This is a genomic window from Corynebacterium sp. ACRQP (genome assembly GCF_022345915.1).
GTDB classification, from domain to species: domain Bacteria; phylum Actinomycetota; class Actinomycetes; order Mycobacteriales; family Mycobacteriaceae; genus Corynebacterium; species Corynebacterium lehmanniae.
Genome location: NZ_JAKRMZ010000014.1, coordinates 1 through 56,184, shown reverse-complemented (window position 1 = coordinate 56,184; position 56,184 = coordinate 1). Strand labels below are relative to the sequence as shown.

General features: G+C 64.9%; 51 protein-coding genes and 7 tRNA genes (1 of these 58 only partly in view). 26 read left to right on the top strand and 32 right to left on the bottom strand.

Annotated elements, in window-relative coordinates:
* The 3 genes in view from MHY23_RS07025 to dapF are tightly spaced (each overlapping or abutting the next) and all read left to right on the top strand, a layout consistent with a single transcriptional unit that may run on beyond the window.
* Nucleotides 1-520: the 3' portion of a hypothetical protein gene (locus tag MHY23_RS07025; RefSeq protein ID WP_239306964.1), read on the top strand. The gene continues 47 nt to the left of window position 1, outside the view; the window shows 520 of its 567 coding nt (coding positions 48-567); the start codon falls outside the window, past its left edge; the stop codon is at nucleotides 518-520.
* Nucleotides 517-1,416: a tRNA (adenosine(37)-N6)-dimethylallyltransferase MiaA gene (gene miaA, locus MHY23_RS07020; RefSeq protein ID WP_239306963.1), complete on the top strand. Its 900-nt coding sequence runs from the start codon at nucleotides 517-519 to the stop codon at nucleotides 1,414-1,416. The genes MHY23_RS07025 and miaA overlap by 4 nt, the downstream gene beginning before the upstream one ends.
* A complete protein-coding gene (gene dapF, locus MHY23_RS07015) occupies nucleotides 1,413-2,222 on the top strand; it encodes a diaminopimelate epimerase (protein WP_239306962.1) in 810 nt (269 codons plus the stop codon). The genes miaA and dapF overlap by 4 nt, the downstream gene beginning before the upstream one ends.
* A 9-nt stretch (nucleotides 2,223-2,231) precedes the next feature.
* On the opposite strand, the gene MHY23_RS07010 is transcribed toward dapF, so the two are convergent.
* A complete protein-coding gene (locus MHY23_RS07010) occupies nucleotides 2,232-2,747 on the bottom strand; it encodes a hypothetical protein (protein ID WP_239306961.1) in 516 nt (171 codons plus the stop codon).
* A 19-nt stretch (nucleotides 2,748-2,766) separates the two neighbouring features.
* Nucleotides 2,767-3,519, bottom strand: coding sequence for a hypothetical protein (locus MHY23_RS07005; protein WP_239306960.1), 753 nt, complete (start codon nucleotides 3,517-3,519; stop codon nucleotides 2,767-2,769).
* Nucleotides 3,520-3,589: 70 nt separating this feature from the next.
* Here MHY23_RS07005 and hflX point away from each other — a divergent pair, with 70 nt between their 5' ends.
* Nucleotides 3,590-5,125 (top strand): GTPase HflX, encoded by a 1,536-nt coding sequence (gene hflX, locus MHY23_RS07000; RefSeq protein WP_239306959.1) that lies wholly within the window; start codon nucleotides 3,590-3,592, stop codon nucleotides 5,123-5,125.
* On the opposite strand, the gene nagB is transcribed toward hflX, so the two are convergent.
* Nucleotides 5,126-5,851: a glucosamine-6-phosphate deaminase gene (nagB, locus tag MHY23_RS06995; protein WP_239306958.1), complete on the bottom strand. Its 726-nt coding sequence runs from the start codon at nucleotides 5,849-5,851 to the stop codon at nucleotides 5,126-5,128.
* Nucleotides 5,852-5,951: 100 nt separating this feature from the next.
* On the opposite strand from nagB, the gene MHY23_RS06990 reads away from it, so the two are divergent.
* Entirely contained in the window at nucleotides 5,952-7,262 is a 1,311-nt protein-coding gene (locus tag MHY23_RS06990; RefSeq protein ID WP_239306957.1) for a solute carrier family 23 protein, read from the top strand.
* Nucleotides 7,263-7,337: 75 nt separating this feature from the next.
* Here MHY23_RS06990 and MHY23_RS06985 read toward each other — a convergent pair whose 3' ends face one another.
* The 3 genes from MHY23_RS06985 to lexA form a co-directional block, all read right to left on the bottom strand.
* The gene (locus MHY23_RS06985) at nucleotides 7,338-7,607 is read right to left on the bottom strand and encodes an HPr family phosphocarrier protein (protein WP_070474252.1); all 270 of its coding nucleotides are present in this window, start codon (nucleotides 7,605-7,607) and stop codon (nucleotides 7,338-7,340) included.
* 133 nt (nucleotides 7,608-7,740) lie between these two features.
* Nucleotides 7,741-8,529 carry a DeoR/GlpR family DNA-binding transcription regulator gene (locus MHY23_RS06980; RefSeq protein WP_239306956.1) on the bottom strand — a complete coding sequence of 263 codons (789 nt, stop codon included), beginning with the start codon at nucleotides 8,527-8,529 and terminating at the stop codon, nucleotides 7,741-7,743.
* 71 nt (nucleotides 8,530-8,600) lie between these two features.
* Complete coding sequence (gene lexA / locus MHY23_RS06975) at nucleotides 8,601-9,281, bottom strand: transcriptional repressor LexA (protein WP_181888577.1); 681 nt, start codon at nucleotides 9,279-9,281, stop codon at nucleotides 8,601-8,603.
* A 210-nt stretch (nucleotides 9,282-9,491) separates the two neighbouring features.
* On the opposite strand from lexA, the gene MHY23_RS06970 reads away from it, so the two are divergent.
* Both MHY23_RS06970 and nrdR read left to right on the top strand, forming a co-directional pair.
* Nucleotides 9,492-9,872 (top strand): hypothetical protein, encoded by a 381-nt coding sequence (locus tag MHY23_RS06970; protein WP_239306955.1) that lies wholly within the window; start codon nucleotides 9,492-9,494, stop codon nucleotides 9,870-9,872.
* 56 nt (nucleotides 9,873-9,928) lie between these two features.
* Entirely contained in the window at nucleotides 9,929-10,387 is a 459-nt protein-coding gene (nrdR, locus tag MHY23_RS06965) for a transcriptional regulator NrdR (RefSeq protein WP_034998765.1), read from the top strand.
* A gap of 15 nt (nucleotides 10,388-10,402) precedes the next feature.
* Here nrdR and hrpA read toward each other — a convergent pair whose 3' ends face one another.
* Together hrpA and MHY23_RS06955 are read right to left on the bottom strand one after the other, a co-directional pair.
* Nucleotides 10,403-14,368 carry an ATP-dependent RNA helicase HrpA gene (hrpA, locus tag MHY23_RS06960; RefSeq protein ID WP_239306954.1) on the bottom strand — a complete coding sequence of 1,322 codons (3,966 nt, stop codon included), beginning with the start codon at nucleotides 14,366-14,368 and terminating at the stop codon, nucleotides 10,403-10,405.
* Between the two features lie 15 nt (nucleotides 14,369-14,383).
* A complete protein-coding gene (locus tag MHY23_RS06955) occupies nucleotides 14,384-15,340 on the bottom strand; it encodes a hydrogen peroxide-inducible genes activator (protein WP_239306953.1) in 957 nt (318 codons plus the stop codon).
* Between the two features lie 117 nt (nucleotides 15,341-15,457).
* On the opposite strand from MHY23_RS06955, the gene MHY23_RS06950 reads away from it, so the two are divergent.
* The 4 genes from MHY23_RS06950 (at nucleotide 15,458) to MHY23_RS06935 (ending at nucleotide 19,264) form a co-directional block, all read left to right on the top strand.
* Nucleotides 15,458-16,054 (top strand): peroxiredoxin, encoded by a 597-nt coding sequence (locus MHY23_RS06950; RefSeq protein ID WP_239306952.1) that lies wholly within the window; start codon nucleotides 15,458-15,460, stop codon nucleotides 16,052-16,054.
* A 40-nt stretch (nucleotides 16,055-16,094) separates the two neighbouring features.
* Nucleotides 16,095-16,619 (top strand): carboxymuconolactone decarboxylase family protein, encoded by a 525-nt coding sequence (locus MHY23_RS06945; protein WP_239306951.1) that lies wholly within the window; start codon nucleotides 16,095-16,097, stop codon nucleotides 16,617-16,619.
* A 245-nt stretch (nucleotides 16,620-16,864) separates the two neighbouring features.
* Nucleotides 16,865-17,518 carry an ATP-binding cassette domain-containing protein gene (locus MHY23_RS06940; protein ID WP_239306950.1) on the top strand — a complete coding sequence of 218 codons (654 nt, stop codon included), beginning with the start codon at nucleotides 16,865-16,867 and terminating at the stop codon, nucleotides 17,516-17,518.
* Nucleotides 17,519-17,521: 3 nt separating this feature from the next.
* Nucleotides 17,522-19,264 (top strand): hypothetical protein, encoded by a 1,743-nt coding sequence (locus MHY23_RS06935; protein WP_239306949.1) that lies wholly within the window; start codon nucleotides 17,522-17,524, stop codon nucleotides 19,262-19,264.
* A 210-nt stretch (nucleotides 19,265-19,474) separates the two neighbouring features.
* Here MHY23_RS06935 and MHY23_RS06930 read toward each other — a convergent pair whose 3' ends face one another.
* From MHY23_RS06930 to MHY23_RS06915, 4 genes are all read right to left on the bottom strand, one after another.
* Nucleotides 19,475-22,906: a proline dehydrogenase family protein gene (locus tag MHY23_RS06930; RefSeq protein WP_239306948.1), complete on the bottom strand. Its 3,432-nt coding sequence runs from the start codon at nucleotides 22,904-22,906 to the stop codon at nucleotides 19,475-19,477.
* Between the two features lie 147 nt (nucleotides 22,907-23,053).
* A complete protein-coding gene (locus MHY23_RS06925) occupies nucleotides 23,054-24,301 on the bottom strand; it encodes an FAD-binding oxidoreductase (RefSeq protein WP_239306947.1) in 1,248 nt (415 codons plus the stop codon).
* 98 nt (nucleotides 24,302-24,399) lie between these two features.
* On the bottom strand, nucleotides 24,400-26,940 hold the full coding sequence (locus tag MHY23_RS06920; RefSeq protein WP_239306979.1) for an RNA helicase: 2,541 nt from the start codon (nucleotides 26,938-26,940) through the stop codon (nucleotides 24,400-24,402).
* A 33-nt stretch (nucleotides 26,941-26,973) separates the two neighbouring features.
* Nucleotides 26,974-28,029, bottom strand: coding sequence for a PAC2 family protein (locus MHY23_RS06915; RefSeq protein ID WP_236883405.1), 1,056 nt, complete (start codon nucleotides 28,027-28,029; stop codon nucleotides 26,974-26,976).
* Nucleotides 28,030-28,212: 183 nt separating this feature from the next.
* On the opposite strand from MHY23_RS06915, the gene MHY23_RS06910 reads away from it, so the two are divergent.
* Nucleotides 28,213-29,400, top strand: coding sequence for a DUF4192 domain-containing protein (locus MHY23_RS06910; RefSeq protein WP_239306946.1), 1,188 nt, complete (start codon nucleotides 28,213-28,215; stop codon nucleotides 29,398-29,400).
* Nucleotides 29,401-29,407: 7 nt separating this feature from the next.
* Here MHY23_RS06910 and galE read toward each other — a convergent pair whose 3' ends face one another.
* The 6 genes from galE to MHY23_RS06880 all read right to left on the bottom strand — a co-directional run bounded on the left by galE (nucleotide 29,408) and on the right by MHY23_RS06880 (nucleotide 34,806).
* Nucleotides 29,408-30,397 carry a UDP-glucose 4-epimerase GalE gene (gene galE, locus MHY23_RS06905; protein WP_239306945.1) on the bottom strand — a complete coding sequence of 330 codons (990 nt, stop codon included), beginning with the start codon at nucleotides 30,395-30,397 and terminating at the stop codon, nucleotides 29,408-29,410.
* A 20-nt stretch (nucleotides 30,398-30,417) separates the two neighbouring features.
* Nucleotides 30,418-31,095, bottom strand: coding sequence for a metal-dependent transcriptional regulator (locus MHY23_RS06900; protein ID WP_239306944.1), 678 nt, complete (start codon nucleotides 31,093-31,095; stop codon nucleotides 30,418-30,420).
* 133 nt (nucleotides 31,096-31,228) lie between these two features.
* A complete protein-coding gene (locus MHY23_RS06895; protein WP_181888563.1) occupies nucleotides 31,229-32,230 on the bottom strand; it encodes a sigma-70 family RNA polymerase sigma factor in 1,002 nt (333 codons plus the stop codon).
* A gap of 113 nt (nucleotides 32,231-32,343) precedes the next feature.
* Nucleotides 32,344-32,778, bottom strand: a complete 435-nt coding sequence (gene dtd / locus MHY23_RS06890) for a D-aminoacyl-tRNA deacylase (RefSeq protein ID WP_239306943.1) — start codon at nucleotides 32,776-32,778, stop codon at nucleotides 32,344-32,346.
* Between the two features lie 16 nt (nucleotides 32,779-32,794).
* Nucleotides 32,795-34,354, bottom strand: coding sequence for a class I SAM-dependent methyltransferase (locus MHY23_RS06885; RefSeq protein WP_181888561.1), 1,560 nt, complete (start codon nucleotides 34,352-34,354; stop codon nucleotides 32,795-32,797).
* Nucleotides 34,355-34,380: 26 nt separating this feature from the next.
* The gene (locus MHY23_RS06880; protein ID WP_239306942.1) at nucleotides 34,381-34,806 is read right to left on the bottom strand and encodes a DUF3099 domain-containing protein; all 426 of its coding nucleotides are present in this window, start codon (nucleotides 34,804-34,806) and stop codon (nucleotides 34,381-34,383) included.
* Between the two features lie 51 nt (nucleotides 34,807-34,857).
* On the opposite strand from MHY23_RS06880, the gene MHY23_RS06875 reads away from it, so the two are divergent.
* From MHY23_RS06875 to MHY23_RS06865, 3 genes are read left to right on the top strand one after another with little or no spacing between them, the layout of a single operon-like run.
* Nucleotides 34,858-35,112: a DUF3039 domain-containing protein gene (locus MHY23_RS06875; protein ID WP_063936916.1), complete on the top strand. Its 255-nt coding sequence runs from the start codon at nucleotides 34,858-34,860 to the stop codon at nucleotides 35,110-35,112.
* On the top strand, nucleotides 35,109-36,875 hold the full coding sequence (locus tag MHY23_RS06870; protein ID WP_181888559.1) for a DEAD/DEAH box helicase: 1,767 nt from the start codon (nucleotides 35,109-35,111) through the stop codon (nucleotides 36,873-36,875). Before MHY23_RS06875 ends, MHY23_RS06870 begins: the two co-directional genes overlap by 4 nt.
* A gap of 48 nt (nucleotides 36,876-36,923) precedes the next feature.
* A complete protein-coding gene (locus tag MHY23_RS06865) occupies nucleotides 36,924-37,553 on the top strand; it encodes a DUF4190 domain-containing protein (protein WP_239306941.1) in 630 nt (209 codons plus the stop codon).
* 77 nt (nucleotides 37,554-37,630) lie between these two features.
* On the opposite strand, the gene MHY23_RS06860 is transcribed toward MHY23_RS06865, so the two are convergent.
* Together MHY23_RS06860 and ppgK are read right to left on the bottom strand one after the other, a co-directional pair.
* Entirely contained in the window at nucleotides 37,631-39,145 is a 1,515-nt protein-coding gene (locus MHY23_RS06860) for an RNA polymerase sigma factor (protein WP_370645829.1), read from the bottom strand.
* 165 nt (nucleotides 39,146-39,310) lie between these two features.
* Nucleotides 39,311-40,069, bottom strand: a complete 759-nt coding sequence (gene ppgK, locus MHY23_RS06855; protein ID WP_239306939.1) for a polyphosphate--glucose phosphotransferase — start codon at nucleotides 40,067-40,069, stop codon at nucleotides 39,311-39,313.
* Nucleotides 40,070-40,246: 177 nt separating this feature from the next.
* On the opposite strand from ppgK, the gene MHY23_RS06850 reads away from it, so the two are divergent.
* A complete protein-coding gene (locus tag MHY23_RS06850) occupies nucleotides 40,247-40,540 on the top strand; it encodes a DUF4193 domain-containing protein (RefSeq protein WP_181888555.1) in 294 nt (97 codons plus the stop codon).
* Nucleotides 40,541-40,621: 81 nt separating this feature from the next.
* On the opposite strand, the gene MHY23_RS06845 is transcribed toward MHY23_RS06850, so the two are convergent.
* A complete protein-coding gene (locus tag MHY23_RS06845; protein WP_239306938.1) occupies nucleotides 40,622-41,164 on the bottom strand; it encodes a DUF3093 domain-containing protein in 543 nt (180 codons plus the stop codon).
* Nucleotides 41,165-41,284: 120 nt separating this feature from the next.
* Between MHY23_RS06845 and dut the strand changes: the two genes are divergently transcribed.
* The 4 genes from dut (at nucleotide 41,285) to dxs (ending at nucleotide 46,160) form a co-directional block, all read left to right on the top strand.
* Complete coding sequence (dut, locus tag MHY23_RS06840) at nucleotides 41,285-41,767, top strand: dUTP diphosphatase (protein ID WP_269952668.1); 483 nt, start codon at nucleotides 41,285-41,287, stop codon at nucleotides 41,765-41,767.
* Nucleotides 41,768-41,842: 75 nt separating this feature from the next.
* Nucleotides 41,843-42,865: a DUF3710 domain-containing protein gene (locus MHY23_RS06835; protein WP_239306937.1), complete on the top strand. Its 1,023-nt coding sequence runs from the start codon at nucleotides 41,843-41,845 to the stop codon at nucleotides 42,863-42,865.
* Nucleotides 42,866-44,128, top strand: coding sequence for a class I SAM-dependent RNA methyltransferase (locus MHY23_RS06830; protein ID WP_370645828.1), 1,263 nt, complete (start codon nucleotides 42,866-42,868; stop codon nucleotides 44,126-44,128). It abuts the gene before it with no gap.
* 106 nt (nucleotides 44,129-44,234) lie between these two features.
* The gene (dxs, locus tag MHY23_RS06825) at nucleotides 44,235-46,160 is read left to right on the top strand and encodes a 1-deoxy-D-xylulose-5-phosphate synthase (RefSeq protein ID WP_181888551.1); all 1,926 of its coding nucleotides are present in this window, start codon (nucleotides 44,235-44,237) and stop codon (nucleotides 46,158-46,160) included.
* 7 nt (nucleotides 46,161-46,167) lie between these two features.
* On the opposite strand, the gene MHY23_RS06820 is transcribed toward dxs, so the two are convergent.
* Both MHY23_RS06820 and MHY23_RS06815 read right to left on the bottom strand, forming a co-directional pair.
* On the bottom strand, nucleotides 46,168-47,373 hold the full coding sequence (locus MHY23_RS06820) for an HRDC domain-containing protein (protein ID WP_239306936.1): 1,206 nt from the start codon (nucleotides 47,371-47,373) through the stop codon (nucleotides 46,168-46,170).
* 12 nt (nucleotides 47,374-47,385) lie between these two features.
* Nucleotides 47,386-48,000: a DUF3000 domain-containing protein gene (locus MHY23_RS06815; RefSeq protein ID WP_236883496.1), complete on the bottom strand. Its 615-nt coding sequence runs from the start codon at nucleotides 47,998-48,000 to the stop codon at nucleotides 47,386-47,388.
* 150 nt (nucleotides 48,001-48,150) lie between these two features.
* Here MHY23_RS06815 and hemQ point away from each other — a divergent pair, with 150 nt between their 5' ends.
* Nucleotides 48,151-48,852 carry a hydrogen peroxide-dependent heme synthase gene (hemQ, locus tag MHY23_RS06810; protein WP_239306935.1) on the top strand — a complete coding sequence of 234 codons (702 nt, stop codon included), beginning with the start codon at nucleotides 48,151-48,153 and terminating at the stop codon, nucleotides 48,850-48,852.
* Between the two features lie 54 nt (nucleotides 48,853-48,906).
* Here the strand turns inward: hemQ and msrB are convergent, their stop codons facing one another.
* The 3 genes from msrB to MHY23_RS06795 are packed head-to-tail and all read right to left on the bottom strand — an operon-like array spanning nucleotide 48,907 to nucleotide 51,324.
* Nucleotides 48,907-49,308, bottom strand: a complete 402-nt coding sequence (gene msrB / locus MHY23_RS06805; RefSeq protein WP_239306934.1) for a peptide-methionine (R)-S-oxide reductase MsrB — start codon at nucleotides 49,306-49,308, stop codon at nucleotides 48,907-48,909.
* On the bottom strand, nucleotides 49,305-50,552 hold the full coding sequence (locus tag MHY23_RS06800; protein ID WP_239306933.1) for a glycosyltransferase family 87 protein: 1,248 nt from the start codon (nucleotides 50,550-50,552) through the stop codon (nucleotides 49,305-49,307). The genes msrB and MHY23_RS06800 overlap by 4 nt, the downstream gene beginning before the upstream one ends.
* Nucleotides 50,553-50,580: 28 nt before the next feature.
* Nucleotides 50,581-51,324, bottom strand: a complete 744-nt coding sequence (locus MHY23_RS06795) for a pyrimidine reductase family protein (protein ID WP_255713935.1) — start codon at nucleotides 51,322-51,324, stop codon at nucleotides 50,581-50,583.
* Between the two features lie 33 nt (nucleotides 51,325-51,357).
* On the opposite strand from MHY23_RS06795, the gene MHY23_RS06790 reads away from it, so the two are divergent.
* Together MHY23_RS06790 and MHY23_RS06785 are read left to right on the top strand one after the other, a co-directional pair.
* Nucleotides 51,358-52,818 (top strand): hypothetical protein, encoded by a 1,461-nt coding sequence (locus MHY23_RS06790; protein ID WP_239306931.1) that lies wholly within the window; start codon nucleotides 51,358-51,360, stop codon nucleotides 52,816-52,818.
* A 2-nt stretch (nucleotides 52,819-52,820) separates the two neighbouring features.
* Nucleotides 52,821-53,795: an asparagine synthase C-terminal domain-containing protein gene (locus MHY23_RS06785; RefSeq protein ID WP_239306930.1), complete on the top strand. Its 975-nt coding sequence runs from the start codon at nucleotides 52,821-52,823 to the stop codon at nucleotides 53,793-53,795.
* Nucleotides 53,796-53,838: 43 nt separating this feature from the next.
* Here the strand turns inward: MHY23_RS06785 and MHY23_RS06780 are convergent.
* The 6 genes from MHY23_RS06780 to MHY23_RS06755 all read right to left on the bottom strand — a co-directional run bounded on the left by MHY23_RS06780 (nucleotide 53,839) and on the right by MHY23_RS06755 (nucleotide 54,432).
* Nucleotides 53,839-53,914: transfer RNA gene (locus MHY23_RS06780), tRNA-Gly, on the bottom strand.
* A 35-nt stretch (nucleotides 53,915-53,949) separates the two neighbouring features.
* Nucleotides 53,950-54,021, bottom strand: a tRNA-Val gene (locus MHY23_RS06775).
* 15 nt (nucleotides 54,022-54,036) lie between these two features.
* A tRNA-Cys gene (locus tag MHY23_RS06770) sits at nucleotides 54,037-54,110 on the bottom strand.
* A 44-nt stretch (nucleotides 54,111-54,154) separates the two neighbouring features.
* Nucleotides 54,155-54,230: transfer RNA gene (locus MHY23_RS06765), tRNA-Gly, on the bottom strand.
* Nucleotides 54,231-54,265: 35 nt separating this feature from the next.
* A tRNA-Val gene (locus MHY23_RS06760) sits at nucleotides 54,266-54,337 on the bottom strand.
* Nucleotides 54,338-54,356: 19 nt separating this feature from the next.
* Nucleotides 54,357-54,432 (bottom strand) — tRNA-Gly (locus tag MHY23_RS06755).
* Nucleotides 54,433-54,667: 235 nt separating this feature from the next.
* Here MHY23_RS06755 and MHY23_RS06750 point away from each other — a divergent pair.
* The 3 genes from MHY23_RS06750 to MHY23_RS06740 all read left to right on the top strand — a co-directional run bounded on the left by MHY23_RS06750 (nucleotide 54,668) and on the right by MHY23_RS06740 (nucleotide 56,136).
* Nucleotides 54,668-54,739, top strand: a tRNA-Val gene (locus MHY23_RS06750).
* Nucleotides 54,740-54,996: 257 nt separating this feature from the next.
* Complete coding sequence (locus MHY23_RS06745; protein WP_239306929.1) at nucleotides 54,997-55,569, top strand: copper resistance CopC family protein; 573 nt, start codon at nucleotides 54,997-54,999, stop codon at nucleotides 55,567-55,569.
* 9 nt (nucleotides 55,570-55,578) lie between these two features.
* Nucleotides 55,579-56,136: a copper chaperone PCu(A)C gene (locus MHY23_RS06740; RefSeq protein ID WP_239306928.1), complete on the top strand. Its 558-nt coding sequence runs from the start codon at nucleotides 55,579-55,581 to the stop codon at nucleotides 56,134-56,136.
* Nucleotides 56,137-56,184: the final 48 nt, after the last annotated feature.

The window sequence follows — 56,184 nt, the reverse complement described above, 5'->3', positions numbered from 1 at the left end:
TTCGCCTAGCGACGCCGCTTCGCAACGGCTCCTACAGGCCGTCCGCGCGCTCGCAGGCGGGCTCGACGGCAGGGCGATCGACATCGTCTGCTCGCTCGATGAGCGTTGGCGCACCGCCCACACCGGATCCTTCGCCGCCTGGGGCGGGCCGGAGATCACCGTGCGCGCGGGCAACCACTTAGGCGAGCTGGTCGCACGGTTCGCACTGGGGGACCCGGAGGTACGCGAGGTCCGCGGGGAGATCGGCGCCCCCGACCCGGACGCGGTGACCGTGGTGGTGCTCGACGGTCCGGCCGGGCTGACCCCGCGAGCCCCGCTCGCGCTGGTCGACGGCGCGCCGGAGTACCACCAGCATCTGTGCGGGTGGTTGGACGGTGGGCAACCGGAGGTCGTCGATAAGCAATTGCTCGAACCCGCACTCTGGCACGAACTGGCGACGCTGCGGCCGCGAGAGGCGCGGCTCATCGGCCACGACGACACCTTGGGCGTGGGGCGCTACGTAGCGGAGTGGAGCGTATGAAACCGATTGCAGTAGTGGGACCGACCGCCAGCGGCAAGTCCGCCCTCGGCATCGCGCTGGCGCATAAGTTCGGCGGCGAAGTGGTCAACGTGGACTCGATGCAGCTGTACAAGGGCATGGACATCGGCACCGCGAAGCTGCCGGTGGCCGAGCGCGAGGGCATCCCGCACCACCTGCTGGACATCTGGGAGGTCACGCGCACTGCCTCGGTGGCCGAGTACCAGGAGCTTGCGGTCGCGACGGTGGAGGAGATCATGTCGCGCGGCAAGATGCCGGTGCTGGTGGGCGGGTCGATGCTGTACGTGCAATCGCTTATCGACGCCTGGACGTTCCCGCCCACCGACCCTGCGGTGCGCGCGAAGTACGAGGAACGCCTGGCCGAGATTGGCGTGGACGCGCTGCACGCGGAGCTGGCGGAGGTGGACCCGGCCGCTGCCCGCATCATCGAGGACAAGGACCCGCGCCGCACCGTGCGCGCCCTCGAGGTGATCGAGCTGACCGGCAAACCGTTCCAAGCCTCGCAGCCGCCGAAGAACGCAGCACCCCGCTGGGGCACGCGCATCCTGGGGCTGCGCACCAACGCCGAGTGGTTGAACCCGCGCATCGAGCTGCGCACGCGCATGATGTTTGAGCAGGGGCTTATCGACGAAACACGTGGCCTGGTGGACGCCGGCCTCGTGCGAGAATCCACCGCCGGCCGCGCGATCGGCTACGCGCAGGTGCTGGCGATGTTGGATGGCGAGCTCACCGAGGACGAGGCGGTGGAGCAGACGATCACCGGCACGCGCCGGTACGTGCGCCGCCAGCGCTCCTGGTTTAACCGCGACCCGCGAACCGTGTGGCTGGACGCGGCCGGCGCGGACGTTGTGGGCGCCGCGTTAGACTCGCTGGCGTGAAATTTATCAAAGCGCACGCCACCGAAAACGACTTCGTCGTCCTCATCGACGTTGAGGACACCCTCGACGTGACCCCGGAGCAGGTCGCCTTCCTCTGCGACCGGCGCGCCGGCGTCGGCGGCGACGGGTTGCTGCGCGTGGTGCGCCGCAGGGGAGCAGACGGCATGTGGTTCATGGACTACCGTAACGCCGACGGCACCATCGCGGAGATGTGCGGCAACGGCATCCGCGCGTTCGCCCACGTGCTGGTGGCCGAAGGACTCGAGGACGCGACCGAGTTCGACGTGGACACCCGCGCCGGCGTCAAGCACATCCGGGTGATCTCCGCCGACTGCGCCGACGCGATTGTGTCTGTGGGCATGGGCCGCGTGGAGGTCACTGGTGTCTCCACCGCATCGATGGGGGAGGCGCAGTTCGCCGGTATCGGCGTGGACGTGGGCAACCCGCACCTCGCATGCGTGATCCCGGGGATGACCTCCTCGGACCTGGCTGACATGGAGTTCGTGGCACCCGAGTTCGACCCGGAGTTCTTCCCCAAGGGGGTGAACGTGGAGGTGCTCACGGAGCTGGATCAGGGAGGCGTGCACATGCGCGTGTGGGAGCGCGGCGTGGGCGAGACCCGCTCCTGCGGCACCGGCACCGTCGCCGCCGCGCAGGCGGCGCTTGCGGACGCGGGCATCGAGAACGGCTCCGTGATCGTGAACGTTCCGGGAGGGGCTATCGAGGTCGTGCTCGAAGATGGCGAGGCCACCATGACCGGCCCGTCCACGATCGTGTTCCGCGGGGAGCTGGCGGACGAGCTGTAAGCCGAAGACCTACGCCGGGCCGATTTCTTTCGCGGCCCGGCGTGCGTCGTCCCAGGCCTCCTGCAGTTCGAAGGCACGCTCGTCGGCGACGGTGAGGATGCGCTCCAGCTGCGCCTTGTCGGTGGAGGTGGACTCCAGGTAGCCGTCGATGCGCTCCAAGAAGCGCCGGGCGGAAGAGGCCCGCAGCAGAAATTCATTGACCTGCGGTACCGAGTTATCCGGGTTAGCCAGGGCGGGGTAGTGCAACGTGCGGTCCGCGATGTCGGAAGCGGACGCACCGTGCTGCAGCAGCTCGTAGGCGTCGAGCACCTCGGCGATGTCGTCGCGCGCGTACTGCAGCGACGACCGGATCGCCAGCACCTCCGGGTCAATCTGCACCCGTCGCACGAGCAATATCGCCCCGATGATCAGCAGAGCCGACAACATTAGACCCGGCAGTTTGAGCGTGAACACCAGCAGCACAACGGCAGCGAGCACGAGTGCGCCGATTAACGCTCTTGAGAGATCCCTGTTCGGTGAGCTCATCGGGAAGCCCCTGTAACGGCTAGTGGCCGCCGCACCCGCAGGATCCGCCGCAGCCCCCGCAGCCGCTGCCGGAAGGCGTCGGAATGGAGCCGGCCATCACGGCGGTGCCGGCGATCACGGAATCGCGCGCGGGCAGCTCGCCGTCGGGCAGGCACACGTCGAACGGGAACGCCGCGTCGACGGAGACGTGGATGAAGCGCTGGCCGGTCAGCGCGGAGGTGCGGTACTCCGCCTCCAGCACGCGCGCCGAAAACTCAGCGCTGGCATCCGGGGTGGTGGCACTGCCGCTTGCCACGGCCTCGGCGCCGGGGGAGGAAACGGCGCCCACCACAGTGCCCGGGTGCAGCGCCAGGTAGGCCTCGGTGGATTCGTAGCGGTCAACCGCCAGGCCCAGGGCTGTGACGGACAATTCCTGCCACTCGAGCGCGGGATCGTCCACAAGCAGCGGCTCCTGCGCGAGGTTCACTGTCAGCGACGCCATGGCGTTGCCGCGGGGGTCGACCGCCTCGGCAAGCGCGACGACGTCGTTAAGCGGCGTAATGTGCGCGTAGGTGCGGGTGACCGACTCGAAGCCCGCGAAGGTGGCGAACGGCTCCACAGCCAGGATGTTCAGCTGCGCGCCAGACGGGTCGGTGTACTGGATCAGCTGGCCTCCCCGGACTTCGCCGACGACGGCGAGGCGGTCAGTGGCGATCGCGGCTTCGACCGCGTCCTGCCACCTGTTAAAGCTCAAGCCGAGTGCGGAAAGATCGGTGCTGACTGCTGTACTCATGGCCGTTGATTCTAGTCAATCGCCCCGACCGGGAAGAATCCTGGGCCTTGCCGCGTTTAATCGGGTAGATATGACAGTGACAGATTCAACACACAGGAAAGATCGCTTTTTGCTTGAAGACGAACTGACGCCCGAGCAGCGCACCCACGATGAACTGCTGCGACAGGCGTTTCGCCACAACGAGCCACAGCCCGGTGCGGAACCCACGGTCGGTGCGCTGGACCTCGCCGACCGCAACGCGTTCCGCAGCGTTACCGGAGCCACCGAACTCCGCTCTGAAGAACAGACCGACGGGTACGAGGTTGAGTACCGCAAGCTCCGCCTGGAGGAAGTGCTCCTCGTCGGCGCGTGGACTGAGGGAACCACTGCGGAGATGGAGGCGAGCATGTGGGAGCTGGCGGCGCTGGCGAAAACTGCTGGCGCCGACGTGCTGGACATGCTGTACCAGAAGCGCGACAAGCCGGACCCGGGCACCTACATCGGCTCAGGCAAGGTGGCGGAGCTGCGCGAGATCGTGCAGGCCACCGGCGCGGACACGGTGATTTTCGACGGCGAGCTCTCGCCGTCGCAGATGATCGCGCTTGAGGAAGCGCTAAAGATCAAGGTGATCGACCGCACCATGCTTATCTTGGACATCTTCGCCCAGCACGCCAAGAGCAAAGAGGGCAAAGCCCAGGTGAGCCTCGCGCAGATGGAGTACCTGTACAGCCGCACCCGCGGTTGGGGCGGCAACCTGTCGCGCCAGGCCGGCGGCCGCGCCGGCTCCAACGGCGGCGTGGGCCTGCGTGGCCCCGGTGAGACGCGCATTGAGGCGGACCGCCGCCGCCTGCGCACCGAGATGGCGAAGCTGCGCCACCAGCTGCGCGACATGACCACGGCGCGTGAGGTCAAGCGCGCGCAGCGCCAGCGCTCCACCATCCCGAAGATCGCGATTGCCGGCTACACCAACGCGGGCAAGTCCTCGCTGATCAACGCGATGACGGGCGCCGGCGTGCTGGTGGAGGACGCGCTGTTTGCCACCCTGGACCCGTCCACACGCAAGGCGAAGCTCGCGGACGGGCGCAACGTGGTGCTCACCGACACTGTCGGGTTTGTGCGCCACCTGCCCACGCAGTTGGTTGAGGCGTTCAAGTCCACGCTTGAAGAGGTCGCCGGCGCCGATCTTCTGCTGCACGTCGTGGACGGTTCGGATGCGTTCCCGCTGAAGCAGATCGAGGCCGTCAACGAGGTTCTCGCCGAGGTCACCCGCGATTCCGGCGAGGAAATGCCCCCGGAGATCGTGGTGGTCAACAAGATCGACGAGGCCGACCCGCTGGTGCTGGTCGAGCTGCGCCACGCGTTTGAAAAGACCGGCCGCACGGCAGTGTTCGTCTCCGCGCTGACCGGCGAGGGGATCGAGGAGCTTGAGGCGCGCATCGAGCAGCACCTCAACTCCATTGACGCGCACGTGACCATGGTGGTGCCCTACACCCGCGGCGATGTGGTCAGCCGCGTCCACGACGAGGGCACGGTGCGCTCGGAGGAATACGAGGAGGCGGGCACGCGTATCGACGTCCGCCTGCCCCGCGTCCTGGCCGAGCAGTACGCGGAGTTCGTTGTCAGCTAGCTATCGGTTGAGCTTCGCCGCGGCATCCTCGTCGAGGATGACCGTGGTGCGCGGGTGGTTCTGCAGCACCGACGCCGGGCAGCCCGGGGACACCGGTCCCTCCACCAGCGCCTTGACCGCGTCGGCCTTGTTCGGGCCGGTGGCGATGAGCACGATGGTGTGCGCCTCCATGATGGTGCCCACGCCCTGGGTCAGGGCCTTGCGCGGCACCTGGTCCTCGTTGTCGAAGAAGCGGGCGTTGTCCGCCACCGTGGTGGGGTGCAGGTCGATTTCGCGCGTGCGCGAATCAAGGGCGCTGGGCGGCTCGTTGAACGCGATATGGCCGTTGGCGCCCACACCGAGGATTTGCACGTCCACGCCGCCGGCGGCTGCGATGCGCTGCTCGTAGCTGCGGGTTTCAGCTTCGGTGTCCGCCGACAGGCCGTCGAGAGACTGCACCTTTGCATCGTCGATGTCGACATGGCTGGTGAATTCGCGGCGGATGGTGGCGTAGTAGGACTGCTCGTCGGAGCGTTCCAGGCCGACGTACTCGTCCAGGAGGAACGCGTCGCACTGTGCGAAACTCAAGCCTTCCTCGCGGTGGCGGCGGATCAACTCCATGTACGTGGGGGTCGGGGTTGAACCCGTGGCCAAGCCGAGGGTCGCGCCGTCACGAACAAACGGTTCGATGATGTCGGCTGCGGACACGCCTACTTCTTCGGCGGTGGGGCGCACAATGATTTCCATGATGCTCAAAATAGCAAGCCCTCACTGAGAGCTAATTACTTTGCCCGCCAGGCACCCCCGGCACAGGAAAAATCAGGTGGCGGGGTGATAATGGCATTTCGTGACTAACACTTTCGGCTGGACCATTCACGGAGACGGGCGCACAGTGCGCCCCGGGGCTGTTGTCGCCCCGGACGAGCGGCTGAGCTGGCCGCGCACCATCGGCATCGGCATGCAGCACGTGGTTGCAATGTTCGGAGCCACACTGCTGGTGCCCACCCTGACCGGATTCCCGGTGAACACCACGCTGCTGTTCTCCGGGCTGGGCACCATCATCTTCTTGCTGATCACCCGCAATAAAGTGCCCAGCTACCTGGGTTCGTCCTTCGCCTTTATCGCTCCGCTGACGGCGTCGCAGCAGTACGGCGTCGGCGCGCAGCTGGGCGGGGTGCTGCTGACCGGTGTGGCACTCATCCTCGTCGGCATCATCGTTGAATGGGCGGGCAAACGCGTCATCGACGCGGTGATGCCGCCCGTGGTCACCGGCGCCATCGTCGCGCTCATCGGCTTCAACCTGGCGCCGACCGCGGTGTCGAACGTGGAAACCCAGCCCTGGGTCGCGGCGGTAACGCTGCTGACGGTTGTGGTGGTTACCGTGGCCACCCGCGGCCTGCTCTCGCGCCTTTCCATCCTCATCGGCGTGCTCGTCGGCTGGCTGTTCGCGGCCTTGACGGGCGGCTTGGGCGAGGACGCACTGCAAACGATCGCCGACGCCCCGTGGATCGGCCTGCCGCAGTTCCACCGTCCGGAGTTCCACGTCTCTGCCATGCTGGTGACCCTGCCGGTGTTGGTCGTGCTGATCGCGGAGAACGTCGGCCACGTCAAGGCCGTATCCGAGATGACTGGACGCAACCTCGACGACATGCAGGGCCGCGCGCTGATCGGCGACGGCATCGCCACCACGCTCGCCGGCGGTTTCGGCGGGTCCGGCACCACCACCTACGCCGAGAACATTGGCGTGATGGCGGCGACGAAGGTGTACTCCACCGCAGCGTATTGGGTCGCCGCCGCGTTTGCGATTGTGCTGGCGTTCATCCCGAAGTTCGGTGCCGTGATCTTCACCATCCCCGCCGGCGTGCTCGGCGGCGCGTGCCTGGTGCTCTACGGGCTCATCGGCATGCTGGGCGTGCGTATTTGGCAGGACAACAAGGTCGACTTCACCGATCCCGCGAACCTCACCGCGGCCGCGGTGGCACTGATTGTCGGCATCGGCAACCTCACGCTCGACATCGGCGCTGTGACGTTGGAAGGCATCGCGCTGGGCTCAGTGGGCATCATCGTGATCTATCCGTTGATGCGCTGGGCGTACAACACGTTGGGGGAGGGGCAGTACCGCAAGGAGTTCGACGTGTCGAAGCCGTCGACGTTCTAGCGGCTGGCCCATGCTGCACGTGAAAACGCCCGGGCACAGTGCCCGGGCGTTAGCTCGTCGTAAAGCGAAGAGTGCTTACTCCTCGTCGAGGTTCTGCTCGATCAGCGCCGCAATTTTCTCCACGGCATCGGCGTTGTCGGAAGTGACAGTGACCTCGTCGCCGTGCTCCGCGCCCATCGCCATGATCATCAGCGAGGATGCGGCATCGGTCTCGTCGTCATCGTCGCCGCCGACAAGCGTCAGCAGGATCTCGTCGTCGTACTCGCCGGCAGCATCTGCGATCACCGTGGCCGGGCGAGCGTGCAGCCCGACGGTGGAACCGACCTTCACAGTCTTGGAAGCCATTCGGGTGTCCTTTCCGTTGTTTTTCATTCAAGTCTGCAACGAGTGTAGGTCGCATTCATGCGAAGATGCCACCATTTTCGCGCAGAAAGTCAAAGAACGCCCCAGTGAAATACGTCGGGCGGCGCACCGAGGGTTACTGGGGCTGCGCGAGCACGACCTCGATACCGTGCGAGCGCAGTTCGTCCACGAACGCGGAGGGCGCTTCGGCGTCGGTGATCACCACGTCGATGTCCGTCAGCGGCGCGAAGCTGACCACATAGTCGTTGCCCAGCTTCGTGGAGTCGCACAACACGACAACCCTGCGGGCGTTGGTGACCATCGCGGCCTTTACCGCCGCCTCCTTGGCGTCCACAGTGGACAGGCCGTGGCCGATGGACAACGCGTTGGTGCCCACGAACGCCACGTCGGCGCGCAACAGAGCGAGGGTGCGAAGCGCGGTACTGCCGACGACTGCCTGACTGATCGGCCGGACTGAGCCGCCGAGAAGCTGCACATCGTGCAATCCGGAATCGCTCAGCTCCAATGCAGTGGGGATGGAGTTGGTCACCACCGAGTACTCCCGGTCCCCGCGGGTCTCCGCCAGACGCCTGCCCAAGCTGCTGATCGTCGTGCCCGAGTCCAAAAAGATGGTGCAACTTTGCGCATCCGGCACGAACTGCAGCGCGGTTTCCGCAATCGCGGCTTTAGCGGCAAGGGAGGCGCGCTGACGGGTATCCAGCGGAATTTCCGTCGAGCGGTAGGACTGGCTCGCCACCGCGCCGCCGTGGACGCGGTGCACAGCGCCTTCGTCGTGCAATGCCGAAAGGTCACGGCGGATGGTCTCCGCGGTGACGTCGAAGCGCTGCGCCAACTCAGTGACGTTGACGCGGCCTTCAACTGCGGTCAAAGACGCGATTTGGCGTCTACGCTCCTCGGCGTACATCGATCTCCTGCGCTTGTCGTTATGTGATTTCCGGTCTGTGGGGCTGCGGCTGCTCGATGCAAACGCACCGACTACAGCGTACGGAACACCGAGATGACACGCCCCATGATCTCCGCTTCGTCGCCCTTAATCGGCTCGAAGGCATCGTTGTGGGGCAACAGCCACACACCGGTGGAGTCGCGGTGGAACTCCTTGACCGTCGCCTCACCGTCGAGCAACGCCGCGACGAACTCGCCCTCCTCGGCGTTCGGCTGGGAGCGGACAACCACCCAGTCGCCGTCGAGGATGCCGGCGTCGCGCATGGATTCGCCGACGACCTTGAGCATGAACACATCGCCGTCACCGAGCAGCTCCTCGGGCAGGGGGTAGTAGGTGTCCACGTTCTCCTCGGCGAGGATCGGGGCACCCGCGGCAATCTGTCCGACTACCGGCACGTAGCGGGCATTGCCAGAATCTTCCGGCTTCGCCTCCTGCGGCTTGCGCTTCTTTCGGCCGGCTTCCGGCATTTGGCGCAAGTCCACGGCGCGGGGCTTGTTCGGGTCGCGGCGGAGGAATCCCTTCTTCTCCAGCTCTTTGAGCTGGTATGCGACAGACGAGGTGGACTGCAGCCCGGCCGCGTCACCGATCTCGCGGATGCTCGGCGGGTAACCGCGCAGGACCACAGCGTCCTGAATGACCTGGAGGATCCGGCGCTGGCGGTCTGACAGCGCGTTGTAATCCGGGTTGCCTGGATCGGACTTCTTTCGTGCCATGACGTTCTCCTTGGACTCGGTGGCGTTGTGCGCCTACGAACCTACCAGATAGGGCACTCATGTTCGATGGGTGCAAGCTTTGGGTGGACACGTATTGAACGTGATGCTATAAATCGAACACGTAAGCGTATTCGAACAAATGAACGTTAGAACGTTCGAGCGTGTCGGTGCCGAACGTAGAGTGTGCCGCAGAAAGAAGGGAGACACACCATGTCAGTTGCAATCAATCCAGTACACAACACGTTAGTTGGACGCGCCGGAGCCGCATCTGTGGTCCCTCCGGCAGAAGTCTGGGATGTTGAATCCGCACCGAAGCGTCGAACAGGCGGCGCCGGTGTTCGAGCGATTTCCGGATCCCATCGAACGGGTGCTCGCTCATCCGTCAAGGGGAGTCTGGACGGTCCTTCCAATGTGAACGCGTTCGAAACACGGCACGAGACGCGCGATACGCTCCTGCTCGGCGTGTGCATGACTGCGGCGCTGCTTATCGGTTCCGCATTCGGCGGTGTTTTCTCGGCGCAAGCAGAGGATCCTTCGTCCATGTCCAGTGGCCAGGCGGCTCATTCGGCTGTGGCGGCAACTGCGCGCTAGGCAGGGCGTAGACTCACGGCTACGCCAAGCCTTGAAAACTATGGGGGTGGAAGACCGTGTTTTGTCCTTTTTGCCACAACGAGCAATCTCGTGTGACTGACTCGCGGCTGGTCGAGGCCGGCTCAGCAATTCGCCGCCGCAGAGAGTGCACCGAGTGCGGGGGGCGTTTCACCACAGTGGAAAAGGCCGTCCTCACTGTTGTGAAACGCAACGGCGTGAGCGAACCGTTCGACCGCGACAAGCTTATCGTCGGCGTGCGCCGAGCATGCCAAGGCCGCGATGTCACCGACGACGCATTGAAGCGTCTGGCCCAGGAAGTGGAAGAGACTGTGCGCGCGCAGGGCAGCTCGCAGGTGCCCGCCCACGAGATCGGTCTGGCGGTCCTCGAACCGCTGCGTGCCCTCGATGAGGTGGCGTATCTGCGCTTCGCGTCCGTGTACAAGTCGTTCGAGAGCGCGGACGACTTCGAATCCGAAATCCGGCTCATGCGTCGCCGCGACCGCGAAGACTTCTAACCCGCGGCCATGGCGCTAACGCAGCGCGTCAATCTTCTTCTCAATGCGACGCTGGCTCACCGGCCTCGGCGTGCCCAGCCGCTGCGCAAACAGGCTCACCCGCAGCTCCTCAATCAGCCACAAAATGTCCTTGTAGGCCTTGGTCTTTGTCCGGCCCGCAGGCAAGGACTTCATACGCTGCGCCAAGTAAGCCTTCACCGAATCAATCACGGACTGCCGGTCGGCGTCGCGGTCCGGATCTAGGCGCATGTCCTCCAACCGGATCCGCATCGCGTCGATGTAGCGGGGCAAATGCTGCAAGTGGCCGATGCCGTGAACGGTTACCGCGTGCTTCGGCAGGAAGAACTGCAGCTGCGACGTCATGTCGTCGATAGCTGGGCCTTCCCACTGCCGCAGCTCCGCTGCAATGTTCGCGTACTCCGCGAGCGCCGGCGCCAACGTGACCACCACACGGCGCACACCTCCTGCGACCTGGGGCCGGATTTCGCCCACCAGCGCGTCGAACTCCTCGGGGGAGCGCACCGGCCCGCCGGAGGAGAACATCAGGTCGCGGATCACAGCGACGCGGGCGTCCTCCACAAGCCCGTCGGCGCCGCCGTGCGGGTAGCGGTCCACCGCCACCTTCTGCCGCAGCGGCAGCCCCTTGGTCATCTGCCCCGCGTTGACCGTGATCTCCCGCAGCAGCAGCGTCAGCGTCGCCGTGACCATCGAGGCGTCTGCGGCGGCCTTCGTCGGATGCACGGTGACCTTCACGCCGTCCTTGGTGGCCTCGAGTGCCGGGTAGGCGTCGACCTCGTTGCCGTCGATAGTCGTGGTTACCGTCTCCGGCACCGCGCCGAGGGAGTCGGTGGTCCACTTCGCCACCGCATCCGATTCAGATGTGCGGCCGGCCTTGGACACGGAGGACTTGATCTTGCCGGCCTGGCGGCGCTTCAACGCACCGAGGTCCGTGTCGTGGTCGACCACTTTGCCGCGGCGGTCGATCGCCGCGAACGTGACCTTCAGGTGGTCCGGGAGCGCGGCCGGGTTGAAGTCGGCACCGTTGATGCCGCGCCCGCCGACGCTTCTGAGCGCCTCCGCGAGTGCCTCGGCAAACGGTATTTCCCGCAGCTCCCGCTCGCTGACGCCGTCAGCGTCCTGCTGCGCGCGGATCGCGTCGAGGGCGCGCTCGGCGAAGTCGGGCGCCGGCACCACGGTCTTGCGCAGCGCCTTCGGCAGCGTGCGGATGTACTCCGCGGCAAGCTCCGAGCGCAGCCCCGGCACCAGCCAGTCAAAGCCGTCCGGCCGCAAATTGGCCAAAAGCGGCACGGGCACGTCCACGGTCACGCCGTCGAAAGGGTCGCCCGGCTCGAACTTGTAGCGCAACGCGTAGTCGATGGTGCCTTGGCGCCACACCTCGGGGAAGGCGGCGGCGGAGGAGTCCACGCCTTCGTCGTCGAGAAGCGCGGCTGGGTCAAAGTCCAAGTAGTGCTTGTCCTCGGCCCGCTTTTTCTTCCACCACGAGTCGAAGTGGCGGGCGGTGGTGACACTTTGCGGCAAGCGCGAGTCGTAGAACTCGAACAGGGTGTCCTCGTCCACCACCAATCCGCGGCGGCGCACCTTTTCCTCCACCTCAGCGGCTTCGGCGAGTAGGGCTTCGTTGTGGTCGATGAAGTGGTGGTGGCGGTTCCAGTCGCCCTCGAGCAGGGCGTGGCGAATAAACATGTTGCGCGCGCCCTCGGCATCCACGCGGTGGTAAGGCACAAGCCGGTCGCGCACGATGGTCACGCCGTAGAGCATCGACTTCTGGTGCACCATCGCGGCCGAGCGCTTCCGCGACCACACAGGCTCGGAGTAGCTGTGCTTCATCAGCTCGCCCGCGGCAGCCTCCACCCAGGCGGGCTCGATCTTTGCCACGTCGCGCGCCCACAGGCGCGAGGTTTCCACCAGCTCGGCGGCCATGAGGAACTCCGGGGGCTTTTTGCTTAGCGACGACCCGGGGAAGACCAAGAACCGCGTCCCGCGCGCACCCTGGAACTCCTTCGAGTTGCCGTCGCGGGCGCCGATGTTGGACAAAAGGCCCGTGAGCAGCGACTTGTGGATCGCGTCGGCGTCGCGCTCGCCGGCGACGTTCTCGGCTCGGGACCAGCCCAGCTGGCGCTCCACGTCGCGCAGTTGGCGCACCAGGTCGAACCATTCGCGGATGCGCATGTAGTGCAAAAACTCGCGCTTCATGCGCTTGCGGAAGGCGTTGCCGGATAGCTCGTCGCGCGAGTCGCCAATGTAGTCCCACAGCTTCAGCGAGGACAGGAAGTCCGACGTCGCGTCCTTGAACCGGGCGTGGGCCTGGTCGGCCTGGGCCTGGTACTCCAGGGGGCGCTCACGCACGTCCTGGATGGTCATGCTGGCCACGATCACGGTGACGTCGTCGAGCACACCGAGCCGGTTGGCCTCCACCAGCATGCGCGCCATCTTCGGGTCCACCGGAATGCGCGCGATGTCGCGCCCGACGTCGGTGAGCACGGGTGCGCCGTCGCGTTCTTTGTCCGAGATCGCGCCGAGCTCGTGCAGGAGCAGCAGGCCGTCGCGCACGGCCTTCTTATCCGGCGGCTGGATGAAGGGGAAGTCGTTGATGTCGCCGAGGCGCAGGGAGATCATCTGCAGCACCACGGAGGCCAGGTTGGTGCGCAGGATCTCCGGGTCGGTGAACTCGGGGCGCGCCTCGAAGTTGTCCTCGGAGTACAGGCGGATGGCCACACCGTCGGCGATACGGCCGGAGCGGCCGGAGCGTTGGTTGGCGGAGGCCTGGGAGATCTCCTCGATGGGCAGTCGCTGCACCTTGGTGCGCGTGGAATAGCGCGAGATGCGCGCCAGGCCGGTGTCCACCACGTAGTGGATCCCCGGCACGGTCAGCGAGGTCTCCGCGATGTTGGTGGACAGCACGATGCGCCGACCGGAGTGCGGGGCAAAGACTCGGTGCTGCTCCGCATTCGATAGGCGGCCGAACAAAGGCACGACCTCGACGCCGCGCCAGTGCTGCTTTTCAATGGCCTCCATGCAGTCGCGGATGTCGCGCTCGGAGGCGAAGAAGCACAAGATGTCGCCTTTGCCTTCGCCCATGAGCTCCTTGCAGGCTTCGACCACACCGTCGATCATGTCGGTGTCGATCTCCTTGACGGAGCCGTCTTTTGCCTGCACCTGCTCCACCAGGGGGCGGTAGCGGATCTCCACCGGGTAGGTGCGGCCAGAGACCTCGATGATGGGGGCGGGGTTGCCCTCGGCGTCGGCAAAGTGCTCGGCGAAGGCTTCCGGGTCGATGGTTGCGGAGGTGACGATCACCTTCAGATCCGGACGCTTCGGCAGCAGCCGCTTGAGGTACCCGAGCAAAAAGTCGATGTTCAGCGAGCGTTCGTGCGCCTCGTCGATGATGATCGTGTCGTAGGCGTTGAGGAACCGGTCGCGCTGCATCTCCGCGAGCAGGATGCCGTCCGTCATCAGCTTCACCGCCGTGGATTCGGAGACCCGGTCGTCGAAGCGGATGGCGTAGCCGACGGACTCGCCGATGTCCTGGCCCAGCTCGTCGGCGATGCGCTCCGCCACAGTGCGCGCGGCGAGCCTGCGCGGCTGCGTGTGCCCGATCAGGCCTCGGCGCCCGCGGCCCAGCTCCAGCAGCATCTTCGGAATCTGGGTGGTTTTGCCGGAGCCGGTCTCGCCCGCGATCACCACGACCTGGTTGTCGCGCACCAGCTCCATGATGTCCTCGCGCCGCGCAGAAACCGGCAGGTTCTCCGGGTAGGTGATCTCGGGGACGAGGGCATCGCGCTTAGCGACGGCAGCTGCCGCCTTGTCCACGTCCGCCCCAATCGCCGTCAACGCTTCAGTGGAATTGGCCTTCTTCAGACGCCGGCGGAACCTGCGCACGTCAGCGATCGGGACGCCGTCGAGCGCCTCATACAGCTGCGGCTTCGTGGGAGGTGAGGTAGGGGATGCGTGCTCATTCATAACCAGAGCGTGAGTCTAGCGCGGCAGCAGCTTACGGCTCGATTCCGTCGCTTCCTTGAAGGCGCGGGAGACTAACTCGCCGAGCTGCTCGAACTCCGGACGGCGACGAGACGATGCCCGCATTGCGAGCCCGACGGTGCGTTTCGCGTCCACGCCCGGGCCGAAGGCGGAAACGGCGATGCCGGGGCGCGCGCACTCGGTGGACAAGGCGGAGACGGGCACCAGCGTGGAGCCGAGTCCGGCCACCACCAGCTGCACCACCGTGGTCAGCGACGCCGCGCGGGTGACTGACTGCGCGCCGGGGGAGCGGTTGACCTCCGCGATCTTGCACAACTCCACGATTTGATCGCGCAGGCAGTGCCCGTCGTCCAGCAACAGCAGATCGAGGTCGTGCAGCGCGTTCAGATCGAGGTCTCCTCTGCCGGCCACGGGATGGTCGGGGGAGGTGATCACCGCGAAGGTTTCGTCGTAGAGCGGGATTTCCGACACCCCGGTGGCGCCGGTTGGGGTGGCGAGCACTGCGACGTCGATCTGCCCGTCGCGAAGCCGCTGCAGCAGCTCCTCGGTCTGGTTCTCCACAATGCGCGGCTCCAAGTCCGGATACTCCTCCTCGATGAGCTTCAGCAGCGTCGGCAGGATGTACGGGGCGATGGTGGGGATCATGCCGATGTTCAGCGGCCCGGCCAGCACTCCGAGGGCGCCGCGGGATTGCGCTACGAACGCGTCGGCAGCTTCCAGCGTCGCCTTCGCATAGGGGAGGAGCTCCTCGCCGGTGGGGGTGACGATGACGCGCCGGGTGGAGCGCTCGATGAGTTGGATGCCCAAGCCGGCCTCCAAGGCGGCGAGTGCCTGTGAGAGGGACGGCTGTGAGATGCCGAGCTTGTTCGCCGCGGAGACGAAGTGCTTTTGCTCGGCGACGGTGACAAACGTCCGGATCTGAGCGAGCGTCGGTTTATACTCTCGATTAGTCATGCCTATGAACCTACACGAAGTTCATAGGTTTTTACGTTGAAAGCGGGCGCGTTCTGTGTCATACTGGTTGCTGTCCGTTGAAAATCACCTTTGACCAGTTTCTTTGGAGGAATTTCTATGCCGATCATGACCGTTGGAGAGCGTTTCCCGGAGTTCGACCTTGTCGCGCTGAAGGGTGGCAACCTGAAGGAAGCTAACGCGGCTACTCCGGACGACTACTTCGAGAACGTGTCGCTGGACAAGTACGAGGGCAAGTGGAAGATCGTCTTCTTCTACCCGAAGGACTTCACCTTCGTCTGCCCGACCGAGATCGCCGCATTCGGCAAGCTCAACGAGGAGTTCGAGGACCGCGACACCCAGGTGCTCGGCGGCTCCACCGACAACGAGTACTCCCACTTCAACTGGCGTGCGACCCACGAGGACCTGCTGGACATCCCGTTCCCGATGTTCGCTGACGTCCGCCACGACCTGATCCGCGCGCTCGGCGTCGAGAACGCTGACGGCGTGTGCGACCGCGCAACCTTCATCATCGACCCGGACGGCATCATCCAGTTCGTCTCCGTCACCCCGGACGCTGTCGGTCGCAACGTCGACGAGGTTCTGCGTGTGCTCGACGCGCTGCAGTCCGAAGAGGTCTGCGCCTGCGATTGGCAGAAGAACGACCCGACGAAGAACATCGACAAGATGGCCGTGGTCCAGGAGTCCCTGAAGTAAACCCTTTTTCAGTTAAACCCGTCCGGCAAAGGAGAACATGATGTCGATTGAGAACCTGCGCGGCGCACTGCCCGAGTACGCGAAGGACCAGAAGCTCAACCTCGGTTCGCTGACCCGCTCCACCGAGCTCAGCGAGCAGCAGCTCTGGGGCACCCTTCTCGCATCCGCGGCAGCGACCCGCAACGCGAAGGTCATCGCCGAGATCGCTGAGGAAGCCAAGGAGCACCTCTCCGAGGAGGCTGCGGATGCCGCGTACGGCGCCGCCACCGTCATGGCGATGAACAACGTCGCCTACCGCGCCAAGGGCTGGCTCGGCGACGATTACGCCAACGTGAAGTTCGGCCTGCGCATGAACATCATCTCGAAGCCGGGCGTGGAAAAGGCCGATTTCGAGCTGTGGTCGCTCGCTGTTTCCACCATCAACGGCTGCGAGCACTGCGCCGTGGCGCACGCCAACACCGTCCGCGAGGAGGGTGTGACCAAGGAGCAGGTCTGGGAGGCCGTCAAGGTCGCTGGCGTTGTCCAGGCTGTGGCCCAGGCAATCACCATCGAGGACGCTCGCTAAGCATTAACGCTTGACGACGGCACGACCTCCGGCAAGCCCCGCATATGGCGGGGAATGCCGGAGGTTTCGCCGTTTAGCGGGGCGGTTTAGAGGCCCTTCCGGTTTTAGAGTGCGTTGATGTTGTCCTGTAGTTGTCCGGAGTGGATCGCAGCACCAGTACTTGGGTAATTGTCACTCACGATAAACGTGTTCGTGCAATTGCCGATAGTGTCTTGGTGCTCGGATAGCGTATGCCCTCTAACAAGATGGGAATTGTGATGGTCGAAATAGTTTGGAATAAAGTCTCTTTTCGATACTCGAAATATGGGCCATATATTCTGCGGGATGCCGCGCTGTCGTTGTCACGGCCTGGCATCTACGAAGTCAGGGGCCCATCGGGAAGCGGTAAATCCACGGTTCTGGATCTGTTAGCTGGTCTGCGCTCACCCAGTGAAGGCAGGGTAACCATCGACGGTAAACGGTTCGGAAAGGGCGCGGCCAAGAAGCTAACCTCGTGGCGGGCCAAGCACGTCGGGTACGCACCACAGGCACCGACCCTCCTGCCTAGCCTCAGCTGCCGGGAGAACCTCGAGCTGGCAGTTCACGTCGCCGGACGGGGCCTCGACGCCCAGGGCAGGGAAGAGCTGCTTGGCACGTTGGGCATGCAGCCTTTCACAGAAGCCCTGCCGGCGGAGCTATCCGGGGGTCAACGCCAGCGCGTTGCGGTGGCCCAGGCACTAGCTTCCCAACCGGACTTGGTGCTCATGGATGAGCCCGTCAGCGCGCTTGATGGAGCGAATGTCACCGTGGTCGAGGACTTGTTGCGCCAGTCGGCGAAGCGGGGAGCGATAGTGGTCTATTGCTCCCACCGTGAGCTTTTCGACGGACAAGCAAAAACACTGCTGCAGATGGGGGCATAGCTCATGAAGACCATGACTCCCACCGCCGCCTACCGGAGAGAGCTGTCGGTGACGGCGCGCCCCTTCATCGGGGGAATCGTACTGGCTGCGGTAGTAATAGGCACGCTCGTCGGCACCATCCTTTACGTCGCATTCTCGACTGGCGGAAGCAGCGACTTCAAGGCCGGCGTGACGAATATGAGCCTAATTGCGATCATCCCGGCATTCGCCGGGGTCCGGTTGGCGCATCAGAATTTTATCGCTGACCACCAAAATACCGTGCAAGCGCTGCGGATTCTCGGCATAGGCAGGGCGTTTTTCACCAGGCACCTGCTCCTGCAAGGGGCGTGCCTGGCGCTTCTGGCAAGCGCTTCGGCGGTCGTGTTGGGACGGTTGTTAGCGACGCCGCTTTTCAAGGTGATTCTGCTAGGGCTCAACAAGCATCTGCCAGATCACTGGGGCTCGCCCATTGACGTTGCCTGGTCGTCACTGCTGGTCTTAGTCCCCCTGTACCTCCTCGGCGTGGGGATTCTCAACGTCGACAAGGTGCTAGCCAAAACCGGGGATCAGGGAGCGGCGACAGTAGGTAAGTCCAAATCCTTGGTGGGGCTGGTTGGCTTAGTACTCGCAGTGGTCAATGTTGCCGCGGGTATCTGGTGCATGGTGACGACTCCGCCAGGGCCTGTCGTGTTGATTTTCGTCTTCACCTTGCCGTTCCTCGCTGTCGCACTTGCCGCCACCTTCGCCCGGGTGCTAGCTCGCTGGGCAGCCGCGGCGATCAAAAAGGTGAGCGGATGGTCGGCACCCGCGCTAGGCATCCGCTCCTCCGAAACCGTCGGGACGACCTCGAGGGTGGGGCTTGCTACCGCGCTCGTAGCCATTCCGCTGGCAGGCTTCACAGGTGCACAGACCTCGTTATGGGCGGCAAATTACGTAGGCTCCCAGAATTTCCAACCGGTCCCAGTCGTCGTCGGCCAAGATTTTCGCCTACTGGAAGCGCAGGAAGCAGACGGTGTATGTGAGGAGATCGGCGACAACTGCCGTGGGGTGGTCTACTGGCAGCCTTCGGACTTCGAATCCGCGGGGGAGACCTCCGTACCGATGGAGAAGGCGAATGACTATTCTCTGGCCGGATCGAATGACCACGTGATAGGGCAGCTACTCTCGCCCGCGGCGCCGGTGAAGGCTCACAGCCCCTTCTACCCAGACTTCATGGTCCCGTTCTCCGGTATTTCTAGCGAGTCTCCGGTCAAACCGGAATGGGGGCTTCCCGTGGTCGCAGAATCGGCTAGCGCACCGGATCATCTCCGGGTGGAGTCCGCGCAGGATTGGGTACGGCATGTGGATATGGATAGCCAGATCATGTACGGGCCTCACGGCGACGGAACCGCCGGCTTCGTCCCCACCGCGGCCTACACTTTGCTGGCGATCTGCCTGGTCCTCGCGGTCTCTGTGATGGGCAAGCGGGCCAATTTGCATGCGTTCTTCTCACCACTGCGTCTTCTGGGCCGTACTCAAGACGCGATCCAGCGAGCAGAGTTCTGGGCAATCCTCTTTCCGTACTGTGTTGCCATGCTGACAGCGCTCCTAGTGGGCATCTGGTACACGGTCGCCGTCCATGTCGCAGTCTCGGGGTGCCCGGGGGCGCTGCTGCCTTACCTTCCCCCAGGGCTATGGGTGCTCTTTGTCCTTGTCTTCTTAGGCACGAGTGCGACTGCCTTCTTGCCAACTCCAGACAAGGACGAGCGTGGCGCAGATGCGCCCTAGACACTGGCGTGCCGGCGCCTAAAGAGGCTCTTCCGGTTTCCACTCCGGGCAACTACTGGACAACATCAACGCACTCTAAAACCGGAAGGGCCGGTTTAGAGCGGGCTGAGCACGTTGGTGGTCAGCGAGAACAGATCCTTCGGATCCTCAGGATCAGCGACCAGGTCGATGAACTCCTCGAACTCAGAGCCCGCCACAGAATCGCGGGTCTCAGTTCCGGATGCCAGCCGGATCGTGGATCACGCCGAAGCGGTGCAGCGTCGCAGAGACGGCCTGCTCCAGCAGGTAGGGAAGGAGCTCGCGGCGGCCGTCGATGAGCACGGGCCCGTCGATGACCGAAGTGGCGACGTCGCCGTAGAGCTCCTCGGGCGCGCTTCCGACCACGCGGATGCGGTCAGGCGTGCCGGCGACGGCGTGTGCGTCGACGGCCACATCGGCTGCCTCGAGCTCACGCGCAATCGCATCCGGGGCGACCACGCGCACCTCGGTTCCGGTGATCGCGGCGGCGAGCAGCTGGCGGTACACCTCGCGCAGCTGGTAGCCCTCGCCCACGTAAACCACCACCGGCTCCAAGGTGCTGCGGTAGCGGAAGATGTTGGCCTCGGAGCGCAGGCCGGAGTGGTCGTGGCCGCGGCCGAACTCGTTGTCCCACGCGCGCTGGTCGTACTCGGCGGCGCGCGAGAGCCAGCCGAAGTCCTCGTCGCTAACGTTTGCACGGAAAGCGTCGAGAAGCTCCTGCACCTTCGCCGAGATACTTACGCCTAACGACGGCGCCAGCTCCGCCCGCTCCCGCCACGTGCCCATCTGCGCGACGTAGTTCGGCCCGCCCGCCTTCGCGCCGGGGCCCACGGAGGACTTCTTCCAGCCGCCGAACGGCTGGCGTTGCACGATCGCGCCGGTGATGCCGCGGTTGACGTAGACGTTGCCGGCCTCGACGCGGTCGAGCCACGTAGTGATTTCCTCGCCGTCGAGGGTGTGGATGCCGGCGGTGAGGCCGAAGCCGGTGGAGTTTTGCCACTCGATCGCCTCCTCCAAGTCCTTGGCGTGCATGATGCCCAGCACCGGACCGAAGCACTCGTTCTGGTGGTACCAGGATCCCGGCTTCACGCCGTCGCGGATGCCGGGGGACCAGAACTTGCCCTCCTCGTCGAGTTTGCGGGGTTTCAGCAGCCATTTCTCGCCCGGCTCCAGGGTGGTCAGGCCGCGCTCCAGCTTCTCGCCTGGGGCTTCTATCAGCCCGTTCATGGTGGTGGACAGGTCGGTGCCCGGGCCCACCACGAGGGTGGAGGCTGCGTCGAGCAGCTGGTTGATCAACCGGTCGGACTCGCCGGCGGAGCCGACGAGGATGGCCAGCGAGGCCGCGGAACACTTCTGGCCTGAGTGGCCGAACGCCGACAGGTACAGGTCGTTGACCGCGAGGTCCGGGTCGGCGGACGGGGTGATGATGATGGCGTTTTTGCCGGAGGTTTCCGCCATGACGTTGAGCTTCGGGTTCCAGGACTTGAACAGTTGCGCGGTTTCGGAGGCGCCGGTGAGGATGATGGCGTCCACGGCATCGTCGGTAAGCAATGCCTTGCCGGCCTCACCCTCGTCCGCGCGCACGTACTGCACAGTGTCGGCGTTGATGCCCTTGTCCGCGAACACCGCCTGGATGCAATCCGCGATGAGCTTGGCGCACTGCGTCACCTGCGGAGCCGGCTTGAGGATCACGGCGGAGCCTGCGGCCAGCGCCGCCATCACCCCACCGGTGGGGATGGCTACCGGGAAATTCCACGGCGGCACAACGACGGTGAGTGTGTTCGGCTCGAAGTCCGCGGCGATCTCGTCCAGGTGGCGGGCGCTGTCGGCGTAGTAGGTGCAGAAATCGATCGCCTCGGAGATCTCCGGGTCGGACTGGTCCACCGTCTTGCCGGCCTCGTGTGCGGCGACCGCGACGAAGTCGCCGCGGCGGCGCGCGATCTCGTCGCCGATGGCGTCGAGGATGTCGGCGCGCTCGTGCGCGGAAAGCGCGCCCCAGGCCTTCTGGGTTTCCTGGGCGCGGGAGATGTGGTCGGCGATGACGGTTGGGTCAGTGATCTCCTCGCCGGTGTCTACAGCCGGCGGGTTTGTCAGGTGCTCGATTGCCCACGCGCGGTTGGCTTCAAGCGCCGGGTCCGTGTCCGGCTCGTTGAAGAAGCGGCCGGTGGTGGCCGACTCCGCGGAGACCTGGCGCCCGGTCTCGTTGGTGCGGTCCTGGTCCCGATTTGGACCGTTGCGCACGCCCCAGCGGTTGTCCACCGCCCAGCGGAAGACCTCCTCCTGCTCCTTAATCGGGTCCCGCTTATCGGTCTTGGGCGCGAACAGGGCGTGCAAGAAGTTCTGCGGTGCGGCGTTTTCTTCGAGACGGCGCACGAGGTAGCTCACCGCCACGTCAAAGTCGTCTTTGCGCACGACCGGGGTGTAGAGGATCTGGCGGCCGTAAGCCTCGCGCACGATCTGCTGCTGCGCCGGCGACATGCCCTGCAGCATCTCCGAGTCGAGCATGCCAGCGACACCGCGGCGCTGCGCCAGCTCGTAAGCGAGGGCAGAGGTGAATAAGTTGTGGGAGGCGATGCCGATGGCGACGCTGTCGGCGTACTCGGGGCGCACGATAAAGTCGAGCAGGCGGTAGTAGTTCGCGTCCACTTCGTCCTTGGTCAGGTACGGTGCCTGCGCCCAGCCCTTGACCTCCGCGTGGTGGCGCTCCATGGACAGGTTCGCGCCCTTGACCAGACGGATCTTGATCCTGGAGCCGCCGTCGGCCACGCGCTGCTTCGCAAAGTCTGCGAGGTACTCCAGCGCGCCGAGCGTGTCGGGCAGGTACGCCTGCAGCACGATGCCGCCCTGGTAGTCCTTGAACTCGTCCTCGCTGAGCAGCTGGGTAAACACGTCGAGCGTGAGGTGGAGGTCGTGGTACTCCTCCATGTCCATGTTGATGAACACCTGGGGGCTGCGGTCGCGCGCGGCGCGGTACAGCGGGCGGATGCGGTCTTTGACCAGCCGCACGCACTCGTCGTAGTCCCAATGATTGAGCTGGGAGACCATGGATGAGGCCTTGACGGACACGTAGGTCACGCGAGGGTTCTTGATCAGGTTCAGGGTGCGCTCTGCGCGGTCCGTCGCTTCCTTTTCGCCGAGCACGGCTTCGCCGAGCAGGTTGAGGTTGAGTTCCTCGCCGCGCCTCTCGGCGTTGTCGAGCAGGTTGTTCAACGCGTCGGACTCCGCGTCGAGCACGAGGTGGCCAACCAGCTGGCGCAGACGCATGCGCGCCGCCGGGACAACCACAAACGGCAAGAACGGGCCGACGAAGGCACCGGCACCGACGAGCAGGGCGTTGATGCGGCCGAGGAAGGACGCGTCGACGCCCCTGGTGATTGCGCGCAACGCGTTCGCGGCCACGCGGTTGTCTTCGGGGCGCATCACGCGGTCGACGAAGTCCATGGTAAAGCGGACACCGTTGTCGTCGCGAAGCATCTCGGCGAGCTGTTGTGTCTGGGCGTCGTCCGCATCGGCGTCGGCGGTCGCTTCCATCCAGTGGTGCGCGCGCGTCACGGCCGCGTCGACCACATGATCGAGGTCAGCGGTGTTCTCGGGCGGAAGCTGGTTGGTGAGCAAGTTCGGCATATGTGTTCCTTACCACTAAAACAGTCCTATGTGACAACCCTCAAACTAATGCATATGTACGACGCAGGCCACTGATTTGTCAAAGATTCTCTGCGGGCATGAAAAAGCCCCGGAAAACACCGGTTTCCGGGGCTAGGGGAGGCGGGGTTAAAGGCCGCCGAAGGGGCCGCGCAACGGGTCAAACGGCGCGATGGTCTCGTCCACCTCGCCGGTCTCGATCTGCTTGGCCAGCATCTTGCCGGACAGCGGGCCGAGGATGATGCCCCACATGCCGTGGCCGCCGTTGGTGTACACGTTCGGTACCTTGGTCGCGCCCACCAGCGGCAGGCCGTCCGGGGTCACCGGGCGGGAGCCGACCCACTCGTCTTGGCGGTCCTCCCAATCGATGCCACGGAAGAACGGCTTGGTGGTGTGGATCATGGACGCGATTCGGCCAGGCTGGAACGGCTCGTCCGGGCCACGGAACTCCATCGTGCCGGCGATGCGGAAGCGGCCCTGGTACGGGGTGCAGGCGATCTTCGGGTCCGGAAGGTACACCGGGCAAGTTGCTGGCTCTGCGGTCTCCACGGAGAAAGAGTAACCGCGGCCCGCCTGAATCAGCGTGGTCACGCCGAGGTCCTTGGCCAGTTTCGGCAGCCACGCGCCGGTGGCCAACACGACGTTGTCAGCGTGCAGCCACTCGCCGGTGGCCAGCTTCACGGCCGGCTTGCGGGTGGAGCTGACCTCCACGACCTCCACGCCGGTGGTGACCTTGCCACCGCGTTCCACGATGGAGTCCGCGATTGCCTGGCAGTAGGGGCCCGGCTCGATGAAGCGCTGGCCGCCCATGCGGTAGGTTGCGCCCACCTTGTCGGTGAGCATCGGGGCGTCCGTTCGGGCGTCGTCAAGCGTGATCTGCTCGAACGGGATCTCCTGGCCGTGGCGCTGGGCGCCCTCGACCTCCTTGAGGAAGCCGCCGGCCTTCTTCTCGTTTTCAAAGCCAATGATGAATGGGCCCTCGTGAGTGGTGGCCTTCACGCCGCCGGCCTCGAGCTCGTCGAAGGCCGCGAGCGCACCGAGGTCGGCCTTGGTCAGGCCCGCCATCGTCTTGTCCCAGGCGCGGCCGGTGGCGTGCGCCATGAAGTTGGCGCAGAAACGCCACAGCTTCGGGTCGATGCGCACCGGCACATCGAGCGCGGCGTGCTTATCAAACAGTGCGGTCGGACCGTATGCCCACAGGCTCGAGTTCGACAGGGGAATGGTCTTGCCCGGTGCCAGCCAGCCGGCGTTGCCCCAAGACGAACCGGCGGCGACGTCGATGCGCTCGAGCACCTCCACCTCATGGCCGTACTCCTGAAGATGCCACGCGGTGGAAAGTCCGGTCATGCCAGCTCCCACGACGATCGTGCGGGTCATTTATGGTCCTCCTCACAAAGAAGTTCGATTGTGCTGAGGGCAATGTACCGCAGCGCACACCTCGCCGCCCCGCATTTCGCCTATCGACGTCCCTTCGGTTACCCCCCTTTGATCACCAACTCCGCAAGTCGCACTTCGCCGGCCTCGTCGGAGGCGTCCAGATCGACAGTGCCGTGCAGCTGGAAGGCATTGTCGCCCTCCGGGTCCTTGATGATCTGGGAGACCGTCCACGACCGGCCTGTGGTGTCCGCAAGGCGGAAGAACTCCGGCCCGCGCGCGTCAGGGCCCAAGTCCACGTCGTCGTACTCGTCGAAGTAGTCGTCCATCGCCGACGGCCAGTCCACACGCGCGTCCGGCTCTAGGTAGTCCAGCATCTCCGCCAGCTGATCTTCCTTCTCGTAGGCGAACAGCTCCACCAGGCGGAAGAAGTAGTTGCGGACCATGATGGTGAAGGCGCGGCGGTTCGCCGTGAGCGCCGTGGGATCCTCCACACCGAAGGCGAGCTCGCGGTCGATGGTGTCTTGGCTTACCGGCTGGTCGTCTCCAGTCATGTGCGCCCACTCGTCGATGAGCGAGGAATCCACCTGCCTGATCAACTCGCCGAGCCAGACGACGATGTCCTCCAGCTCCTCGTTCATGTACGCGTCCGGGATGGAGTAGGACAGGGTGCGCCACGCGTCGGTGAGGTAGCGCAGCACCACGCCCTCGGAGCGGGCCAGCCCGTAGGTGGCAATGAGGTCCGAGAACGTCATCGCGTGTTCGATCATGTCGCGCACCACGGACTTCGGCGACAGTTCGAATTCTTTGGCCCAGGGGTTGCCCTGGGTAAACGTGTCGAAGGCCTCGTCCAGCTCGTCGGCGAGCGGTTTGGGGTAGGTCACGTCCTCGATGATCGCCATGCGCTCGGTGTAGTCCACGCCCTCGGCTTTCAGCGCCGCGATCTCCTCGCCGCGGGCGGCGGTTTGCTGGGCCTGCAGCAGCTGGCGCGGGTCGTCCAAAATCGCCTCGAACGCGGAAATCACGTCCAGCGTGTAGGTCTCCGACTCCGGGTCCAGCAACGTGAGAAACGCCAGCGCGAAAGGGGACAGCGGCTGGTTCAGCGCGAAATCGCGGTCCAGCTCCTGGGTCAGGGTGTATGGCCGGTACGCGGGAGAATCCGGCGTGCGCTCGACGACCCCGGCGTTGATCAGCCCGCGGAACAGGTTGACCGCCTGGATGATGTCGCGGTTCTGTTTCGCCCGCGGGTCGTGGTTCGTGCGCAGCAGATGCCGCATGTGCTCGTAACCGTCGCCCGGGCGGGCGACGACATTGAGCAGCATCGAGTTAGACACCTTGAACTGGCTGGTCAGCTCCTCCGGCTCGGCCACCTTAAGGCGCTCGAAGGTGTTCTCGGACCAGCTGACCTCGCCGTCGCGTGCCGCCTTCTTGCGGATCTTCTTCAGCTTCTTCGGGTCGTCGCCCGCCTTGCGGCGCAGCTTCACGTTCTCGATCTCGTGCTCCGGCGCCTCGACCACGACCGTGCCCTCGGTGTCGTAGCCCGCACGTCCGGCACGCCCGGCGATCTGGTGGAACTCGCGGGACTTCAAGATGCGCTGGCGGGTGCCGTCGAACTTGGCCAAGCCGGTGATCAGCACCGTGCGGATCGGCACGTTGATGCCCACGCCCAGGGTGTCGGTGCCGCAGATGACTTTCAGCAGTCCGGTCTGGGAGAGCCGCTCCACCAGGCGGCGGTACTTCGGCAGCATGCCTGCGTGGTGCACACCGATGCCGCGGCGCACCAGTTTGGACAGGGTTTTGCCGAAGGTCGTCGTAAAGCGGAAGTCCCCGATCTCGTCAGCGATGCGCTGCTTCTCCTCAGGCGTGATGATGTTCATGCTCGTCAGCGCCTGCGCCCGCTCCGTGGCCTCGCGCTGGGAAAAGTGCACCACGTAAATTGGCGCCTTGTTGTCTTCGAGCAGCTCCTCGATGGTCTCGTGCACCGGGGAGAACACGTAGTGGAAGTCCAAAGGCACCGGGCGCTCCGCGCCGCCGACGTACGTGGTCTTGCGACCCGTGCGCTCAGTGAGGTCCTTCTCCAGCCAGGCGGTGTCGCCCAACGTGGCGGACATGAGAAGGAACTGCGCCTTCGGCAGCTCCAGCAGCGGTACTTGCCACGCCCAGCCGCGCTCCGGCTCCGAGTAGTAGTGGAACTCGTCCATCACCACCTGGTCGATCCGGGCGTCCTTGCCTTCGCGCAGCGCGATGTTGGCCACGATCTCGGCGGTGGCGGCGATGATCGGAGCGTTCGAGTTCACGGACGCGTCACCCGTCATCATGCCGACGTTCTCCGCGCCGAAAATCTCGCACAGCGCGAAAAACTTCTCGCTCACCAGCGCCTTAATCGGCGCGGTGTAAAACGTGCGCTGGCCGCGCGCCATCGCGATGAAGTGCGCGGCGTTGGCCACCATCGACTTACCCGATCCGGTCGGGGTGGCCAAGATGACGTTGTCGCCCGCAAGCAGCGCGAGCGAGGCCTCCTCCTGCGCCGGATACAGCGAGATGCCGCGGGATGTCGTCCACGAATTGAACGAGTCCCACACGGCATCCTCGAACAGCGATTCGGGGGCCTGCGCAATGTCTTCAAGCAAATCGGTCAGCATCACAGCATTCACCGTAGCCGACCGGCCGACACACTAACGGGGGTCGTCGCCGTAGCCGTCCCCGTCGGAATCCCCTTGGTCGTCGTCAAGCGAACGCTCGGGAGCCGAAGGATCGATGAAGAAATGGTCGCGCAGGCGCTGATCCGTCTCCTCGCTGTGGGGGAGGCTGCGCTGCTCGTTGCGGTCCCGGTCCTCGATGGCGGTGAGGTAGTTCTCAAACGCCTCGCTGATCTCCTCGCCGCTAGGCATCTGTGCCTCGCCCGGCATCATCGCCTGCGGGTGGCGGTCGCGGTACTCCTGCATCTCCCGGTCGTAGTGCTCCTCCAGGGCCTGCACCACATTCGTGATCTCGTCCGAGTTATGCGTCTGCTCCGCCAGCTGCTGCGACACCCGGCGCATATCCGCCTCCAGGGAACGCAGCGGGAACTGCAGCTTGGTGGAATCCTCCACGGACTGCAGCAGCTGGAACGTCGCGTGAGGGTACGGCGAAGCCGCTACGTAGTGCGGCACGTGCGCGGTGTAGCCGGCGACCGGGCGGCCGCGCTTGTGCAGTTCCCGCTCGATAAAGACCGAAGCGGAACCAGGCACGCTGACCATGCCGTCGAATGTGAACATGGAGCCGACCAACTCGCGGTCGTTGCCGTGGGCGGAAACCACCAGCGGGCGGGTGTGCGGAGCACCCATCGGAGCCGCATAAAGGCAGATGGTCTTGCTTACGCCAAACCGGTCCGCGAGATCCGCCACCGCACTACTAAAAGCCTCCCAGCGCAGGTCCGGCTCCGGGCCGGAGAGGAGAAGGAAGGACTGGCCCTTCTCGTCGCGAACGACGCGCATATCTAGTTGCAGGTCCGCAACATCGGTGATTTCGGCGTGCGACAACGTCACCGTCGGCCGGCGGGAGCGGTAATCGATCAGCTCGTCGTTGCTAAACGTCGCCACTGTGCGCGACTCCAGCGCGGCCTTCAAGTGGTCGGCCGCGGACTCAATGGCGTGGCCCGCATCGGCGTAGCCGTGCATCGCGACAATAAGGGCAGGGCCGTTGTTTGCCTCCCCGCTCACCTGCGGCGCGGGGTACTCAAGTTCGTACATACGACGTTCCTGCGTCATGGTCTTCGGCCTCCTGAAATTGCTCGCCTTCCCGGCTTTCGTGCTCCACCCACACAACGGTTGGCGTCGCGGAATATTCCATTGTGCCCGACCCGCAACCGGAAGTTGGCACCCACGGCCTTAAGGGTTGCGTACGAAGAGGTGTGAAGAAAACTTCGCTCCCGCATGGAACCGGTGCGCCCCTTCGAGCGTCTAACAGTTATGGATATTCAGCCACAACCGCACGAAACAAACCATCCGACCAGCCCGATCTCGCCGTGCCCGAGCGCGCAGTTGCTCCGCTCGCCGGCACAACTCATCGCCTCCATCCCGGCCGCGCTCGGCTACTTCCCAAACGAGGCAGTGGTGCTCATCAACACGTACAGCCCACCGGGAGCTTCACCGACCTTGGAGATCGGGGCCTACCTCGACGCCGATGTGGGAAGCACCGAAAGTATTCAACGCGCGCTGCAACGCATCCCTCTCGCCCGACATGTGGCCACCTTTGCCGTAATTGTCACGCGGGTGCCGGGGTCCCAAATGGTTGCGGTGGCTGCGGAAGGGTTGCGAATGGCGGCGGACGCATTCGGCGAGATCGTCGAAGCCTGCTGGATCGTCTCCGAAATCGCCGACGGCACGCACTACCAGTTGGTGTTCGGACCCGACCCGGACACCGCCAGTGCAGTCTGGGAATGGAGCGCGGGCTACGAGCAAGGCACGGTGACCTCGGTGGCAGCGGCAGAACCGATGCGCCCGTTGATCGACCACGGAGTGCTGCCGGAGCTGCACAAGGGCGAAGTGTTCTCCCACTTTGCCCCGGTCTTCGAGCCTGATGTGGAGACAGGGGAGACTCTCGCGCCCGCCGCGTACACGCGCGGCGCTGAATTGTTCCAACTGGTGAAGATGGCTCCGAAAGCCGCGCGGGTCCAGATCAAGAGAGCATGTAGCGTCTACGCCGCCGCGCCGAACGCGGGGCTGATCGACATCGACGGCAGCCTCATTATCGACGATGTGTTTACCAGCCAGGACGACGTCGAGCTGTTCGCCGCCATGCTGTCTGGAAGTAGATTGCGCGACTTCCTCATTCTCGACGCGCTGGAACGCCCGCGGGCGGCCGGAGCGGTGCTGTTGACCATCGCGCGCAATTTCCGCGGGGAAATCAGGGCGAACGCGCTGTGCCTGTGGGCCATGATCGCCTTGTCGCAGGGACTCATCGGTTGGGCCAGCGCGGCGCTGGAGTGTGCAGAGGGGGAGCTGCCGGGGCACAACTTGACCGCGTTGTTGGGCGGCGTGTTGGACATCGGGCAGGGCCATTCACTACTCGAGCTGTGTCGCCAGGGGTGCCTGGACACCTGGAGTGAGCTCGAGGGATAATGCGCGTCTAGCGTGCGGAATGCGACCGGTCCCCGAGCTGGCGGGTGAACTCCCAGGCGTCTTCGACGATGGTGCGCAGCTGCGTCCGCGTCGGGTTCCATCCGAGGGCGTCGCGGATCTTCTCCGAGGACGCGATCAGCGTCGCCGGGTCGCCTGCACGGCGCGGCGCCACCTCCGCCGGGATTGGGTGGCCGGTGACCTCGCGGCAAACCTCGACCACCTCGCGAACGGAGTACCCGTCGCCGGAGCCCAAGTTGTATATCTGGTGCGTGCCGGGGGAGTTGGCTTCAAGCGCGAGCACGTGCGCGTCTGCGAGGTCCCGGATATGGATGTAATCGCGCACGCACGTGCCATCCTTCGTGGGCCAGTCGTCGCCGTACATCATGATCTTGTCGCGGTAGCCCATTGCCACCTGCAGCACGATGGGGATCAGGTGCGTCTCCGTGATGTGGTTTTCGCCGATGCCGTTGTACGCGCCGGCGACGTTGAAGTAGCGCAGGCTGGTCGCGCCAAGGCCGTAGGCGTTGCAGTAAGAGGTGATGGCGTCATCGATGGCCAACTTCGTCGCGCCGTACGGGTTGGTCGGCCGGGTGGGAGCGTCCTCCGTAATCGGCACCACGTCAGGCTCTCCGTAGGTGGCGGCAGTGGAGGAAAAGACCAGCGAATTCACACCGTGGCGGCGCATCGCATCGAGCAGAGCCAGCGAAACGTCGAGGTTGCCGTGCCAGTACTTGGCGGGGTCCTCCATGGACTCGCCGACAAGGGACCTCGCCGCAAAATGCAGCACGCCGTCCACCGGTGCGGCGCCGTCTGCGGCGAGCACATCGTCGATGACGTCGCGGATCTCACCTTCGACAAACGTGGCGCCTTCCGGAACGGCGTAACGGTTGCCGGTGGACAGATCGTCCACGACGATCACTTCGTGTCCCGCTTCGAGCAGGGTGGCAGCGCATACGCTGCCCACGTAGCCGGCGCCGCCGGTGACAACAAGCTTCATGGCAGTCCTTTCCGTGCTGGCTAGTCTTCGCGCTCCACGCGCAGGGCGTGCGAGACATCCGCAGTGAGAACGAAAGTCTCACCCTCATCGGTGGAGACTTCCAGCGCGCCGTCCTCCAGTGGGTGCAGATCCACCGTTTGTCCCACAAGCTGGCCTGCGGATTTCGGCAATGCTCCGTCTTGCAGGATCTCGCTTATCTGCACCACCTTCGCGCGCGCCGGTTCTTTCAGACGCAGATCGCTGGCTCGGGTGCCCACTTGATCGGCGGTGCCGGCATTTACACCGAGCTCGTCGAGTGCGGGGATCGGGTTGCCGAAGGGGGAGCGCTCAGCGTTGTCCAGCACCGCGACAACCCGGCGCTCCACATCTTCGCTCATCACGTGCTCCCACCGGCACGCCTCGTCGTGAACCTGGGCGAGGTCCAACTTCAGTACGTCGGTAAGCAGGCGTTCCGCAAGACGGTGCTTGCGCATCACGGCGGTGGCTCGCCGGCGCCCTTCCTCGGTCAGCGACAGGGAGCGGTCGTGCTCGACCACCATCAGACCGTCGCGCTCCATGCGCGCAACCGTCTGCGAGACGGTGGGGCCGGACTGCTCGAGGCGCTCTGCGATTCGCGCGCGCAGCGGCGTAATGCCTTCCTCTTCCAGTTCGTAGACGGTGCGCAGATACATCTCTGTGGTGTCAACGAGATCACGCACTGTGATGCTCCCTTCCAATCGCGGTGCTGGTTAGAGGTCCGAAAACCATGTGGCAATACTTTAGCCCAGCACCTGTGGCTGTACCGGTGAACCTGAAGGTGCTGGGCTGAAAAACTGCGGAGGGCAGCGCCGCTTAAAGCGCGTAATCGCGCAGGCGGTCGGCGCGCTCCCCGGCGCGCAGCTTCGCCATGACCTCACGCTCAATCTGGCGGACGCGCTCGCGCGACAGGCCGAACTGGCGGCCGATCTGGTCCAGGGTGCGCGGCACACCGTCGGTTAGGCCGTAGCGCATGCGGATAACGTCCTGCTCGCGCTGCTCGAGGCCGTTGATGATGTCCTCGATATCGTCGTGGCGCAGGGTGGTCACCACCGCGTCCTCCGCATCGGTGGCCTCGGCGTCCTCGATGAAGTCGCCCAACGGCGCTTCCTCGTCCGCGCCGACCGGCATGTCCAAGCTCACCGGGTCGCGCGACTGGCGCAGCAGCATCTCAATCTTGGATTCTTCGATGCCGGATTCTTCCGCCAGCTCCTCATTCGTTGGTTCGCGGCCCAGGGACTGGTACATCTCGCGGCGGATTCGGGAGAGCTTGTTCACCTGCTCCACCAGATGGACTGGGAGGCGGATCGTGCGGGACTGGTCCGCCATACCGCGAGTGATCGCCTGACGGATCCACCACGTGGCGTAGGTGGAGAACTTGAAGCCCTTGGAGTAGTCGAACTTCTCCATCGCGCGGATCAGGCCCAGGTTGCCTTCCTGGATGAGGTCCAGAAGCGGCATACCGCGGCCGGTGTAGCGCTTGGCCAGGGACACCACGAGGCGCAGGTTCGCCTCCAACAGGTGGGCGCGGGCCTTGCGGCCTTCCTTCGCCAGAATCTTCAGGTCGCGCTTCTTCGCGCGGGTCAGCTTCACCTCCGGGTCGTCCAACAGGCGCTGCGCGTACAGGCCGACCTCGATCTGCTGGGCGAGCTCGACCTCCTCCTCAGCGTTGAGCAGAGCAGTCTTGCCGATGCCGTTGAGGTAGACGCGGACCAGGTCCGCAGAAGGGTTGTCGTTGGTCTGGTTCCTCCGGCTACCGCGGTCGACGGTCTCTTCGGATTCCTTGGTTCCCTGTGCAGCGTGATCCGGTTGGGTCATGTGGCAACGCCTCCTCGGACTAGGTGGAAAAGCTGGGTGGGACAGCTGGGCAGTCTAGATGGGCAACGTTCAGCTGTCGCCCAGTGTTCCCGCCCGCGGGAAATATATTCAGGTCACGCTTCGACGATCACGGTGAAGGGACCGTCGTTGACGCTTTCGACCTGCATATGCGCACCAAATCGGCCTTCCTCGACGTGGATGCCGCGCGAGCGCAGTGCCTCGGCAATATTGCCGATCACCGGTTCCGCGACGTCGCCAGGTGCAGCGTCGCTCCAGGACGGGCGCCGTCCTTTCGCCGTGCGGCCCATCAACGTGAACTGGCTGACCAGCAGCACCGGAGCGCCAGCATCCTCCACCGACCGTTCGCCGTCGAGAATGCGCAGTTCCGCGATCTTGCGCGCAACCGTCTCCCACGCATCGTCCGCGTCCTCGCGGCCCGCGCCGACGAGAGCGAGGATCCCGCCGGTGTCGGGACAGTCGATCGCACCGACGGTCTCGCCGTCCACGGTCACGGACGCGCTTGTCACACGCGTGAGTACTGCTTTCATTGCTGCTCCGTTCTGTTTAAAGGTGAGTCAATTGCGCAATTTCAGCGGGAAGGATCAGCCCGTGGCGCACAAGGTCAACCACAGCGCCCGCCGCATCCGCTTCAAGCTTGTCGACGTCCTCCGGTTGCCCCAGCCCGCGCGATGCCGCGTACAGGCTGACAACGTCCCGTAACGGCAGTCCGTTCGGGTGCAGTCCCGAGATCAGCGAGAGGATGCCAGCGTCGATGGTGTGGGAAAACCGCGGCCCGTCGGTGCGGGTGATGCGCAGTGTTTCATCGGCGAACCCCATCCCGAGCTCGGTGTCGGCGAGCTTGATGTCTTCCAGCGCTACCGTCGGCCGGACCACATAGTTCGCGTCGAGGACGTCGTCGCGGTCCTTGCCGCGCAGCCAGGCGGTGCGGGTGAAGTACTCTTCCGCTTCCGGGCCGAGCGGGTCTGTGAACGGCTGGGACAGTTCCTCGCAGGTGATCTCGCTGGGAGCGTCGCCGATGTCTTCCAGGAGGATCCAGCCGAAGCCCACTGCGTGGACGTCGTTGTCGGCAAAGTGGTCCAGCCACTGCACGGTGCGCGCGACGCCCTCGTCAGAGCGCGGATCGATGGATTCGTCGCGCAGCCACGTGGAGACGTACATGCCGGGATCGACCACATCGCGCTGCAGCACCCAGGCGCTCACGCCGTGGGACGGCAGCCAGGACGCGACCCTGGCCTGCCAGGACTGGTCGAGCACATGCACCCACGAACCAAGGATGAACGCGCGGCCGCCCTCGGCGAGGTGCTCCGGCGCCTGGCCGAGCACCAGCTCAGTTGCGCCGTCGAGGTCCAAACCAGAATCGCGGTAGACATGCCCCACCTCCGGTAGCCCCACCACAAACGGCGGGTTGGCCACGATGCGGTCGAATCTCTCGCCTTGCACCGGCTCGAACCATGCGCCCTCGCGCAACTCCACGTTGTCCACCCCGTTCGCCCGCATGGTCGCCTCGGCGAACTGCAGCGCGCGGGCGTGGACGTCCGTGGCCACCACGCGCGTGGCGGCGTCCGCCTGCGCGAGCGCCTGGATGCCGGAGCCGGTGCCCAAATCCAGCACCGAATCCACCGGAGTGCACGGTGTCGCGGACAGCAGCGACAGCGACGCCGAGCCGACGCCGAGGACGTGGTCGCGGCCCGGGACGTGGTCCGTCATGGACGCGTCGAGGTCGGAGAGCACCAGCCTCGGCTTGCCGGCCACCACGTGGGGGCGCACGTCAACGGCGATGCGGTACGTGGACGAGTCGGCGACGGGCAGGACCAGGTGGTCGTCGATAAGCGAAAGCGCAAGTTTCGGGGTGAGCATGTCGCTCAACGCCTCCGCTGTGGCGGGGCGGCGCAGCAGGAAGAACCGGATCAGGCGCGACAAGCGCGCGTCGTCGGAACACGCCGCCAGAACGACACCCGGCTCACGGCGGTAGAGCGCCTCGGTCGCCTCCGGGCCGAGGTGGGCCGCGACGCCGTCGGCGCTGAAACCCGCCGCGTCGAGTTCTGCGGCAAGCGCCTGGGCAACTGCGGGAAGGTGAGGGGAGAGATCATCTGGGGCAGTCACGCAAAAACTCCTGCGGTGCGAGGGGGCTATTCGTCGTGGTCGATGATAGCGGGGGAGCTAGACCGGTCCTTCTCCGCCGAATCCAGCGCCGTGCGTTGCTGCTGCGCCAGCATCTGCTGCTCCTGGCGCGCCACCGCCGGCTTGTACACATTCTTCTGACGGGTATCCCGGACCTCGCCCTGCGCGTTGCCGCGCACGACGGCGATCCACGGCAGCGGGACAGACACCACGAACAAAATGCCGGCGAGCACCCACCAGTTCGCCCACGCCGCGGCCACCGCCGCGACGATGAACGGCAGGCGCAACCCCTGCAAGACGGCGTACTGCTTCTCGCGCGACTGCCTGTTTTGCTCCGGGGTGTAGGAAGCGTCCGTGATCAGCGCGCGGGATTTCCTGCCCCGGCGTGAGTGGCGGGAGGCGCGCCCGGTGGATGTGTGGTCGTTGGCGCTCATGAACTCTGAGGTTAGCCCTCCGGCTTAACCTCTCGCCCAAATTGGGGCATGATGGTTGCCGTGAATACGACGACGAAGACGCTCGAGCGCCCGGACCTCAGGGAAGACACCTCGTCGACCACGGACGACGGCACCCCCAAGTTCTTCCACTACGTGAAGAAGGACCAGATCGTCGATTCCGCCATCTCCGGAAAAATGGTGGTGGCGCTGTGCGGCGAGACCTTCCCGGTGAAAAAGCAGGCCAAGCCCGGGTCCCCGGTTTGCCCTGACTGCGAGCGGATCTACAAGGGGCTGCGCCGCAAGTGACCGCCGCGACTTCTGGGCCCCAGCTGCGCAAATGGCAGCAGGAGGCCCTTGATTCGTTTCTCCGCGACAAGCCGCGCGACTTCATGGCCGTGGCAACCCCTGGCGCGGGCAAAACCACCTTCGCGCTCACCCTGGCCTCTCGCCTGAAAGAGGACAAGACCGTCCAGCGCATCATCGTGGTGGTGCCAACGGAGCACCTGAAGCATCAGTGGTCCGACGCGGCGAAACGCTTCGGGCTGTCGTTGGACCCGAACTTCACCAACTCGTCTGCCGTCAACGCTTCCTACGACGGCATCGTGGTCACCTACGCGCAGGTGGGCATGCACCCCTTCAAACACCACGCTGTGGCTTCCGCCCGCCGCACGCTGGTGATCTTGGATGAGATCCACCACGCCGGCGACTCCAAGAGCTGGGGCGACGGTGTCTACGAGGCCTACAACGACGTCGAGCACCGCCTGGCGCTCACCGGCACGCCGTTCCGCTCCGACGACTCGCAGATCCCGTTCGTGCGCTACGTCGAGGACGGCGAGGGCCACCTAGTCTCGGAGGCCGACTACACCTACGGCTACTCGCACGCGCTTGCCGACGGCGTGGTGCGCCCCGTGGTCTTCCTCGCGTACTCCGGCGAGGCGCAGTGGAAAGACTCGGCGGGCGAGGAGTATTCCGCCCGCCTTGGCGAGCCGCTCAACGCCGAGCAAACCACCCGCGCCTGGCGCACCGCGTTGGACCCGAAGGGCGACTGGATCGCGGCTGTGCTCTCCGCGGCGCACACCAGGTTGATGAAGATCCGCGCCAACATGCCGGACGCCGGCGGGTTGGTCATTGCCACGAACAAGACCACCGCCCGCGCCTACGCGAAGATCCTGGGGACATTGTCCAACACCCCGGTCACTGTGGTGCTGTCCGACGAGCCGGGAGCGTCGGAGCGTATCGACGAGTTCTCCGCCTCCCGCGACGAGTGGATGGTTGCGGTGCGCATGGTCTCCGAGGGCGTGGACGTGCCGCGCCTGTCAGTTGGCGTCTACGCCACCTCAGCGTCCACCCCGCTGTTTTTCGCGCAGGCGATCGGCCGTTTCGTGCGCTCCCGCATGCCGGGCGAGTCCGCCTCCGTGTTTCTGCCCTCCGTGCCGGTGCTGCTGCGACTGGCGGAGGAGATGGAGGTCTCGCGCGACCACGTCCTGGGCAAACCTCACCGAGAATCCGGCTGGTCCGACGAGCTGCTGGATCAAGCAAACCGCACGCAGACCGAGCCGGACGACATGCCGTCCTACGAATCCATCGGCGCGTCCGCCGAGCTGGACTCGCTGATTTTCGACGGCTCGACTTACGGCACGCCCACCCAAGCAGGCTCCGCCGAAGAGCAGGACTTCCTCGGCCTGCCCGGCCTGCTCGACGCCGACCAGGTGCGAACGTTGTTGGCCAAGCGGCAAAGCGACCAACTGGATGCCCGCGACGCCGAGGAGCGGGCGCGCAGGGCAGAGGAGCGCAAGGCCCGCGAGCGTGCGGAGGTGCTTGGCGAGCCGGTGAAGAAGCCCGTCCCGGCAGAGGAAGCGGCAGCTGCCTCTAACGCCACAACCGCCGCGGACGAAATCCCCGCGCTGCGCAAGGAGCTCAACGCCCGTGTGGCCATCGCCGCCGGGAAGACCGGCCGGCCCCACGGCGCGATCCACACGGAGGTGCGCAAAGCCTGCGGCGGGCCGCCCACCGCGCTGTGCAACGCCGAGCAGCTGCGCGAGCGCATCGCCTTCCTGCGAGACTGGTAGCCCCACCGGTAGGGTGGCGTGCACCGCAATGAAACGAAAGGAATTGTGATGAGCACCCCTTACAACGGCCAGAACCCGAACGGTCAAAATCCGAACGGCCAGAACCCGTACGGTGAAAACCCCTACGGTGGCGGCCAGTACGGCACCAACCCTGCTGGCGGCCACCCGGAGGGCGTTTCCAACTATGGCGACTACACCGCCCCCGAGCAGCTGCAGCCGGACTACACCCGCGGCGAGCCTGGCCACGCCGGTTACGGCATGGCCGGCAGCAACTACAACCAGCCGCCGACGTCGTACGGCTACGAGGCAGCACCGCCCCAGCAGAACAACGGTGTCGCCCTCGCAGCGATGATCCTGGGCATCCTGTCCTTGCTGGGCCTGCTCTTCCTTTTCCCGGGCCTCATCCTCGGCGTGATCGCGCTGATTCTGGGCATCGTCGGTGTGAAGAAGGCCAACTCCATCGTTGGCCCAGGTTCCCGCAAAGGCATGGCAATCTCCGGCATCGTCATGGGTGCAATCGCCACCATTCTGTCCGCGCTGATGCTCATCTTCGGCATCTCCTTGGCGAAGCAGCTCTTGGACGACGGAGTCATGGAGGCGTGCGAGCAGTTCCAAGGCGATAACGAGCAGTACAAGACCTGTATCGAAGACGAGGTTGAAAAGAGCCTGAACAACTAGGCACTTGCTTTTCGACGGCTAACGCCCCGACCACGATCGGTCGGGGCGTCTACGCGTTTCGGGGGAGATCCGGGCTGTTAGTCCAGGTAGTCGCGCAGCACCTGGGAGCGCGACGGGTGGCGCAGCTTCGACATGGTCTTGGACTCGATCTGTCGGATGCGCTCGCGCGTCACGCCGTAAACCTGGCCGATCTCGTCGAGGGTGCGCGGCATGCCGTCGGTAAGCCCGAAGCGCAGGCGCACAACGCCGGCCTCGCGCTCGGACAGGGTGTGCAGCACGTCCTGCAATTGGTCCTGCAGCAGGGTGAAGGACACCGCGTCCACCGCCACGACAGCCTCGGAGTCCTCGATGAAGTCGCCGAGCTGGCTGTCGCCCTCGTCGCCGATGGTCTGGTCGAGGGAGATCGGCTCGCGGGCGTACTGCTGGATCTCGAGGACCTTCTCCTCGGTAATGTCCATTTCCTTCGCCAGCTCAAGCGGCGTGGGCTCGCGTCCGAGATCCTGCAGCAGCTCGCGCTGGATACGGCCGAGCTTGTTGATGACCTCGACCATGTGCACCGGGATACGGATGGTGCGCGCCTGGTCCGCCATCGCACGGGTGATGGCCTGGCGGATCCACCAGGTGGCGTAGGTGGAGAACTTGTAGCCCTTGGAGTAGTCGAACTTCTCCACGGCGCGAATCAGGCCGAGGTTGCCCTCCTGGATCAGGTCCAGAAACGCCATGCCGCGGCCGGTGTAGCGCTTCGCAAGGGAGACCACCAGACGAAGGTTCGCCTCCAGCAGGTGGTTCTTCGCCTTCCGGCCGTCGCGCGCCACTGCGCGCAGATCGCGCTTCACCGCCGGGGTGAGCTTGGCGTCCTTGTCGCCCTCCGCGGCGGCGCGCGCCATCTCGTCGAGGCGGTACTGCGCGTACAGCCCAGCCTCGATGCGCTTGGCCAGGGACACCTCCTGCTCAGCATCGAGCAGGGCAACCTTGCCGATCTGCTTGAGGTAGGCGCGCACCGAGTCGGCCGAGGCGGTCAGCTGCGCATCCTTGCGCGCCTGGCGCAGCGCGGCAGATTCCTCGATGTCCCAGACAGAGGAGCCCTCGTCCTCGTCTTCTTCTTCGTCCTCGTCATCGTCGCCGTCTTCGCCGAGGTCGTCGTCATCGTCGCTGTCGTCGCCGAGAGCACCGTCGATATCCTCGTCGAAGGCATCGTCATCGTCGCCGATCTCCGCATCGTAATCCGCGTCATCGCGGTCAGAATCCTGATCGTCTAATTCGTCCGCGCCGCCGGTGACAGACTGAAGCTCGTCGTCCAGCTCGTCGGCATCGCCCGCGGCGCTTTTCGCGGCCTTGGTCGCCTTTTTCGCTGTGGCCTTCTTCGCCGTCGTCTTCTTGGCGGTTTTCTTGGCAGACTTCTTTGCGGTCTTCTTCGCAGTCTTCTTAGCTGCCTTCTTCACCGTCTTTTTGGCGGTCTTCTTCGCGGATTTCTTCGCAGCTTTCTTGGCTGTCTTTTTCGCGCTGGACTTGGCAACGCTGCCTGCGCCGCCGTCGGACGAAACCGCAGTCACGTCGTCGGCACTGTTGCTTGAAGCTTGGCTGGCTACCACGTACGCCCTTTCGAGTCAATCGGACCTTACCACTGGCAATCCAGGGTACGTATGCGTCCCGAAATTTTCAGAACGCCAATATTAACAGTCGTCCGAGCGGAGTATTCCTTCCCCCGCGGACTGACCGTTTAACGGCAACCACCGTACAACAACCTTCAGGCTGGTCTACGGTGCGACATGGTTCTGGGCGGCCATCGCTGCCCCCACGATTCCTGCACGGTTGCGCAACGCTGCTGGAACAACCGGGGTGTCCACCGTGAGCAATGGGACCCACTTTTCGGAATGGCGGGAAATCCCGCCACCGACGATGAACGCGGCCGGGTTGAACAACCGGTCGTACTCGTGGAGCACCTTATCCACGCGTTTGGCCCACTTCTTGAAGCTCAACTCCTCCCGGTCTTTTGCCGCGGAGGAGGCGAGGTGCTCTGCCTCGGTGCCGTCGATAAGCATGTGCCCGAGTTCGGTGTTGGGGAACACTGTGCCGTCCATGAGAAACGCCGACCCGATGCCGGTGCCGAAGGTGAGGAAGATGACTGCCCCCTTGCGGGCGGCCTCATCGCCGAAGGCCACCTCGGCGATGCCGGCCGCGTCCGCGTCGTTGAGCACAGAGACGGCATCGCGGCCCAGCGCTTGGGTGAACAGGTCGTGCACATTGGTACCCACCCACGATGCATCGATGTTGGCCGCGGTGCGCGCGACCTGCTGGGTCACCACGGAGGGGAGGGTGACCCCGACGGGGCCGTCCCAATCGCACTGCCGGACAATTTGCGCGACCACTTCGGCCACCGCTTCCGGCGTTGCCGGTTGCGGCGTAGCAATCTTCACGCGTTCGCTCACGAAATCGCCGGTGCGCAGATCCACTACGGCCCCCTTCACGCCGGAGCCGCCCACATCAACGCCGAAACCTAGGGCCTGTTCTGTCATGCAGTGAAGTGTACAAACGTCACGGCAGTTCCGCCTTGCTACTGCGCATCGCGACTGAAGTTTTCTGCTTCTGAGCAGGAAAGATGACAGGGCTATGTGTTTGACCTAGTATTCCGCTCAAATAACGACATTCAGGCCCCTCCCGGGGCGACCACGCTGAGCTGGAGGACACACACCATGGCCACCGATTACGACGCGCCTCGCCGCCGCATGGACGACGAGATTGAGACCGACTCCTTGGAAGGTCTCAAGGCTGCTGAAGTAGCTGGCAGCAGCATGGACGACGATGGCGAGATCGTGGAACCGGTGGAGCCTCCGACCCAGGACCTCTCCGGCGAAGAACTCAACGTCGAGGTCAAGCCGCGCCAGGACGACGAGTTCACCTGCGCGTCCTGCTTCCTCGTGCAGAAGAACAAGCGCCTCGCCTACACCGAGGAAGACGGTTCCAAGATCTGCCTCGACTGCGAGTAGGCAGCTGCTTATCGACGGCTAAAGGGCGGCCCCATCCCGACAGATGGCGCCGCCCTTTGTTGTCTGCTGTGACGCTCCGGGCTACCCGGCGGTAGTGCCTGGCGCGAAGGCCGCCAGCACCGCTTCGGGGTTCTTCGAGGAGACCAGCCAGTACGGGGTGGGGTCCTCCGGGTCGTCCAAGACGATCAGCACGTGTTCGCTGACCCAGGGGCGCGAGACCAAATACGCTGCCGGATCCAGCTGGCGCCCCAACGCATTCTGGCGGGCGGAACCCGGCACCACCATCGAGCGTGAAACTACTGTGTTGGGCAGGTTCGCGTCGTCTACGAGCAGCCAGCGCGTGCCGTCCGGATCCTGTTCAACGGAGACGGTGGTGCGCGACAGCCAGAACAAAAACCACGCGAATAGGGCAGTGAACAGCACTAGCGGAACTGCGAACCACCACACGTTGCGGTTGAGGCCCAACTGCCCGGCGAGCAGCAGAGCGAGCCCGGCGAGGGCAGCCCACCAATACCAAGGCACCCACTGGCGCTCCGTGTACAACACCTTTGCCTGAGGTGCCGTCGCAGCCGGTGCTGCATTCTCGGAGCCGGGGTTTGAAGGGGTCGAAGCGGTCTCACTCACGCATTCCACAATAGGCGGGGCAAACGCAGGGACATACTTGCGCGGCAGCAACGGGGGAGCCCGGCGCAGTGCCCCGACGAAGTAGCGCTGCCGGAGCGGCACTGACGTAGTGTGGGGCGGGTGGAGAACCAAAACAGCACGTACAGCACCTACGGTGGCGATCCGCTCCCGCCGATTCCAGTCAAGCGCCTTGATCCGGAGCTGCCAATGCCGATGCGCGCACATCCGGAGGACGCCGGCGCGGACCTGTATTCCGCAGTAGATCTGGTGTTGCAGCCGGGGGAGCGGGCGTTGGTGGCCACCGGTGTGGCAATCGCGCTGCCGGTGGGAACGGTCGGCCTGATCCACCCGCGCTCCGGCATGGCCGCCAAGCACGGGTTGAGCATCGTCAACACGCCCGGCACGATCGACGCGGGCTACCGCGGAGAGTTGAAGGTCTGCCTGCTCAACACCGACCGATCCCAGCCGATCGAGATCACCCGCGGCATGCGGATCGCGCAGCTGGTGATTCAGCGCGTGGAATTGGTGGATTTCACCGAGGTTGAGGCGCTGGACGAAACACAGCGCGGCGCGGGCGGGTACGGCTCGACCGGCACGCACTAGCACGGGCTACAGTCAGTAACCGCAAACACAAGAATTACACTCATCTGCGACCACCAATTTAGGGAGTGACCACCGATGGCATTTTGGCCGTTTGGCAAGAAAAAGAAGAAGCAGAAGCCGGAGAATCCTGTAGAGTCCTCGCCGCTCGAGCCGAAGCAGGACCAGCCCGCGGCTGAGCAGGACCAGCCCGCGGCCGAGCCTGAGGCAGCGCCGAAGATCGAGGCTGCTGAGGAAGCTTCGCCCGTTGAACAGTCCGTCGAAAAGCAGGAAGAAAAGCCGGAAGCTGCCCCCGCGTCCGCACCTGTCGCTTCCGCCGCAGCTGGTGTGGAGGCGCTGACGGACTATGACCCGGTCGGCGGCTCCACCGGCCCGTTCGACGGCGACAACGTGGACATCGAGGACTTCGACTTCTCGGACTTTTCCAACGTCACTCTGAACCTCGGTTCCATCCGCGTCCCGCTGCCGAAGGAATCCCAGGTGCAGGTGGAGATGGGCGAACAGGGCCCCAAGATGGTCCACGTAGTCACCCGCTACGGCCGCATTACCCCGGTGGCATTCGCCGCGCCGCGCACCGGCGGCCTGTGGGAGGAATCCTCGCAGGAGATCATTGAGGGCATGCGCGCCGAAGGCATGCCGGTGGAGATCCAGCAGGGCCCGTGGGGTCAGGAGATCGTGGGCACCGGCTCAAACGGCGTCATCCGCATCATCGGTGTGGAGGGCCCGCGCTGGCTCTACCGCGTGACCTTGGCAGCACCGACCGGGTCTGAAGACCAGCTCGCTGAGATCGGCCGCGAGACCATCGCGCGCTCCTTCGTCTACCGCGGCGAGGACCCGATTTTGGCCGGCAACTCCCTGCAGGTTGTCCTTCCTGCGCAGCTGGCGCAGCAGGTGCAGGCAGCGGCTGAGGCCAAGGCGCGTCAGGGTCAGGCGTCCGCGCAGGCTCCGGCGGAGGGTAACCCGAACGCCCTGAGCGACGCGCTGAAGCAAATCATCGCCCAAAACGCGGAGAACCAGAAGCAGCTGCAGGAGCTGCGCGAGCGCCGCGCAGCCGGCGGCAGCACGAAGGCAGGCGGCGACACCCCGTCTGCTGCCGAGTAAGTGGCGGAGCTTCAGCACGGCACCGGCTCGCCCGCTCTCGCGGTCGGGGAGCCGGTGCGCTTGCATGTCCGGGCCATGGCTCACGGCGGTGAAGGCATTGCCGACGCGCCCGACGGCCGCGTGGTGTTCGTCCGCGGCGCAATCCCCGACGACACGGTGGAGGCGACGCTGACGAAGGTGAAGAAGCGTTGGGCCCGCGCGGAGACCACCGCTGTACTTGAGCCGTCGCCGCACCGAGTCGATCCCACCTGCCCCGCGGCGGCCGCAGGCGCGGGGTGCTGCGACTTTTCCCATATCGAGGCAGATGCGCAGCTGGAGTTCAAGCGCGAGGTGCTGCTTGGACAACTTGGAGCGCTTTCTTCCCGCTCCGGGGTGCTTGACGCGCTCGACCTTGGTGCAGTGGAGGCGGTCCAGCTCCAGCCAGTCACCGGGTGGCGCACCCGCGTCCGGCTTGGCGTGGACAGCCAGGGCAACGCCGGCATGCGGCGGGCGCGTTCCACCGACGTTGTCGCAGGAGTGACGTGCACCCAGCCGGTGCCGGGCTTGCTTGACGGCATCGTGGGCGAACAGGCCGAGAAGTTCACCCCCGGCGCCGAGCTTGTCGTTGCGGTTGATGCCGACGGCACCCGCCACGTAGTGGAGACCCAGGCTGCGCAACGCGGCCGCCGCGTGGAGCGCGTCGAGCGCGTGCTTGAAGGTCCAGGTGAGCTGGTGGAGCGCGTGCGCGGGTTCGACTTCGTCTTTCCACCAACTGCGTTTTGGCAGGCGCACCTGCGCGCCCCTGAGGCGTACTCGGACGTGATCGCGCAGTGGGGTGCGGGGGAGTACACCAACCGCGTGGGCTGGGACCTCTATGGCGGTGTCGGCGCGTTCGTGCCGTCGATGAGCGAGGCGCTCGGCGGCGGCCGAATCGAGTCGGTGGACTACTCCAGCGCAGCAACCTCCCGCCGCCAGCAGGTCGCGGACGCCTGCGATGTGCGCGTCCACCACGGCGATGCGGCGGCGGTCGTGGGCGAGCTGGAGCGACCGCCGGGTTTGGTTGTGCTGGACCCGCCGCGCGCAGGCGCTGGCGCCGAGGTGGTCCGTGCAATTGGCCAGGCGGCACCCGAGCGCATCATCCACGTCGGCTGCGACCCGGCCACATTCGCTCGCGACCTGGCGGGTTTTGGCGAACACGGCTACGCGGTGAAGCAGATGAAGCTTATCGACGCATTCCCGAACACCCACCACTTCGAAGTGATCGCGGTGCTTGAAGCGGTGTAGCGGGACGAGAATTCGTCTAAAAGCCAGCGTGTAAACTAGCGTGAACGAAACGGCAGCTGCGCCCATTCGGGGCGCGCCCGATACGGCGAAGGAGTACGACAGGACTGTGGCACTGCTCGAGCATATTGCGACGCCAGCGGATGTCCGCAAGCTTTCTCCTGCGCAGCTCGATGATCTTGCGGATGAGATCCGTCAGATGCTGATCCAGAAGGTCTCCGCCACCGGCGGGCACCTCGGCCCAAACCTGGGTGTTGTGGAGATGACCATTGCGCTGCACTACATCTTCGATTCACCGAACGACCCGATTATTTGGGACACGTCCCACCAGTCGTACGTGCACAAGATCCTCACTGGGCGCGGCGGGCAGTTCGACACGCTGCGCAAGAAGGGCGGGCTTTCCGGCTACACCGCGCGCGCGGAGTCGGAGCACGATTGGACCGAGTCTTCGCACGCCAGCGCGTCGCTGTCCTACGCGGACGGCCTTGCAAAGGCGAAGGCGTTGATGGGACGGGACGGCGACAACGTTGTCGCCGTTGTGGGTGACGGCGCGCTGACCGGCGGCATGTGCTGGGAGGCGCTGAACAACATCGCGGCGGCCAACCGCAATGTCGTCATCGTGGTCAACGACAACGGCCGGTCCTACTCGCCGACCATCGGCGGGTTCGCCAACAACCTGACCAAGCTGCGCGACCAGCTTGCGGCGCTTCGCATGCAGCCGGCGTACGACGAAGTGATGGAGTCCGGCAAGAAGACGCTGAAGTCCATGGGCTGGGTGGGCGAGCGCACCTTTGACGCGCTGCACGCGCTCAAAGAGGGCGTGAAGTACCAGGTGCTGCCCACCGAAATGTTCCCGGAGCTGGGCATGAAGTACGTCGGCCCGGTGGAAGGGCACGACATTAAGAGCCTGCTCAACGCGTTCAAGTACGCCAAGCGCTACGAGGGCCCGCTGATCGTGCACGTTGTCACTGAGAAGGGCCACGGGTTCGCGCCGGCCGTGAACAACGTGGCGGACCAGATGCACTCCACGGGTGTGATTGACCCGGTGACTGGACGGTCTCTCGCCTCCTCTGAGCCGGGCTGGACCTCCGTGTTCACCAAGGAGTTGCTGCGCGCCGGCCATGAGCGAGACGACATTGTGGCCATTACCGCGGCGATGGCGGGCCCGACCGGCCTGCAGCCTTTTGCGGAGCAGTTCCCGGACCGCTTCTTCGACGTCGGTATCGCGGAGCAGCACGCCGTCGCATCCGCCTCCGGCATGGCCCTCGGCGGCCTGCACCCAGTCGTTGCGGTGTACTCGACGTTTTTGAACCGGGCGTTCGACCAGCTGCTGATGGATGTGGGGCTGATTAACCAGCCTGTGACGCTGGTGCTCGACCGCGCGGGTGTGACCGGGTCTGACGGCGCCAGCCACAACGGTGTCTGGGATATGGCAATCGCCTCCATTGTGCCGGGCATCCGCATCGCGGCGCCGCGCGACGCCGCCCGATTGCGGGAGGAGTTCTCCGAGGCAATCGCTGTCGATGACGGCCCGACGGTCGTCCGCTTCCCAAAGGGCGCTGTCGGCGCAGATATTGACGCGTTGGAGCGACTTTCCGGCGGCACGGACGTGCTGTCGCGCCTCGACGGAGAGGGTACCGAGGACGACATCGACGTGCTCATCGTCGCTGTCGGTGCGTTTGCGAAGTACGGCCTCGAGGTCGCAGAAGCGGTGCTTGCCGACGGCATCCGGGCAACCGTGGTTGACCCGCGCTGGGTCATCCCCGTCTCCTCGGACGTGCTGGAATTGGCTGCGGAAGCTGACCTGGTGGTGGTGTACGAAGACGGCGTGGTCCGCGGCGGCGTGGGATCCGCTGTTGCCGAGGCGCTCGCGGCTGCGGAAGTGGATACCCCGGTGCGGCAGCTCGCATTCCCGGACATCTTCCCGTTGCACGCTTCGCGTGGCGAGATCCTGCAGGAGTACGGCCTTGATCCCGCCTCCGCTGCAGCGCAGGTGCGCGAGTGGGCGGCCAGCCTGGCGGATCCCGAAAATTAGGTCAGCGCTAGACCAGTTCGAGCATCTCTGCGTGGGCTGCGGCCAAAATTGGCGCCGTAAGTTCCACCTGCCACGGCCGTGCCCCCGCCTTCTTTAGGGCCGAGGCTGCTTGGTGGGTGTCCCAAGCCGGCCCGTTGTCAGGTGCGTTCCACACCGTCTCGCGCAAAATTGCCGGTGTGAGCAAAATGTCGGGGCGAATGTCCAAGTCTTCTGCGCTGGCGGCGATGTCTTCGCGGCACAGCTGCAGCATTTGCCACGATTCTGGGTAGTGGCGCTCCCATCCGGACTTCGATGGCGTGCCGTTTGCGCGCGGGTCTTTGCGACGCGGCCACGTGGTGGGGTCAGCCGCCAGTGCGCGTTCCACCACGCCTAGCCAGCGCCGAACCTCCCGGGAGGGCATTCCCTTCCCTCCGACGGCCCGTGTCAGGCCGCGGGGTGAATCCGGCTCAGCGAGGGCGATATCGAGCAGCGCCCGGTTGGGCAGCAGGCGCCCTGGAGCGATGTCCCGCTGTTCGCTGATTTCCTCGCGTGCGTGCCATAGTTCGCGCGCCACTTGGAGGCCGGACTGGTCGCGCAGGGAGGAGATGCCCTTCATGTCGCGCCATGACTTCACAGGGCGCGGGGTAAGCGAGTAGACGGAGATGAGGTGCGCGAATTCCTCGAAGGCCCAGCGGAGTTTGCCTTCGGCGTCCAGCACCTCGGTGAGGGCCTCAGCGAGCTCGTTGAGGTACTCCACATCCAGCGCGGCGTAGTCCTGCCACGATTTGGGAAGCGGCGTGCGGGACCAATCCTCGTGCCCGTGGCCTTTCTCCAGTTCAACGCCGACGAAACGTTCGACCATCGCGGCGAGGTTCGGCCGGTCGTAGCCGACGAGGCGCGACGCGAGCTCAGTATCGAAAAGCACGCCGGGGTGGAGCCCGAGCAGCGCCAGGCTGCGCAGGTCTTCGCTCGCGGCGTGGATGATCCACTCCTGGCCGCCGAGCACAGGGGCGAAGATCTCGCGGACCTCGTCTCGGTGGCCTTCGGGGGCGATGAGGAACGTTCCCGCGCCTCGGCGCGCTACTTGCACGAGAAATGCGCGGTCGCCGTAGCGGAATGAGGAGGCGCGTTCGGTATCCACGGCGAACGGGCCGCGACCGTGCGCGAGTGCGCCCGCCGCCTCATGGAAGGCGGCGGGCGTGTCTACAAGGCGGTAGTCCAGCCGGGCACTCATCAAGAAAAGATATTAGCGCGAGCTGAGCTGGGCCACACCTTCCGGCGGTAAACCTGCCACGTGGGCGAGCACCTTGGAAAAAGCTTCCACGTGGTGCTGGAGGTCGGTGCCCTCCGCGGTCCAGGAGGCGCGCATCTCCAGCTGGTAGGCGCGCGGCGGCCCGCCGATCTCGCCGAACCGCACCGAAGCGGTCGAGGTCACCGTGCCGCCGAGGTTGGTGTGGCGTGCACCGGTTTCTGCGAGCGACTCGTTGAGCCACTGCCAGGCCACGTCAGGCAGAAGCGGGTCGGAGGCCACGGCGTCGTCCATGTCGGCCTGAATGTAGGCCACCAGACGCATGGTGCCTTCCCACGCCTCTTCAGCGGCGGGGGAGTGCAGCAGGATTAGGCGTCCGAACGCGTCGCCTTCAGAGTCCACCGGGACGTTTTCCTCGTCAGCGTGCGCGACTTCGAGGCCAACGGCGTGGCTGAACGGCGCGGGGCGCTGTGGCGGGCGGATGGTGCCCAGGGTGATCTCTGGGCGCAGGCGCGCCGCGTGCATGGATTCGACGGCCGCGCTGAACTCTGCGGGCCAGGAATCGCTGTTGCCGTGGTCGTCCCTGTTGCTGCCCGCGCCGCCGGCGGACATGGGGGAGGTGGTGTCCGGTTTCATCACAGGGTCAAACGTATCCAGCAACCGGCGCCGTTGGGGGAGGCGCGCCGTGAGCGGCAGAACCTACGGCGTAGAATGTTCTCCGACTTTTGTTTGATCTGCCTTGCGGCAGGAAAGGGGCAAGACATGGCCAAGCTCGACTTTGACAAACTCAACGCCACGCAGCGGTTTTTGCAGTTTGCGGTGTTCCGCGCAGTTCCTGGTGCTCTTGGCGCCGAGCGCAGCGAGCTTATCGACGAAGCTCGCGCCTTTTTCACCAACCTTGAGCAGGAAGGCGTGGTCACTGTCCGCGGCATCTACGACAACACCGGGATCCGCGCCGACGCCGACTTCATGATCTGGTGGCACGCCGAGGAGTTTGAGCACCTGCAGAAGGCGCTCGCGGACTTCCGCCGCGAAACCGCGTTCGGGCAGAAGGTGGAGCTGAGCTGGATCGGCAACGGTCTGCACCGCCCTGCGGAGTTCAACAAGTCCCACCTCCCGAGCTTCATCATGGGCGAGGAGCCGGGGGACTGGATCACGGTCTACCCGTTCGTGCGCTCATACGACTGGTACGTGATGGACCCGCAGGAGCGCCGCCGCATCCTCGCGGAGCACGGCATGGCGGCCCGCGATTTCGCGGATGTGCGCGCCAACACCGTCGAGGCCTTCACGCTCGGCGATTACGAGTGGATGCTCGCCTTCGAGGCGCCGACGCTCGAGCGCATCGAGGCGTTGATGAAGACCATGCGCTACACCGAGGCCCGCCTGCACGTCCGCGAGGAGATCCCGTTCCAGACGGGCCGCCGCGTGGGCGACATTGGTGAGATCGTTTCGGTGCTGCCCTAAGCATCGGGGCACCGAAGGTGGCGTCGTTAAGCAATTGCTTTGACGACGCCCTTTTTATGCTTCGTCGAGCGTCAGCGAGATCGAGTTGATGCAGTAGCGCAGGTCGGTGGGGGTGTCGAAACCCTCGCCGGCGAACACGTGGCCCAGGTGGGAGTGGCAGTTCGCGCACAGCACCTCAGTGCGCACCATGCCGAGGGAGGTGTCCTCGCGCTCGATGATGGCGTCGCCCGCTAGCGGGGAGAAGAACGCGGGCCAGCCACAGTGGGCGTCAAATTTCTCAGTGGAGCGGAACAGCTCAGCGCCGCACGCGCGGCAGCGGTACACACCCTCGGTGGTGGTGTCCGTGTACTCGCCGATGCCTGGAGGTTCCGTGCCTGCTTCTCGCAGGACGTGGAACTCCTCCGGGCTCAGCTTTTCGCGCCACTGCGCGTCGGTGAAGTCCTTGAAATTCGTCATCGCCCAATCCTTTCCTTCGGAGTGCGCCACAAGGTTGGGCTAAACAATACCCACGCAGCGCACGCCACAATAAACACGGCCCACCCAGCGGTGGGCAAAAACGTGTTGAGCCAGCTGCCGGCCAAAGGGTGCAACGAGCTGGACCAGCTCAAGGGCGACAGGCACAGCGCCGCGCCGAGCCAAGCGGGCCAGCTGCGCAGGGGGCTGTCCGGGTGGAACACCGTGAACAGGGCGGGAAACAACATCATTGAGTAGTACGCCTGGCCCAGGGAGGACAAAAGGCACACTCCTGCGAGCAGCACACCGGAGCCCACGGCGAGATACAGCAGCTCCTGGCTGTGGCGCACGCGCACAAGACCGAGCACCGCTCCGGCGACCGCAGCGGCTAGGAGAAGGAACAGCAGCGCATGTGCCCAGCGTGGCATGCCGAAATAAACGGCAAAACCGGATAGGGAGGAGTTAGCGTAGTCGCGCGTGACCTTCAGATACGGCACCACAACGTCCAAGTAGTCGCGGGCGCCGGGCGTGAACGGCCAAGCGATGAGGTTCATCACCACCGGGACGCCGATAGCGCCGAGCGCGGGGCGCCAGCGCATCTGCAGCAGCGGCAGCACCAGCAGCGGGGCGAACATCGGCTTGACCAAGATGGCCAACCCCAGCACCACACCGGCGGCGATGTCGCGGCGGGCAAGCAAGAGCGCGATAAAGGCCACCAGCGCGAGCAGGAGTATGCCGTTGATGTTGGAAAACACCAGCGTGTTGGTCACGGCTTCGGTGCAAAACGCCAGCGCAACGGCGACGGGAAACGTCGGCCCGGAAAGCGGGCGGCCTGCAAGCTTGGTCAGCCACGCTAAAGCGACGATGATGCACGCGGCGTTGACGGCGATGAACAGCGGGCGGGCCAGGTCTATGTCGGAAATCAGCCCCAGCGGCGACAGCAGCAGGGTGGCGCCCGGGTTGTACAGGTAGTGCGGATTGACGTGGCTGTAGACCTCGTTGTATACGGGGACGCGTTCCACAAACCGGCGCGCTGCGGACCACACGGTGGTGAAGTCGTCCGTCACCGAGCCCGCGCGCGCGAGGAGGAACAGCCGGTGGAGCACCAGAAGCACCGCGACAGGCCAGGCGGCAGCGGCGATCGCGGGCGCGAGGCCCGCGCGCTCGTCGGCGGGCTGGGCCTGCACTGCAGTCGAACCCGGTGCAGGCTCTTCGGGGGCGCTTCGAGGCGGTGGGGTAGCAATCACGCGCCTAACCGTACCTGCCACGGTGCGGCTACCCTTCGCGCACGCTCCGGTAGCGCAGGAAGAGCATCGAGTCGCTTGTGGTGTGCGCCGCCTCGAGGATGAAAGCGTGGTCTGAAGGTGTGTCTGCTTCACCGAATAGGCGTAGTTCAGACGGCTGCACCGCGCGCGGGCTGACGGTGTAGTGGAATACATCTACTTCGCTGGCACCGATGAGTTGGGTGTTTAAGCTGGGGCCGCCCTCGCAGACGATGCGGGCCAACCCCCGTGCGTGCAGTGCGGCAACGACTGCGGAGACGTCTTCGCCCTCCACGGGCACAATCACGCCACCCGCCTGCTCGATCTCCCGCGCGTGTTCAGACACCTCCGTATCGCCCAGGACGTCTTCGGGCACCGCGAACAACGGCGGCGTACGTGTGTCCGTAAACAGCTGCGTTGCAGTGTCGAACTTCAGGCTCTTGGTCACCACGACAATCGGGGGAACTTCCGCTTGTCCCCGTCCGCGCCGAGCCTCGCGCTGCTGTGCGGTGGTACGCACGCCGAAGTAGTTCTCTTTGCGCGCGGTCTCGGCACCGACGAGCACCGCATCTGACCAGATGCGCAGTGCGTTCAGCAGCGCGAAATCGGTGTCGTTGCCCAAGCCGGAAGAAGTTCCCTTGCTTGTGGCAGCTCCGGTCAGCGCCGCAATGCCCATAAGGCGAGTCTCTCGCGTTCCGGGCGGCTTAACCGGACCGATGAGAAGTTCCGGATCAAGGGATTGAGGTCGCTCGTTCATTACACTTGCTTCCAGTCTGTTGAAGGGGATGTTGTGCAACCTACCGGAAACCATTTTGACCTCGACGCGGCAGCCGTCGCTGCACGGAATGGCTGGATTGCGGACTCGGAGGCATCCGAGTTCTATTCGCTCCTGTTCGACCGCTCGGATACAAGCCACTGGAAAGACAACCTCGCGGCATCCGCGCAGGCCGCGTTCGCGTCGACTGCGGACAGAGCAACTGAGATGGTCTGGTTCGAGCCGTTTTTGAACATGGTCACCGACGTTTGTTGGCAAGCCCGGGAGCGGGGACTTGGGGCGCACGAGCCGCAGCGCGTACGTCGACACGGCAGTGTGGAGCAACCGCGCCTGCTGTATTTGGCAACTGCGCTGATTGAGCTGCAGCTGTACCGGTTCGACTTCAACTACGACGGCATTTTTGAAGTGCTCAGCCGCGCAGACGACGCTCCACTGCAGGTCGGTCCGTACGACCTCAACGGCATCTACCTCACGTTCGCGCAACTCAGCGCCGGCAAGCGGATTGTCCCGTCCGAGCTCTTTTCCTCCATCGGCCTAGACCCGGAAAGTCCGACAAACCTCTCGCGGCACCTGGACCGTGTGCCGGTCAAGCTTCGCCACCTCCTGCTGCACGGCCTGTGGCTGTTTCCGTTCCGCTTCTACGGGGTGGAGATGCTGATTCTGGCTGAATCCCTGGTCAAGTCGGACCCCAAGGACGGCAATGCGTACTACCGGATGGGGGAGGCCTACCGCAGGATCGCCGCGGCAACGCAGTGGGATTTTGAGAAGGGGCCGACCGCGACCCACACGCTTGAACTGGAACAAACCCTCAGCGCCGACCCGACGCTGCTGGAAGACCAGAATTACTGTTACCGGCGCGCCGTGGAATCTCTGGATATGGCAATTCGTGTGCTGGACCCGCAGCAGCTTGCCCGCCACGAGGAGTACAAGAACTACCGTCTGCTTGTCTCCACCGAGTGGCAGGTGCAGACAGCCATCCGCAGTGCCGTCGAGCGGCAGGTAGCTTCCGTGGACGAGAAAGTACAGGCACTGTCTCGCCAGCTCGAGTCAGAGTCGAACCAGCTGGTGTGGAAATCCGTGGAAGTGCTGTCGCTGTTCGCTGCACTGATGGGCTTGTTGATCACCAACATCAGCGTGCTGGGCATCGACAGCATCTCCACTTTCGAACGCATCGGATTGATCGGCATGATGGCGTTCATCATGGTGGGTTTCTTCCTCCTAGTGCGCAACACCGTATTCCGGGTGCGCGAAGGCCGCGAAGCGCCGGAGGAGGTCCGCACGAAGGCCCAGAAATTCTGGCTACGGCGTCCCCGCAAGACGGCCGAGCTCCAAGGGCGAATCACGGAGCTGGAGCGTGAAATCGAGCGGATGAGGAACACCAACTATCAGCTGGCACCGTTCCTAGACAGCGCCTCCGGCGAGCAACGACGCACCGGTACGCAGCTTTCCGACGGCTACCGCGAAAGGACAACGTAGCTATGCACGACATCACCGGGGCAGCGCTCGAATACGTTGCAGACGAACGGGAACTGACGAAAGGCCCCTACGACATCGCCGACGCCGGCGAAGCGGCCGCCGCCATCGACCACTACCTCCGCGCACGCGTCACCGCCGCCGTCGCCCGCAACGCGGGGCGGCCCGTGCTCCAACTCTCCGGCGGCATCGATTCCATCCTGCTGGCCACCTACGTGGCCGAGGTCGCGCCGGGCACGTTGGCCGTGACCTACAGCCAGCACACGGAGGACCAGGAAGTGGGGAGGGCGGCAGCCGTCGCAAAGCAATGCGGCCTCGAGCACGTGATTGTTCGCCCCACCGACGAAGACTTCGAGCGGCTTCTCGCGCGGGTCGTGCGGGCTCTCGAGTTCCCGGAGCCGTGGGAGATCTCGGCGGGTGCCGTGTTGAAGGCTATCGACGGCGCTTCGCACGACCACGGCGCCGAAGGCGTACTGCTTTCCGGAGCCGGGGCCGACGCGCTGTTCATGGGCGGGCACACGGTGGCTCCCGCGGCGGGGGAGAGCCTCGTTGACGCGTGGGATGCGGCGCTGCGGGCAAACGTCGCTAAGAACTTCAAGCGCGAACGTTTTGTGCCGGACTTCTACGAGCGGCTCTTGGAGGATCCCGAGCGGCACGTCCAGATCTGGCAGACCCACGCGGCGGTTGAGCTCGCACAGCGCATCCACCCGTCGCTGGTGCAGCCCGATGATAGTGGCCACGACAAGTACATCTTCCGCAAGCTCGCGGTGGATCGGGGAGTGCCGGAAGAAGTGGCGTTCGCGCCGAAGAACCCGATGCAGGTGTCCTCCGGGCTCGTTGGCGCCATTGTGGATGCCGCCCGCCGCCAGCTTGCGCGCGACTTCGGGCAGCGCACGTACTCGTCGCCGCTGGACGAGCCGCTGGGTTTCACCGTTGCCCGGCTGTATCTGCAACGCTTGGAGGCAGGGGAGCGCGAATAGCAAAAAGGGGCCCACCGAGAGGGTGGACCCCTTTTTGTTGAAATGGAGCGGATGACGAGACTCGAACTCGCGACCCTCACCTTGGCAAGGTGATGCGCTACCAACTGCGCTACATCCGCATTGCTATTCAGTTGACGAGGGCGTAAACCCTCTGTGCGCGATACTGGGATCGAACCAGTGACCCCTACCGTGTCGAGGTAGTGCTCTACCGCTGAGCTAATCGCGCAAGGCTATTGCAGCTTGGAGGTGGATACGGGAATCGAACCCGTGTACACGGTTTTGCAGACCGTTGCCTAACCACTCGACCAATCCACCGTGGAGTTACCTCCGAAGTATTCGGCTTTAAACCCCGAAGTACTTGGAGCGGATGACGAGACTCGAACTCGCGACCCTCACCTTGGCAAGGTGATGCGCTACCAACTGCGCTACATCCGCATTGCTATTCAGTTGACGAGGGCGTAAGCCCTCTGTGCGCGATACTGGGATCGAACCAGTGACCCCTACCGTGTCGAGGTAGTGCTCTACCGCTGAGCTAATCGCGCCCACGTTCCTCTGGGGAACTGGAGCGGATGACGAGACTCGAACTCGCGACCCTCACCTTGGCAAGGTGATGCGCTACCAACTGCGCTACATCCGCATGCGTTCCGCGCTCTCCGCGTTGAACGCGAGAACAAACCTTATCCGCATACTGCCCGCCGTTACAAATCGCCATGTCACGGCCATTTTGAGGGGGATATGTGTGAATTACGTTGGTGCAATTTGGCCCGCGGTGCAATCGCTTGTCGACGCCCCGCTGTCGGCAATCCCTGCTACCGCCAATGACCAGCCGATTCGGTACTTTCGGGTGCGGCGTGTAATCTCATTCCTCGTTCGGTCCTATGGCTCAGTGGAAGAGCGTTCCGTTCACACCGGAAAGGTCGCTGGTTCGATCCCAGCTAGGACCACAAGGAAAGCCCCGGGTTGGAAACAGCCCGGGCGTTTTGCGTTTGCCCACTAAACGACGATATCGGCATTTGCGGGTCCGGCCCGTGGAAAAGCCCAGCTCGCGTCTCGGCCTCGACGGTAAACGCCGATATCGGCGTTTGGGTTGGGTTGCCCCGTTCATAGTTTTGGGGCGAGTGTGACGGGAACTAACGTGGGTTTGGATACGACTAGTGCTCTTAGCGCCAGTTGGCGCGTTGGTTCTACTTGAGGAGGCACCATGCTCATCCCGGCAGCATTCACACGAGGTGGCGCGGTCGCAGCCGCAGCAGCCACAGCGACGTTGGTCGCGGCCGCTCCGGCTTTCGCACACGATTCCGTGATTGGCTCGGACCCTGAAGACAAAAGTGTGGTCAGCGAGTTCCCCGATGCTGTGACGCTCGAGTTTTCCGGGGAGATCCAGGACGGCTTCAACACTGTGGCGCTTTCCCGCGAGGTCAACGGGCAGTCCGAGGTTGTCTACTCGGGCGAGCCAGAGATCGACGGCCGTTTTGTCACCCTCGACCTTCCGGCAGACCTGGATGCGCAGGCGGGCGACTACAAGGTCGGCTACCAGATCGTGTCCTCCGACGGTCACTCGACGAAGGGGATGACCTCGTTCAGCTTCAACCCGTCTGGCGAGGCGACCGCGGACGCGAGCAAGGATCCGGTCGTTGACGCGGCAGACGGCATGAGCACCACCATGAAGGTGCTGCTCGCGCTGGCGGGCGTGCTCGTCGTCGCCGGTGCCGGCTTCGGTGCGCTGGCCAAGAGCCGCCGAATCTCCGAAGCCGACCCGGATGCGCAGAAGTAGGCGATGCCCGTGAACAAGCGAATTGCCGCCCTCACCGCGGCGGCCGCACTGGTGCTTGCCGGCTGCAGCGACGAAGCTGCTTCGGAGGATCCCACCGGCAAATCTGCGGGCACTGCCCCGGCCGCGGACCTTGCGGGTGACGCGGTCACGTTGGAAAGCGGAGCTGTCCGGGCTAAAGCCGCGAAGGATGCCGCAGATGGCAGCGACATGACCTCCATCTTCGGCACCCTGCACAACAACACTGGCAAAGACATCACTGTGGTGGGATTCACCACCTCGCTCGGCGAGGCGGACTACCAGATCCACGAGGTTATCGACGGGATGATGCGTCAAAAGGACGGCGGCTTCGACATCCCCGCGGGCGGCACCCACGAGCTGGCACCGGGCGGCGACCACTTCATGGTGATGAGCTACGCTCCGGCCATCGAGGCAGGCGACACCATCAACCTGACATTGCTGCTCGAGGGCGGCGACACCCTCACTGTTCCGGATATCGCCGTGCGCACCATGCTGCCGGGAGGCGAAAGCTACGGCGACTTGGGCGATCACGCCGAGCACCAGCACTAAAGGAGGAAGGGCGATGCCGGGTGTGAGCCGGCGGGGGTTTCTGGCGGG

Coding starts and splice junctions, on each gene's coding strand:
- dtd (WP_239306943.1), bottom strand. CDS start 32,778: ATGAAAGCAGTACTCACGCGTGTGACAAGCGCGTCCGTGACCGTGGAC.
- MHY23_RS06815 (WP_236883496.1), bottom strand. CDS start 48,000: ATGTCCGCCGGCGGCGCGGGCAGCAACAGGGACGACCACGGCAACAGC.
- MHY23_RS06880 (WP_239306942.1), bottom strand. CDS start 34,806: ATGAGCGCCAACGACCACACATCCACCGGGCGCGCCTCCCGCCACTCA.
- MHY23_RS06920 (WP_239306979.1), bottom strand. CDS start 26,940: ATGCTGACCGATTTGCTTGAAGACATTGCGCAGGCCCCCGAATCGCTG.
- MHY23_RS06865 (WP_239306941.1), top strand. CDS start 36,924: ATGAGCACCCCTTACAACGGCCAGAACCCGAACGGTCAAAATCCGAAC.
- lexA (WP_181888577.1), bottom strand. CDS start 9,281: ATGGCACGAAAGAAGTCCGATCCAGGCAACCCGGATTACAACGCGCTG.
- nagB (WP_239306958.1), bottom strand. CDS start 5,851: ATGGAAATCATTGTGCGCCCCACCGCCGAAGAAGTAGGCGTGTCCGCA.
- MHY23_RS06795 (WP_255713935.1), bottom strand. CDS start 51,324: ATGAACGAGCGACCTCAATCCCTTGATCCGGAACTTCTCATCGGTCCG.
- MHY23_RS06925 (WP_239306947.1), bottom strand. CDS start 24,301: ATGACCCGCACGATCGTCGTGGGAGCTGGCATGACCGGACTTTCCACC.
- MHY23_RS06875 (WP_063936916.1), top strand. CDS start 34,858: ATGGTTGCCGTGAATACGACGACGAAGACGCTCGAGCGCCCGGACCTC.
- MHY23_RS06745 (WP_239306929.1), top strand. CDS start 54,997: ATGCTCATCCCGGCAGCATTCACACGAGGTGGCGCGGTCGCAGCCGCA.
- MHY23_RS06985 (WP_070474252.1), bottom strand. CDS start 7,607: ATGGCTTCCAAGACTGTGAAGGTCGGTTCCACCGTCGGGCTGCACGCT.
- MHY23_RS06930 (WP_239306948.1), bottom strand. CDS start 22,906: ATGCCGAACTTGCTCACCAACCAGCTTCCGCCCGAGAACACCGCTGAC.
- MHY23_RS06895 (WP_181888563.1), bottom strand. CDS start 32,230: ATGACCCAACCGGATCACGCTGCACAGGGAACCAAGGAATCCGAAGAG.
- MHY23_RS06820 (WP_239306936.1), bottom strand. CDS start 47,373: ATGAGTGCCCGGCTGGACTACCGCCTTGTAGACACGCCCGCCGCCTTC.
- hflX (WP_239306959.1), top strand. CDS start 3,590: ATGACAGTGACAGATTCAACACACAGGAAAGATCGCTTTTTGCTTGAA.
- MHY23_RS06950 (WP_239306952.1), top strand. CDS start 15,458: ATGCCGATCATGACCGTTGGAGAGCGTTTCCCGGAGTTCGACCTTGTC.
- MHY23_RS06980 (WP_239306956.1), bottom strand. CDS start 8,529: ATGTACGCCGAGGAGCGTAGACGCCAAATCGCGTCTTTGACCGCAGTT.
- msrB (WP_239306934.1), bottom strand. CDS start 49,308: ATGACGAATTTCAAGGACTTCACCGACGCGCAGTGGCGCGAAAAGCTG.
- ppgK (WP_239306939.1), bottom strand. CDS start 40,069: ATGACAGAACAGGCCCTAGGTTTCGGCGTTGATGTGGGCGGCTCCGGC.
- galE (WP_239306945.1), bottom strand. CDS start 30,397: ATGAAGCTTGTTGTCACCGGCGGCGCCGGCTACGTGGGCAGCGTATGC.
- MHY23_RS06945 (WP_239306951.1), top strand. CDS start 16,095: ATGTCGATTGAGAACCTGCGCGGCGCACTGCCCGAGTACGCGAAGGAC.
- hrpA (WP_239306954.1), bottom strand. CDS start 14,368: ATGAATGAGCACGCATCCCCTACCTCACCTCCCACGAAGCCGCAGCTG.
- MHY23_RS06970 (WP_239306955.1), top strand. CDS start 9,492: ATGTCAGTTGCAATCAATCCAGTACACAACACGTTAGTTGGACGCGCC.
- MHY23_RS06910 (WP_239306946.1), top strand. CDS start 28,213: ATGGAACCGGTGCGCCCCTTCGAGCGTCTAACAGTTATGGATATTCAG.
- MHY23_RS06835 (WP_239306937.1), top strand. CDS start 41,843: ATGGCATTTTGGCCGTTTGGCAAGAAAAAGAAGAAGCAGAAGCCGGAG.
- MHY23_RS06785 (WP_239306930.1), top strand. CDS start 52,821: ATGCACGACATCACCGGGGCAGCGCTCGAATACGTTGCAGACGAACGG.
- MHY23_RS06915 (WP_236883405.1), bottom strand. CDS start 28,029: ATGTACGAACTTGAGTACCCCGCGCCGCAGGTGAGCGGGGAGGCAAAC.
- MHY23_RS06935 (WP_239306949.1), top strand. CDS start 17,522: ATGAAGACCATGACTCCCACCGCCGCCTACCGGAGAGAGCTGTCGGTG.
- MHY23_RS06940 (WP_239306950.1), top strand. CDS start 16,865: ATGGGAATTGTGATGGTCGAAATAGTTTGGAATAAAGTCTCTTTTCGA.
- MHY23_RS06850 (WP_181888555.1), top strand. CDS start 40,247: ATGGCCACCGATTACGACGCGCCTCGCCGCCGCATGGACGACGAGATT.
- MHY23_RS07010 (WP_239306961.1), bottom strand. CDS start 2,747: ATGAGCTCACCGAACAGGGATCTCTCAAGAGCGTTAATCGGCGCACTC.
- MHY23_RS07005 (WP_239306960.1), bottom strand. CDS start 3,519: ATGAGTACAGCAGTCAGCACCGATCTTTCCGCACTCGGCTTGAGCTTT.
- MHY23_RS06955 (WP_239306953.1), bottom strand. CDS start 15,340: ATGACTAATCGAGAGTATAAACCGACGCTCGCTCAGATCCGGACGTTT.
- hemQ (WP_239306935.1), top strand. CDS start 48,151: ATGGCCAAGCTCGACTTTGACAAACTCAACGCCACGCAGCGGTTTTTG.
- miaA (WP_239306963.1), top strand. CDS start 517: ATGAAACCGATTGCAGTAGTGGGACCGACCGCCAGCGGCAAGTCCGCC.